This window comes from Enterococcus sp. MMGLQ5-1 (assembly GCF_013155265.1).
Lineage (GTDB): Bacteria > Bacillota > Bacilli > Lactobacillales > Streptococcaceae > MMGLQ5-1.
In genome coordinates this window covers 57672-115342 of the sequence record NZ_JABJXU010000010.1, presented here as the reverse complement: position 1 = coordinate 115342, position 57671 = coordinate 57672, and the positions used below count along the sequence as shown (strand labels likewise).

The 57671-nt window shown below is 36.3% G+C and carries 55 protein-coding genes and 1 pseudogene (2 of these 56 cut by a window edge); 14 read left to right on the top strand and 42 right to left on the bottom strand.

Translation table 11 applies throughout. The features are described 5' to 3' along the window. The 4 genes from HOY35_RS10735 to pgsA all read left to right on the top strand — a co-directional run. A protein-coding gene (locus tag HOY35_RS10735; protein ID WP_172213358.1) for a pitrilysin family protein crosses the window boundary here: on the top strand, nt 1–275 show its final stretch. The gene continues 976 nt to the left of window position 1, outside the view; the window shows 275 of its 1251 coding nt (coding positions 977–1251); its start codon lies beyond the left edge, outside the window; it ends in the stop codon at nt 273–275. Then, nucleotides 272–1585, top strand: a complete 1314-nt coding sequence (locus HOY35_RS10730) for a pitrilysin family protein (protein WP_172213360.1) — start codon at nt 272–274, stop codon at nt 1583–1585. The genes HOY35_RS10735 and HOY35_RS10730 overlap by 4 nt, the downstream gene beginning before the upstream one ends. Nucleotides 1586–1840: 255 nt before the next feature. Then, nucleotides 1841–2821 (top strand): helix-turn-helix domain-containing protein, encoded by a 981-nt coding sequence (locus HOY35_RS10725; RefSeq protein WP_172213362.1) that lies wholly within the window; start codon nt 1841–1843, stop codon nt 2819–2821. Between the two features lie 28 nt (nt 2822–2849). Continuing rightward, nucleotides 2850–3434, top strand: a complete 585-nt coding sequence (gene pgsA, locus HOY35_RS10720; RefSeq protein ID WP_283770057.1) for a CDP-diacylglycerol--glycerol-3-phosphate 3-phosphatidyltransferase — start codon at nt 2850–2852, stop codon at nt 3432–3434. A gap of 92 nt (nt 3435–3526) precedes the next feature. On the opposite strand, the gene HOY35_RS10715 is transcribed toward pgsA, so the two are convergent. The 6 genes from HOY35_RS10715 to HOY35_RS10690 form a co-directional block, all read right to left on the bottom strand. Then, complete coding sequence (locus tag HOY35_RS10715) at nt 3527–4264, bottom strand: GntR family transcriptional regulator (protein WP_172213364.1); 738 nt, start codon at nt 4262–4264, stop codon at nt 3527–3529. A gap of 424 nt (nt 4265–4688) precedes the next feature. Next, complete coding sequence (locus tag HOY35_RS10710) at nt 4689–5663, bottom strand: glycyl-radical enzyme activating protein (RefSeq protein ID WP_172213366.1); 975 nt, start codon at nt 5661–5663, stop codon at nt 4689–4691. A 20-nt stretch (nt 5664–5683) separates the two neighbouring features. Then, entirely contained in the window at nt 5684–8032 is a 2349-nt protein-coding gene (locus HOY35_RS10705; protein ID WP_172213368.1) for a pyruvate formate lyase family protein, read from the bottom strand. A gap of 18 nt (nt 8033–8050) precedes the next feature. Further along, on the bottom strand, nt 8051–9247 hold the full coding sequence (locus tag HOY35_RS10700; RefSeq protein WP_172213370.1) for a sugar MFS transporter: 1197 nt from the start codon (nt 9245–9247) through the stop codon (nt 8051–8053). Between the two features lie 23 nt (nt 9248–9270). After that, a complete protein-coding gene (locus tag HOY35_RS10695) occupies nt 9271–10710 on the bottom strand; it encodes an aldehyde dehydrogenase (protein ID WP_172213372.1) in 1440 nt (479 codons plus the stop codon). A gap of 362 nt (nt 10711–11072) precedes the next feature. Beyond that, on the bottom strand, nt 11073–12089 hold the full coding sequence (locus HOY35_RS10690; RefSeq protein ID WP_172213374.1) for a LacI family DNA-binding transcriptional regulator: 1017 nt from the start codon (nt 12087–12089) through the stop codon (nt 11073–11075). Between the two features lie 175 nt (nt 12090–12264). Here HOY35_RS10690 and HOY35_RS10685 point away from each other — a divergent pair, with 175 nt between their 5' ends. After that, nucleotides 12265–13293 (top strand): zinc-binding dehydrogenase, encoded by a 1029-nt coding sequence (locus HOY35_RS10685; protein ID WP_172213376.1) that lies wholly within the window; start codon nt 12265–12267, stop codon nt 13291–13293. Nucleotides 13294–13652: 359 nt separating this feature from the next. Here the strand turns inward: HOY35_RS10685 and HOY35_RS10680 are convergent, their stop codons facing one another. From HOY35_RS10680 to HOY35_RS10665, 4 genes are read right to left on the bottom strand one after another with little or no spacing between them, the layout of a single operon-like run. Then, nucleotides 13653–14768, bottom strand: coding sequence for a 4-hydroxybutyrate dehydrogenase (locus HOY35_RS10680; RefSeq protein WP_172213379.1), 1116 nt, complete (start codon nt 14766–14768; stop codon nt 13653–13655). 28 nt (nt 14769–14796) lie between these two features. Next, on the bottom strand, nt 14797–15762 hold the full coding sequence (locus HOY35_RS10675) for a transketolase family protein (RefSeq protein WP_172213381.1): 966 nt from the start codon (nt 15760–15762) through the stop codon (nt 14797–14799). Nucleotides 15763–15789: 27 nt separating this feature from the next. Continuing rightward, nucleotides 15790–16437: a fructose-6-phosphate aldolase gene (gene fsa / locus HOY35_RS10670; RefSeq protein ID WP_172213383.1), complete on the bottom strand. Its 648-nt coding sequence runs from the start codon at nt 16435–16437 to the stop codon at nt 15790–15792. A 31-nt stretch (nt 16438–16468) separates the two neighbouring features. Then, entirely contained in the window at nt 16469–17281 is an 813-nt protein-coding gene (locus HOY35_RS10665) for a transketolase (protein ID WP_349627509.1), read from the bottom strand. A gap of 397 nt (nt 17282–17678) precedes the next feature. On the opposite strand from HOY35_RS10665, the gene HOY35_RS10660 reads away from it, so the two are divergent. Together HOY35_RS10660 and HOY35_RS10655 are read left to right on the top strand one after the other, a co-directional pair. Further along, nucleotides 17679–18851, top strand: coding sequence for an iron-containing alcohol dehydrogenase (locus HOY35_RS10660; protein ID WP_172213387.1), 1173 nt, complete (start codon nt 17679–17681; stop codon nt 18849–18851). An 11-nt stretch (nt 18852–18862) separates the two neighbouring features. Further along, nucleotides 18863–19702 (top strand): hypothetical protein, encoded by an 840-nt coding sequence (locus tag HOY35_RS10655; RefSeq protein ID WP_172213389.1) that lies wholly within the window; start codon nt 18863–18865, stop codon nt 19700–19702. Nucleotides 19703–19990: 288 nt separating this feature from the next. On the opposite strand, the gene argH is transcribed toward HOY35_RS10655, so the two are convergent. From argH to glmS, 5 genes are all read right to left on the bottom strand, one after another. Further along, nucleotides 19991–21376 carry an argininosuccinate lyase gene (gene argH / locus HOY35_RS10650; protein WP_172213391.1) on the bottom strand — a complete coding sequence of 462 codons (1386 nt, stop codon included), beginning with the start codon at nt 21374–21376 and terminating at the stop codon, nt 19991–19993. Between the two features lie 343 nt (nt 21377–21719). After that, on the bottom strand, nt 21720–23051 hold the full coding sequence (locus tag HOY35_RS10645) for an ATP-binding protein (protein WP_172213393.1): 1332 nt from the start codon (nt 23049–23051) through the stop codon (nt 21720–21722). Then, on the bottom strand, nt 23048–23725 hold the full coding sequence (locus HOY35_RS10640; protein WP_172213395.1) for a response regulator transcription factor: 678 nt from the start codon (nt 23723–23725) through the stop codon (nt 23048–23050). Before HOY35_RS10640 ends, HOY35_RS10645 begins: the two co-directional genes overlap by 4 nt. Nucleotides 23726–23880: 155 nt before the next feature. Beyond that, on the bottom strand, nt 23881–24147 hold the full coding sequence (locus tag HOY35_RS10635; protein ID WP_172213397.1) for a hypothetical protein: 267 nt from the start codon (nt 24145–24147) through the stop codon (nt 23881–23883). A 295-nt stretch (nt 24148–24442) separates the two neighbouring features. Then, nucleotides 24443–26257 carry a glutamine--fructose-6-phosphate transaminase (isomerizing) gene (gene glmS, locus HOY35_RS10630; protein ID WP_172213551.1) on the bottom strand — a complete coding sequence of 605 codons (1815 nt, stop codon included), beginning with the start codon at nt 26255–26257 and terminating at the stop codon, nt 24443–24445. Nucleotides 26258–26734: 477 nt separating this feature from the next. Between glmS and HOY35_RS10625 the strand changes: the two genes are divergently transcribed. Both HOY35_RS10625 and yidA read left to right on the top strand, forming a co-directional pair. Next, nucleotides 26735–28051: an HD domain-containing protein gene (locus HOY35_RS10625; protein ID WP_172213399.1), complete on the top strand. Its 1317-nt coding sequence runs from the start codon at nt 26735–26737 to the stop codon at nt 28049–28051. A 23-nt stretch (nt 28052–28074) separates the two neighbouring features. Continuing rightward, entirely contained in the window at nt 28075–28881 is an 807-nt protein-coding gene (gene yidA / locus HOY35_RS10620; protein ID WP_172213401.1) for a sugar-phosphatase, read from the top strand. A 288-nt stretch (nt 28882–29169) separates the two neighbouring features. Here the strand turns inward: yidA and HOY35_RS10615 are convergent, their stop codons facing one another. Further along, nucleotides 29170–29808 carry a DJ-1/PfpI family protein gene (locus HOY35_RS10615; RefSeq protein WP_172213403.1) on the bottom strand — a complete coding sequence of 213 codons (639 nt, stop codon included), beginning with the start codon at nt 29806–29808 and terminating at the stop codon, nt 29170–29172. Nucleotides 29809–29907: 99 nt separating this feature from the next. Between HOY35_RS10615 and HOY35_RS10610 the strand changes: the two genes are divergently transcribed. Further along, nucleotides 29908–30840, top strand: a complete 933-nt coding sequence (locus tag HOY35_RS10610) for a YafY family protein (protein WP_172213405.1) — start codon at nt 29908–29910, stop codon at nt 30838–30840. An 83-nt stretch (nt 30841–30923) separates the two neighbouring features. On the opposite strand, the gene trxA is transcribed toward HOY35_RS10610, so the two are convergent. The 10 genes from trxA to HOY35_RS10560 all read right to left on the bottom strand — a co-directional run bounded on the left by trxA (nt 30924) and on the right by HOY35_RS10560 (nt 39784). Continuing rightward, nucleotides 30924–31241: a thioredoxin gene (gene trxA / locus HOY35_RS10605; RefSeq protein ID WP_172213407.1), complete on the bottom strand. Its 318-nt coding sequence runs from the start codon at nt 31239–31241 to the stop codon at nt 30924–30926. 83 nt (nt 31242–31324) lie between these two features. Beyond that, nucleotides 31325–33661 (bottom strand): ATP-dependent DNA helicase, encoded by a 2337-nt coding sequence (locus HOY35_RS10600; RefSeq protein ID WP_172213409.1) that lies wholly within the window; start codon nt 33659–33661, stop codon nt 31325–31327. Between the two features lie 75 nt (nt 33662–33736). Beyond that, nucleotides 33737–34843: a flavodoxin-dependent (E)-4-hydroxy-3-methylbut-2-enyl-diphosphate synthase gene (ispG, locus tag HOY35_RS10595; RefSeq protein ID WP_172213411.1), complete on the bottom strand. Its 1107-nt coding sequence runs from the start codon at nt 34841–34843 to the stop codon at nt 33737–33739. Between the two features lie 216 nt (nt 34844–35059). Next, nucleotides 35060–35293 (bottom strand): DUF1450 domain-containing protein, encoded by a 234-nt coding sequence (locus tag HOY35_RS10590; RefSeq protein WP_172213413.1) that lies wholly within the window; start codon nt 35291–35293, stop codon nt 35060–35062. Beyond that, nucleotides 35290–35901: a TIGR01906 family membrane protein gene (locus HOY35_RS10585; protein ID WP_249641541.1), complete on the bottom strand. Its 612-nt coding sequence runs from the start codon at nt 35899–35901 to the stop codon at nt 35290–35292. Before HOY35_RS10585 ends, HOY35_RS10590 begins: the two co-directional genes overlap by 4 nt. Further along, nucleotides 35898–36665: a TIGR01457 family HAD-type hydrolase gene (locus HOY35_RS10580; RefSeq protein WP_172213417.1), complete on the bottom strand. Its 768-nt coding sequence runs from the start codon at nt 36663–36665 to the stop codon at nt 35898–35900. The genes HOY35_RS10585 and HOY35_RS10580 overlap by 4 nt, the downstream gene beginning before the upstream one ends. Continuing rightward, nucleotides 36655–37383 (bottom strand): acyl-[acyl-carrier-protein] thioesterase, encoded by a 729-nt coding sequence (locus HOY35_RS10575; protein WP_172213419.1) that lies wholly within the window; start codon nt 37381–37383, stop codon nt 36655–36657. Before HOY35_RS10575 ends, HOY35_RS10580 begins: the two co-directional genes overlap by 11 nt. A gap of 363 nt (nt 37384–37746) precedes the next feature. After that, complete coding sequence (gene frr, locus HOY35_RS10570) at nt 37747–38304, bottom strand: ribosome recycling factor (protein ID WP_172213421.1); 558 nt, start codon at nt 38302–38304, stop codon at nt 37747–37749. 62 nt (nt 38305–38366) lie between these two features. Continuing rightward, the gene (gene pyrH, locus HOY35_RS10565; protein ID WP_172213423.1) at nt 38367–39083 is read right to left on the bottom strand and encodes a UMP kinase; all 717 of its coding nucleotides are present in this window, start codon (nt 39081–39083) and stop codon (nt 38367–38369) included. Nucleotides 39084–39283: 200 nt separating this feature from the next. After that, complete coding sequence (locus HOY35_RS10560; RefSeq protein ID WP_172213425.1) at nt 39284–39784, bottom strand: DNA starvation/stationary phase protection protein; 501 nt, start codon at nt 39782–39784, stop codon at nt 39284–39286. Between the two features lie 67 nt (nt 39785–39851). Between HOY35_RS10560 and HOY35_RS13680 the strand changes: the two genes are divergently transcribed. Then, nucleotides 39852–40568, top strand: coding sequence for an A24 family peptidase (locus HOY35_RS13680; protein ID WP_367650302.1), 717 nt, complete (start codon nt 39852–39854; stop codon nt 40566–40568). Here the strand turns inward: HOY35_RS13680 and HOY35_RS10550 are convergent. From HOY35_RS10550 to cdaA, 4 genes are all read right to left on the bottom strand, one after another. Further along, entirely contained in the window at nt 40560–41351 is a 792-nt protein-coding gene (locus HOY35_RS10550) for a CppA N-terminal domain-containing protein (RefSeq protein ID WP_172213429.1), read from the bottom strand. The two genes, HOY35_RS13680 and HOY35_RS10550, sit on opposite strands and share 9 nt — an antisense overlap. 172 nt (nt 41352–41523) lie before the next feature. Next, the gene (glmM, locus tag HOY35_RS10545) at nt 41524–42876 is read right to left on the bottom strand and encodes a phosphoglucosamine mutase (RefSeq protein ID WP_172213431.1); all 1353 of its coding nucleotides are present in this window, start codon (nt 42874–42876) and stop codon (nt 41524–41526) included. Nucleotides 42877–42931: 55 nt separating this feature from the next. After that, complete coding sequence (locus HOY35_RS10540; RefSeq protein ID WP_172213433.1) at nt 42932–43906, bottom strand: YbbR-like domain-containing protein; 975 nt, start codon at nt 43904–43906, stop codon at nt 42932–42934. After that, the gene (gene cdaA, locus HOY35_RS10535) at nt 43899–44777 is read right to left on the bottom strand and encodes a diadenylate cyclase CdaA (RefSeq protein ID WP_172213435.1); all 879 of its coding nucleotides are present in this window, start codon (nt 44775–44777) and stop codon (nt 43899–43901) included. Before cdaA ends, HOY35_RS10540 begins: the two co-directional genes overlap by 8 nt. Nucleotides 44778–45026: 249 nt before the next feature. Here cdaA and HOY35_RS10530 point away from each other — a divergent pair, with 249 nt between their 5' ends. Continuing rightward, nucleotides 45027–45449 (top strand): CopY/TcrY family copper transport repressor, encoded by a 423-nt coding sequence (locus tag HOY35_RS10530; protein WP_172213437.1) that lies wholly within the window; start codon nt 45027–45029, stop codon nt 45447–45449. 548 nt (nt 45450–45997) lie between these two features. On the opposite strand, the pseudogene HOY35_RS10525 reads toward HOY35_RS10530, so the two are convergent. After that, a pseudogene (locus HOY35_RS10525) lies at nt 45998–47188 on the bottom strand (argininosuccinate synthase); the annotation flags it as partial. A gap of 285 nt (nt 47189–47473) precedes the next feature. Here HOY35_RS10525 and HOY35_RS10520 point away from each other — a divergent pair. Further along, nucleotides 47474–48391, top strand: a complete 918-nt coding sequence (locus HOY35_RS10520; RefSeq protein ID WP_172213441.1) for an alpha/beta hydrolase — start codon at nt 47474–47476, stop codon at nt 48389–48391. 8 nt (nt 48392–48399) lie between these two features. Further along, on the top strand, nt 48400–49257 hold the full coding sequence (locus HOY35_RS10515) for an RluA family pseudouridine synthase (protein ID WP_172213443.1): 858 nt from the start codon (nt 48400–48402) through the stop codon (nt 49255–49257). 196 nt (nt 49258–49453) lie between these two features. Here the strand turns inward: HOY35_RS10515 and HOY35_RS10510 are convergent, their stop codons facing one another. From HOY35_RS10510 to HOY35_RS10460, 11 genes are all read right to left on the bottom strand, one after another. After that, nucleotides 49454–49972 (bottom strand): HdeD family acid-resistance protein, encoded by a 519-nt coding sequence (locus tag HOY35_RS10510; RefSeq protein WP_172213445.1) that lies wholly within the window; start codon nt 49970–49972, stop codon nt 49454–49456. A gap of 108 nt (nt 49973–50080) precedes the next feature. Continuing rightward, nucleotides 50081–50911 carry a Cof-type HAD-IIB family hydrolase gene (locus HOY35_RS10505; protein WP_172213447.1) on the bottom strand — a complete coding sequence of 277 codons (831 nt, stop codon included), beginning with the start codon at nt 50909–50911 and terminating at the stop codon, nt 50081–50083. 27 nt (nt 50912–50938) lie between these two features. Further along, a complete protein-coding gene (locus tag HOY35_RS10500) occupies nt 50939–51697 on the bottom strand; it encodes a DeoR/GlpR family DNA-binding transcription regulator (RefSeq protein WP_172213449.1) in 759 nt (252 codons plus the stop codon). 198 nt (nt 51698–51895) lie between these two features. Next, complete coding sequence (locus HOY35_RS10495) at nt 51896–52735, bottom strand: aldo/keto reductase (protein WP_213173274.1); 840 nt, start codon at nt 52733–52735, stop codon at nt 51896–51898. A gap of 209 nt (nt 52736–52944) precedes the next feature. Continuing rightward, nucleotides 52945–53805, bottom strand: coding sequence for a cysteine ABC transporter substrate-binding protein (locus tag HOY35_RS10490; protein ID WP_172213451.1), 861 nt, complete (start codon nt 53803–53805; stop codon nt 52945–52947). Between the two features lie 30 nt (nt 53806–53835). After that, nucleotides 53836–54567, bottom strand: coding sequence for an amino acid ABC transporter ATP-binding protein (locus HOY35_RS10485; RefSeq protein WP_172213453.1), 732 nt, complete (start codon nt 54565–54567; stop codon nt 53836–53838). Then, complete coding sequence (locus tag HOY35_RS10480; RefSeq protein WP_172213455.1) at nt 54568–55251, bottom strand: amino acid ABC transporter permease; 684 nt, start codon at nt 55249–55251, stop codon at nt 54568–54570. It lies immediately after the preceding gene. Continuing rightward, the gene (locus tag HOY35_RS10475) at nt 55232–55891 is read right to left on the bottom strand and encodes an amino acid ABC transporter permease (protein ID WP_172213457.1); all 660 of its coding nucleotides are present in this window, start codon (nt 55889–55891) and stop codon (nt 55232–55234) included. Before HOY35_RS10475 ends, HOY35_RS10480 begins: the two co-directional genes overlap by 20 nt. Before the next feature lie 184 nt (nt 55892–56075). Then, on the bottom strand, nt 56076–56414 hold the full coding sequence (locus tag HOY35_RS10470) for a nucleotide pyrophosphohydrolase (protein WP_172213459.1): 339 nt from the start codon (nt 56412–56414) through the stop codon (nt 56076–56078). A gap of 134 nt (nt 56415–56548) precedes the next feature. After that, nucleotides 56549–57169: a YesL family protein gene (locus HOY35_RS10465; protein ID WP_172213461.1), complete on the bottom strand. Its 621-nt coding sequence runs from the start codon at nt 57167–57169 to the stop codon at nt 56549–56551. Between the two features lie 6 nt (nt 57170–57175). Continuing rightward, on the bottom strand, nt 57176–57671 hold the 3' portion of the coding sequence (locus tag HOY35_RS10460; protein WP_172213463.1) for a carbohydrate ABC transporter permease. The gene runs 392 nt beyond the window's last position; only the last 496 of its 888 coding nucleotides appear in the window; its start codon lies beyond the right edge, outside the window; the stop codon is at nt 57176–57178.

The window sequence follows — 57671 nt, the reverse complement described above, 5'->3', positions numbered from 1 at the left end:
TCATCAATCAGCAGCTCAGGGAAATCCAATTAGGTCACTTTTCTGATCAAGAGCTGTTACAGACTAGCCTATTATTAAAAAATATTTATCAACAGGGCCTCGACTCGCAAAGAGCTCTAATCGAACGCTTATATCTTTCATTGAAAATGCCCAATTTATTACCAAATGATCAATGGCTTGAGGCCTTTGCTAAGGTTAGCAAAGAAGATGTCATTCGGATTGCCCGCCAAGTCGAGCTACAGGCAGTTTATTTTTTAGAAGGGACAGCGGATTGAAAAAAAAGACCTACTCAAATTTAAACGAATCAATTTATAGTAAAACCCTGTTCAATGGCCTTCAAGTGTTCTTACTACCAAAATCCGATTTCCATAAAACCTATGCACTTTTCACAACGGATTATGGTTCAATTGACACCTCGTTTATTCCAATCAATCAAACAAAACCATTCAGAGCTCCTGATGGCGTGGCTCACTTTTTGGAGCACAAGCTTTTTGAAAAAGAAAATTATGACGCTTTTGATTTATTTTCCAATCTCGGCGCCTCTAGCAACGCCTTTACAAGCTTCACCAAAACAAGCTATCTTTTTTCTACAATTGAAAACAGCTACCAAAGCATTGAATTATTACTGGATTTTGTACAAACACCCTATTTTTCAAAGGCTTCAATTGAAAAGGAAAAGGGAATCATCAAACAAGAAATCCAGATGTATCTTGATGACCCAAATTGGTGTTTATTTTTCGGTCTATTGAAAAATTTATATCCTAACCAGCCATTAAGCGTTGATATTGCTGGATCTGTAGAGAGCATCACAAATATTTCAGTAAATGATCTTTATACCTGCTATGAAACATTTTATCAGCCTAGCAATATGACTTTGTTTATCACAGGGCCTTTTATTCCCGAGGAAATGATGAAATATATTGAAATTAATCAATTCTCAAAAAAACTCCCAAAACCAGCAGAAATAAAACGAATCGCTCCAGTCTCTAAGCAAAAAGTAATTCAGTCTAGCAGCTACCAAATGTCAGTTGCACAACCAAAAATGATTATCGGTTTTAAGGGTAATGACGCTTTATCGCATCTTTCCCCCGAAAACTTACTAGACTATAAGCTATCCTTGACCTTCGCTTTGCAATTACTTTTTTCTGAAAGTTCAGCAAATTATCAAAGATTATATCAAAAAGCACTAATTGATGATTCGTTTGATGCCGGCTTCAATTTGGATCGAACCTTTCATTTTATTGAAATTTACTCTGATACAAATTCACCAGCAAAGCTAGCTGAAATACTTGAAAAAATGATTTTTAAATTTCAAAATTCAGCGGATTGGACTGACTATCATTTAAATATCATTAAGAAGAAAACAATTGGCAAAACAATCGCTTCGCTTAATTCTCTTGAATACATTGCCAATCAATTTTCACAGAATCTATTCGGTGAAAAAACTATTTTCGATTTACCCGAAGTCATTAATTCGATTGATTTAGAAATGGTAACAGGATATTTTGAGCAATTTTTGATTACGGCAGAAAAATCTGTTTTCACCATTATGCCTGAAAATATTTCAGAAGCTACTAATGATTGACCATTGTAATATTCTCTACTCTTTTATGACAAAAAGATTTCTAAAGTATTTATTTTTTGTTACAAATAATATTTCATTTCAATTACATTTTCCTTAAAAATCTTAATTTTTCGTTAAAATGTCTGATATTATCCAATTATATTATGATTTATACTAAATCTATGCTATATTTAGAATGCACGGCTCGAATCGTGACCCTGTCATAATATTGACATATTTTGAAATAATTTTGTAAAGATAAAGAGGAGAATTACGATGCAACATACAATAGGCGAAGTATTAAAATCAGAAAGAAAAAGACAAAATCTAACACTAGATGATATTCAACAAAAATCGAAGGTCCAAAAAAGATATTTACAATTAATCGAAAATGATCAGTTTGATTTGCTGCCTAGCGCTTTTTATACACGTGCATTTATTCGCCAATACGCTAGAGCTTTAAGCATTCCAGATGCACCCCTAGTTGACGCATTCACTAATGAAGATTTAGTTGATCTTGAGGCTGAAGCCAATCAATCTGATAAAGCAATTCAAATACCAAGCGAAAAAAAAATTAACGACGCAGGAATGGTAGAAAAGCAGATTGATCACGATAATATAGAAATAGCAGCTGAAAAGCAGAGTAAAAAACAGCCTTCTCGTGTAACTAGGCATCCAAGGTCATGGCTTGATCATTTACCAGCCATTATCTTAAGCTTATTTGCAATTGTCATTATCGCAGTTGTGATTTTAGTTGTCGTTCAGCAAAATAGCGGCAATGATACTTCAAATAGTAGCTATTCAGTTGTTTCATCTTCAGAGTCATCAACGCAAAGCCAAGCTAGCTCATCTGCTTCAACTGCAGCTTCGTCTTCAGAAGAAGCTGTTAAGGAGAACCAAATTAAAATCGCAAGTACTGAAAGTAATACAATTACTGTTACAGCGACTGATGTAACAGAGCCTGCAAAGCTAACCATTACCGCATCAGATACAGGCAGAAGCTGGGTAAGTATTCTAGATAATACAACACAAGCTAATTTATTAGGATATACTGGAACAAATGGTAATGTCATCGGCAACGGCGAAGCAGGCGGAATGACTCAAGAGGCAACATTAAGTAATACAAACCAATCCGTTAAGGTGACAATCGGAAACAAACCAAATATCGCTGTTACCTTAAATGGTCAAGCCATCGATTTAACTAGCACGACTAATACTGTTGTCTATCTAGTAATCAATATTTCTTATAAATCATAATAAATTACGAAATTCAAAGGAGTTTGTCTTGAAAAAAAATAATTTGCCTAACCAGCTAACCATGCTAAGAATCTTTTTAATCCCTGTTTTCATCATTTTTCTTAGTATTCCGTTTAATTTAGGCACATTGACATTTGGAAACATCGATTTACCAATTGCACAATTAATCGCAACAATAATTTTTGCAATTGCGAGCTTTACCGACTGGCTTGATGGTTTTCTGGCGCGACGCTGGCATATCGTATCAAATTTTGGTAAATTTGCTGATCCACTAGCTGATAAAATGCTAGTGATGACTGCATTTATTTTTCTAGTTCCCTTAGAAAAGGCGCCTGCTTGGGTTATCGCAATCATTATCTGTCGAGAATTAGCAGTGACTGGCTTGAGGCTATTGATTGTTGAACAAAATGGTGCTGTTTTAGCAGCAGCCTGGCCAGGAAAAATCAAAACTGCAACACAAATGTTTGCCATTATTTTCTTGTTATTGAATAACATACCATTCGGCACAATCAGAATTGATTTAATTCTTTTATATCTTTGTTTGATTTTTACAATTTACTCTGGCTATGATTACTTCGCTAAAAATATCGATGTTTTTAAAAATGCCGATTAACTCCATCAACCATCCAGACTGATAAGCATAAACATCTAAATTCCATACAATAAAACACTAAGAAACCATCAATATCGTTTCTTAGTGTTTTATTATTTATCCAGCTTCAGTATTTTTTCACCAGTTTCAGATTCTTCCCAAGCAATCGCTTGTTCAATCGGATTAATAGATTGATTTAAAAAGAAACCCGGAGGAAAGTCGCTACCAAGCGCATAGAAGGAAGCTAGGTGATCTGTAATAATAGCAATCGCTTCACTCTCTTTATGATCTGAGAGTGCTTGAACTAATTCATAATGCTGCTTTAATTGTCTTTTTTCATCACTATTTGGATTTGGATGATGAATCATGATAAATTGAATGCTTAAGTACAAGCTTTTTTGAATTTTTACCAAGCTAGAATTTTTACTTATATTCGATAAGGCCAAATGAAAATCACAGTCCGCTTGACTTCTTAGCAATAAATCACCATCAATTGAAGCACGCTCACATGCCTTCGCCAGATCCAGCATCTTAATAAAATCAAGCTGACTGCCATGTAACGAGGCCAAACGCACCGCCAAGGTATCCAAGGCTAAACGTACTGCTCCAATATTTTGTATCTCTTTGATTGAATAATCCTTGACCTGCGCAAAGCGCTTTGGAAATATTTCAATTAAGCCTTCATTTTCCAATCGCTTCATCGCATCCCTCACTGGTGTTCTACTCACATTTAACTGCTCAGCAATTTTTAATTCAGGAATGCGCTCTCCAGGCATAATTTTCTTAGTCAAAATCATATTTAATAGGTGTTCATAGCTTTCCTCGCTTGAAGCCTTCTTACCTTTTACCATAACTCCTCCTTACTTTTTTTAATATTTTTCATAGATAAGTAATTATTATAATATTATACTTAATAAAATATTATTTTGCAATTTAAATACAAACCAATATTTATGGATACAATTTTAAATATTGTCTTTGTATTCAGTTATCATAAAAGGGGCTTGACATCAGTCCACCCCTCTTTATTTAATATTTTCGAATCACAGGCTTTACACGCCAGAAAAGCACAATATAAAAATAGCACTATAAAGATTTTAAATCGTTTTCCGTCTAGCCTGTTATATAAAATAATAAAGCGAGAAACAAGTACAGCTCGCACTTTGAAAAAAATTACCAAAGTCAATAAATGCAAACTTAGCTTGTTTCTCACCTTCCTATCGAATCAATTTAATACCCATTTTTACATCTCTAAACGCCTTTTTTACAAAAATATCAATAGCAAATTTTATTAACCGTCGTGTTAGAAACACCGACCTTTGCTGCAATATTTGAACCACCTACATCAACGCTAAAGCCATAGGATTCGGCAATGCTTTTATAATAATCTGCCGTCTCTTTGCTACATTCTTCCATCGTTTCTAGCTCATAGTCCTCATCAACCAATTCATATTTTGTCATCCCAAACTGATGAAATGGTAAAATGTTAATTTCACCACCAAAGTCTAATGTTGATAAATAATTCATCATTTTGGTGAATTCTTCTCCGTCATTGACACTTGGAATTAAAGGAATCCGGATAACGATTCGTGTTCCAGAATCAATTACAGTTTGCAGGTTACGCTTAATTAATCGATTAGATACACCAGTTGCTTCACGATGAACCAATTCTGTATCAGCCTTAAAATCAAATAGAAAGACATCAACAAACGGTATTAATTCAACCAATGATTTTGTATTACAATAACCACTTGTTTCGAGTGCTGTAGAAATACCAATTGCTTGAAACTTTTGAAAAACGGCTTTTAGATAGGCAATATGAACGGTCGGTTCACCACCACTAATCGTAATGCCACCATTGGTATTTCTGAAAAAGACCTCATCTTTCATAACCTCTTCAAATAACGCTTCCGCAGTCATCCGCCGGCCACACATCTTACGTGCACCCACCAAACAAACCTTGGCACAGGCACCACAATCATCGCAGTTCGTTCGATCAAAAATGATTTTCCCAGTCACTTTGTCTGCTGTAATACAACCTTTAGGACAAACATCAACACAAGCACCACAATGCCTGCATTCATCAGCGGCATAAAGTAACACTGATTTATCTCTCAAATTCTCTGGATTTTGGCACCATTTACAGCGCAGAGGACACCCCATTAAAAAAACTGTCGTTCTTAGACCCGGTCCATCATGAATACAACCCTTTTGGATATTTGCTACAAATGCACTTAATTCACTTTTCACAAAACATCCTCCTATTCCGATTATCTACTAAAACGTTGAATCACATTTTCTTGCTGTTTTGGCGCCATAGCAATAAAGTAAGCAGATAAGCCACCCATGCGAACCTTAAGATCTTTATGATTTTCTGGATGAATTCTTGCATCCTCTAATTCTTCAATGCTAGTTGTTGTAAATGTACCAATCTGACCACCAAGATCACAGAATGAACGAAGTACGCCTTTCATTCTCATCGTACCAATTTCACCGCTAAAATCATTTGAATTCAACGAAAGGTCCATTGGACAGCCACAGAAATAACGTAATAAATCAGGTTTAGTTGCACTCTTGATCACCGCAGTCGTACCTTCAACATCAACACCAGCAGTTGGTGAATAGTTAGGCGCTAATGGTTCACCAGAATATCTGCCGTCAGCAGTTGCAGAGAGATTACGCCCTAATGCTGAATAATTTTCAAAGGTACCAATGCCACATGGCAATAATAGTTTATCTTGTTTAGTGCGCCACGAAACAACATATTCTTCAAAATCCTTCATCACATCAGTTAAAATTTCATCCACATAATCATCATCATTACCAAATTTAGGTACACGGTTGCTTGCCTTTAATTGTAAATCCTCATAACCGACCCAGTTATTTTCAATCGCGTTTTTAAAGTCTTCTAAAGTTGCGTCCTGATCCTCAAAGACTAATTTCTTAATTGCTGCAAGTGAATCAACAACATTAGAAAGTCCTGTAATCAATGGTAAATGGAAGGTATAAGGCACTGTGTTGACATCCGTTAAATCGCGTCCCTTTTCAATACAACCCTCAAAAATAGTTGAAATTAAAGGATCTGGTGCAATCATTTTAGACAAACCAAGATTTTCTAAACGTTTTTCAATCTGCTCATCTATTTGTGAATTGACTTGCTTGCAATACGCTTGATAAAAAGCTTCATAGGTTTCATATTGTGATACTGGTCCTAGATCCAAGCCTTCTTGGTCACCAGTTAATAAGGTAGTACCTTGCGTAAATACCCATTCTAAAGCACGCGTATTCATAACATGTGCATAGGTAAAGTGACTCTTACCTGGAATCAAGCATTCCCAGCAGCCATCATTACTATAATCGCGGGCATCCTCCAAAGGAATACCTAGCTCTACAAAGCCCGGAATAATGGCATCATCATTGTAGATAGCCGGTTCACCGTCACTTTTTTTCAAGCATTCAGCAAGCTGCTCCCAGAACCAATCAGGTGTTTTAGAAGAAACACGCGCTGATAAGGTTGGCATTAATAAGTCCATTTCAAAGCGCAAGCGAACCATTTCACTGGTAACCTTTGTCGTGCCGTCCTCGCCGTCTGGGCGTAAGCCACCAACAATCATATTCATCAACCAGTCATTACCGGACTGTCCAAAATTAAAGTTTGCTTCACTATCATCATCCTCATGGTCCTGCCAGCCTAATCCACGAATATCGTAACCACCGGCCTCATGACCACCGCTTTCTTCCATACTTGAGCCAAATTGTGGTGGTACGCCTTGTGAGAATAAACCGTAATCATAATGATTTTCCCATTTTTTAGTATCTGTACAGATACGCTCATTACATTTCGCTAAGAATGAGCCAATTAAATCGGTTGCTTCCTCATCAGTGATTCTACCTGCATTAATATCCGCTTCATAGTATGGATACACAATTTGATCGGTACGGCCTAGCGGTACAAATTCACCACCACTATTAACTAAGCAATAGGTAAACCAGTAGGCTTGCAGGGCCTCATGGAAGGTTTCTGCTGGTAAATAAGGCACTTTACTGGTCACCTTATAAATTTCAAATAGTTCTTTACGACGCGTTTCATCAGCTTCCTCAAGACTCATTTTAAGCGCAGCATCTGAATGACGCTTGGCAAACGAAAGTACCCCCTCAATTGCAATTAGCATCGCCCGATACTCATTAATTGCTTCCTGATCTGGCGTTTCCCTTTCAAGCTCAACAAAAAGTTTTTCATTGATTTCTTCGATAATGCCTTTAAAACCAACTTTTAATACCTTATCCCATTTAGGTGGATGATGTCCCCAAACAGACTTCTCATTTAACTTGTAGTTTTCTGCCTTTCTTTCTTCTTCTTCAGTCGCATAGATTGGCAAGACCGATCCAAAGCCCACACTATTCATATTTGGATTACCAACAATGAGCTCATCTAGCTTAATATAGGCTGGTAAATGTTCCCCAATATAACGAGATGCCATCCCCTTTCTAACAACTAACGGCTCATCACGATTCTCATCGGTTACAATATTTGTATCCTTAAAATACCACGTTCCCGGCTCAACAAACTCCTCTTCAAACATTCTGCGTTTAATTCTTTTTAAGCGAATTGATAACATTAATTTTCCTCCAATTTTTTAATTATTCTTACTTCTCAAACCGATTAGATAAGAGAAAATGGTACAACATAATATTGAAATTGCGACAACATAAAACGAATTTTGCGTACCCAGTGCATCATTTAAAATACCAATGATTTGACTAACGACCATCGCAATCAGGGTACCAAACATTAAAATCAAGCCTGTTGCCATTGAAGTACGGTCCTTGAAAAAGCCACCAATTGTTGTGATGATTGTTGGAAAGATAGCTGAAAATGCAAAGCCACCAATCGCAAAAATAACAAGTCCACCTTGACCTAACGCAACACCAATAAATGAGGTTAAAGTTGCTACAAGACCGTAAATTAGAATACAGCGGAAATAACCAATTTTATCGGCGATAAAACCACTAAAAACTAAGCCAAGCGTTTTACAACCAAAAAAGAGAGCAATATATAACGAGCTTTGATCTGATGTCATTGCAAAAGAATCACTCATATAATTAACAAACCAGTTACCAATACCATACTCAGAAGCCAGATAAAATCCCGCTGCAGCAATATATAAATATAAAACGGGCGATTTCAAAACACTATTAGCTTTATCACCCGACTTAACAACCGGTTGAAATGGTATTTTCAAAAATATTAAATAGATAAACATCGCCAGAACGACAATCAGCATAAAGATAAAAAATGAACGCCAATTTATTCCTGTCGCCAAAAGCTTGCCTGAAATTAATTGTAATACTGTATTCCCTGCACCATACGAGCCATTAATTGCACTCATTAAAATCGCCGTTGAAGCAAGAGGTAAAGCCGGTCCAAGTGTATTAACACTAATATTAAACATCGCCATCCCCGTATTAAGTAAAAACATACTGACGATTAGCATTGCGAAATTGAGACAATTTACTAAAAATAAAATTGCTAAAATACTAAGTATAAAGCCAAGCATTAAAACCTTTTTATAACCAAATTTTTCAATTAGCATACCGCCTATATATTGAAAAACTGCGTATGCCAATAAGCTAGCGGTCATTACAAACCCGATCTGCGTGTTATTTACCAAAAATTCTGATTTAAAAGAGGGAACAAAAATCCCCTTGAAATTGTCGCTCATTGCAACAATTAAATATAACAGAATCAAAAAGGTAGAAATTGGCCAAACCTTAACCTTACTCTTAGCGACCCCTTTTACCGCACCTGTATTAACGATTGATTCATTTTCCATTTAATTCCTCCATTTTATATGACCTAATGGCCAAACCCTTTTAAGACAACATTTTTAATTTGACTATATTCATTTAAGGTTTCAGTCACACCTTCACGACCAATGCCTGTCATTTTAGGACCGCCAAATGGCATATGTGCTGACCGGTAATTACCAGTCCCCCCTATTACACAAGTCCCTGCTTCAATTTCATTGGCAACCTTCATAGCCACTGCCATTGAGGCAGTCATTACACCACTGGATAAGCCATAGCATGACGCATTTGCAATTTCAATTGCTTGCTCAACCGTATCAAAACCAATAATTGGAAAAACAGGACCAAAGATTTCCAAGTCCTTGGCAATCGCCATATCCGGTGTCACGTCTGTAATAACCGTCGGTTCAATAAAGGCATGATTAAAGCGTTTACCACCAAAAATCAAGCGTCCACCTGCTTCAAGCGTTTCATTAATTTGCTGTTCAACATTTTTTGCGGCCCGTTCACTAACCAAGGGACCATAAAAAGTTTTTGAATCTAATGGATCACCGACAACAAACTCTTTTAATTCATCAATTAATTGTTTTTCAAATTCGGCTTTTATTTTATTATGAACAATAAATCGCTTTGTCCCACAGCAAGTTTGTCCAGCATTACTTGCACGTCCAACAATTGATTGACCAACCGCTGCTGGAATATCCGCATCGTCAAAAATAATTAATGGATCATTACCGCCAAGCTCAAGCAAAACATGCGTCAAATTATTAGCTGCTTGCTTAGCTACCTGAATACCAACTGCCGTGCTACCTGTTACACTAATCAGGTCAATTTTTGAGCTTTCACTAAACCAATTACCAATTTCGCTGCCTCGCCCAGTGATTATTTGAATCGCCCCTGGATGAACACCTGCCTCGACTAAAAGCTTTGTCATCATAATATTGCCAAGCGGCGTTTCAGTTGCCGGCTTAACAACAACCGTATTCCCCATCACTAAAGCAGGTGCTACTTTATGCGCAAATAATTCAATCGGGTAGTTATAAGGCACAATTGAGACAACAACACCTAGTGGTTCAGGGTAATTAAAAATTACATCTCCAACAACTCGCTTTTCAGAGTCTCTTGGCATTACTTTACCAGAAAAATTACGAGCCTTTTCAGCATAGGCTCTAAAAACATTGATACAGGAATCTAGCTCATCTAAACATGACTGAAGCGTCTTTCCAGATTCATAACACACCATAGTAGAAATTTCTGTTTTATGCGCTCGCAATAGCTCAGCATAATTCATCAAGATATTTGAACGTTCAAAGATTGGAACGTCTCGCCAAGCTTTTTTAGCATCAACTGCATGATCTAATGCCTCTTGGATATCTTCAAATGTTGATTTTGGAACAGAATCAATTACTTGCTGCGTCGCAGGATTAGTAACATAAATTACCTCTCCATTGGAAGAATCACGTTCTTCTCCAGCGATTAACATTTTCATAGTCAATAACTCCTCTCGATAATTCAAACGTTTGAAAATAATAGAATAAACAAACATATTTAAAAATACTTTTGATAACTATTGTATACAATTAATACTAAAAAAATATTGCAACCGCTTACTTATCTTGTATTATAGGTAAATTTAGAGTAATAGTCAACTAAAATCAGTGAAATATTTTTGCTATATTAATTCAAACGTTTGAATTATAATAACAAACTAAAACCGCATTTGGTATCTATTCCTAATAAAAAACTACCATCAAATTAATGTTATCCAAAAATTTTAGCCCATATTATAAAAATAATTCAACAAAAAAACATCTTCTATGAGAGAAGATGTCAAAAAATTAACAAATAATGCTATTCAAGCTGCGCTACCGAGTCATTTTCAATCATTCGATGTTGAACATAGATATGTTTGTTATCACTTGATTGATCTTGATTGTCAATTCGTGCCACGAGCATATCAACTGCAATTTGCGCCAATAAATCAATCGGATCCTGAATCGTTGTTAAACGAGGTAATAGCATTTTGGAAATAGAAATACCGTCAAAGCCTGTAATAGAAATATCCTCAGGAATTCTTAGACCTGCATCACGTATCGCCAAATAAGCACTTGAGGCGCTGAATTCATTAATGCAGTGAATTGCAGTTGGTCGATTTGGCAATTCTATTAGCTTTTTAGCAGACAGATACAATGCTTGATTATCATGCTCACTTTCAACCACATAAGCCTCCCGAATAGGAATACTGGCACGCTTTAATGCACGATAATAGCCGTTTAAGCGGTGTTTTAAAACCGATATATCAAAACGATAGCCTAAAAAAGCAATATTTCGATGTCCCTTACCGATTAAATAATTAACAATCTCCTCGGTACCTTTTTCATCCGTCACATCAACACGATCAATACCAGCAATATCCGCCTGGATCGAAACCATATTTAAAAAACGCTTTGCCTGCTGAAACTCTGCCTCACAAGCATCCTCTCTTGTTCCAGCAATAATACAGCCTTCAGCCCGTGTCTCGATTAGCATTTTCAAAAAGTCAGACATTTTTTTAGCATCATCGTCAAAAATACACAATGTCAATATAAAGCCATGCCTAGAAAGCCTTTTTTCAACTTCATTAACCAATTCCGCAAAAAAAGGATTTAAAATATTTGGTACAAAAAATCCTATCGTGCGATAACCGCTCCTATTTTTAACACCTCGAGCCAATGCATTCGGAGAATAGCCAAGCTCCTCGGCAATTTTAATGACCCTATCCCTTGTCGCAGCTTTAAAATTATCTTTACCACTTAATATTTTAGAAACACTACTAATAGATAATCCGGCTTTTTGTGCAACATCTTTTAATGTGACGTATTCCTTCATGAGCTTCTCCTAACCAAACTTGATAAAAGTATAGCATAGGCAAATAATCAGAGCAATTTTTTAAATTATTAATGATTTTGCTATTGACATCTAAGTGTATTTTATTTATATTAATTGTATACAATTAATATAAAATGTGTACCTTACTTAATTAGAAAATTGGAAGTGACCAAAAATGAAAAGTGCTCTATTTATTGAACCAAATAATGTACAATTTACGCAACAAGAAATGCCAGTTTTAGAATCAAACGAAGCCCTAATCAAGGTTAAATATGCAGGTATTTGTGGCTCAGATATTCATGTCTACCAAGGACACCACGCCACCGCTACTTATCCTAGAATTCCAGGACATGAATTTGTCGGAGAATTGATTGATTTTCAAGGTAAAATGAAAAATGGAATTGAAATCGGAGATGCTGTGGTCGCACAACCATTCTTTTCCTGCGGCAATTGTCCATCATGTATCACAGGATATGATAATGTTTGTGAAGAACTCAAAATTTTGGGTATCCATGTAGAGGGTACTTTTGCTGAATATGTTAAAGTCCCAATTAAAAAGCTCTATAAAGTTAGAAAAGATATGGATATGAGATTAGCTGCAATGGCTGAGCCTTTAGCAGTAGCCGTCCATGATGTAATGACTGCAAAGCTAGAAATTGGTGATAAAGTGCTCGTATCTGGTGGCGGCCCAATCGGTATGTTAATTGCAGTTGTTGCCAAACATGCTGGTGCAGAGGTTACGATTAGCGAAGTTAGCGATTATCGTTTAAATTACGCTAAGAATATGGGCTTCAATATTGTTAATCCAATTAAGGATTCGCTTAAAGAATATGCTAAAACAATAAATGATGGCACTGGATTCGATACCGTTTTTGAAACTTCTGGTGTGGCAAGCTCTATTTTAGCTTCAACAGCGGCTGTTAAAATTCGTGGTAAGGTTATCATTATTGGCATCGCCAAAGAAAACTGTCCTTTCAGTACAAACGATGTTTACTCTAAAGAATTACAAATTTTAGGTGTTCGTGTTCATTCGCAATATGCCTTCGCAAGAGCAGTATCGCTATTGGATGCTGGTGTTTTAGACGAAGATTTATATCAAATTTTAGATGATAAAATCTACCCACTTGAAGAGGTAGAGGCTGCATTGAAATATTGTATTGAAGATATTAATCACTTTAAAACTTTAATTTCTATTAATAGTTAATAAGTGAAATTGATTTAAAGATAATTCGTTTATTTGAGGTGATACCCCTTATCACCCAATTAATATTAATCACTCCTAGCCAAATTCTCTTGCCATTGAGTTTAGCTAGGAGTGATTTTTTTTATTATTTGCTTAAATTTAAGCCCAATTTATTATTTTCATCTATCATTTAATCCTATTACGGTAACTCATATCTTCAATTTTCTCCGAACTAATCTTATAGTAAGTAGCATTTCACAAAAAAATAAGCTTATTAAAATGTTTCTTGATTAATAAGCTTATATTCTTATTTATAATTATCATTGCTTTATTTTTACTGATTTTCAAAGGAGGTGATTAGCGTAAATTAGTAATAATAATTAATAAATGGATTGATAAATTTTTAATACTTGTGCTTCATCTAAAGGATAAAAACTATTACCTAACAAACGCTGCTGCTCTTGAATGACATTTTTAGCAAATTCTGACAGCTCAACTTCTTGAACACCATATTCTTTCATTGATTGCTTAGGTAAGATTTGATCTAAAAGACTGTCCAAGGCAATATAAACGTCTTCAATTGGGCAGTTTAGCAATTCTGAAAGCAAATGATTTAAGTCAACGACAGCGCCTGAATTATCTTTTTCAACATAATGCTTGAGCACACCCGTAAAAATAACAAAGTTACTTTCACCATGTGCAACATGATAGGTGCCACCAAAGGGATAGCTCATGGCATGAACCGGACCACAGCCAGCCGTTCCAAAGGCCAAGCCGGCAAAGGTACTCGCTATCAGAAAATCCTTCATTAAGCTTGGCATCACCTGTTCCCCTTCAGCAACAATTCGTTGAAAACCATTAATAATTTTACGAATCGCTGCGTAGGAAAACAATCTAGTAAACTCAGTCGCCTTTGGTGAAACAGCTGATTCAGTAGCGTGCACTAAGGCATCAATCGAGCTCGTTGCAAAGACATATTTTGGCAAACCATTTAACAGCTCTGGCACTAAAATTGCTTGTGCTGGAAACATTTCGGGTGAGACTAAGCCCATTTTGGTACCTAAGCGCAGTCGATTAACAACTGCAATATTAGTAACCTCACTACCTGTACCACAGGTTGTCGGCACTGCAAGCAGCGTCCTTTGACACTTAACCGTATCAATTTGCTCATAAAGCTCATCTAAGCTGCGATCATCAGTAACAGATAGAATCTTAGCAATATCTAAAACCGTCCCACCACCAATCGCAATGATGCGCTTATAATCGCCTTTTCTGACCTCTGCCATGATTTTACTAACCATTTCATCATTTGGTTCACCTGAGCCATATTGTCTTTGAAAGATAATTTTTGATTCAAATTCATAATTTTTTAAGAAATTTTCATAGACAGACTGGCTTGTGAAAATTAAGTCATCCACCTTGAACTGAGTTGCCGCGATAAATTCACTACAGCTATCATATTCAATAATCTGCGGTTTAAAAATAATTTCTTCCATAGCTAATTTGCTCCTTACATTTAAAATCCTATTTTCTAGCAATCGCTCTTTTGGCAGCCGCAACAATATCTGCAGCAGTCAAGCCCATTGTTTCTTTTAAATAATCAACCGAACCAACCTCACCAAAACGGTCTTTAACACCAACACGCTCTAAAGGTACTGGTTTATTTTCGGCTAATACCTCACTGACCGCACTACCCAAACCATTAATGATATTATGATTTTCTGCCGTCACAGCAGCACCTGTCTTGCTAACTGATTCAACAATACCAGCTATATCAATTGGTTTAATTGTAAAGACATTAATAACTTCAGCTGAAATACCTTCTTCAGCCAATTTTTTTGCTGCCAATATCGATTCAGAAACACAAATACCAGAAGCAAACAAGGTGACATCGTTACCCGCTTGAACTTTTGCAACCTTGCCAATTTCAAAGCTTGAGCCTTGCTGATAAACCTGCACCGCATTTTTACGTGACATTCTGATATAAAAAATACCTTTTAATGCTTTGGTCTGTCTTACCATATCTTCAAGCATCACAGCATCGGTTGGCTCAATTACTGTCACCTCAGGAATACCTCTTAGAATACCAATATCCTCAAAGGGCATATGTGTTGCACCATTAAACGCTGCGGTCACACCCGGATCACTACCGATAATTCTCACATTTGCCTTAGCAAAGGCACCGGATACAAAAATTTGATCGGCAATCCGTCGACTAGCAAAGCAAGCAAAAGTATGAACAAAGGGTACCATACCGACCGCCGACATACCAGCCGCAGTACCAAACATATTCGCTTCTTGAATCCCACAATCAATCACGCGGTTAGGAAATTCCTTAGCAAGAGGGACTAGACCAACAGAATTCATCAAATCAGCATCTAATGAAACTACCTTTTGATCTTCTCTTGCTAGCTCCGCTAAAGTCGACGCATAAACATCACGCATTGCCTTTTCTTCTGTTTTTAATTCCTCTATAATTTTATAAGTCATTATTTTGCCTCACTCTCTATCTACTAATCATGATTTTGTAAAGTTTTTCCAATCCTTCATAAATTGTGCTATCCCATTATCAGTCAATGGATGCGACCATAACTTAGGGAAAAGTGTGCCCGGAATAGTTGCAATATGACTACCCGCCAAAGCTGTTGTTTCTACGTGCTCAATATTGCGAATCGATGCCGAAATAATTTCTGCTGGATATTGATAAATATCTAAAACTTCACGTAATTCGGTTATTAATTGAATTCCTGAAACGCCGATATCATCTAAACGACCAACAAAGGGTGAAATAAAGGTCGCACCCGCTTTCGCTGCCATTAAGCCTTGCGCAACTGAGAAAATCAAAGTGACATTGGTTTTAATCCCTTCTTTGGACAGCGTATGAACTGCTTTTAAGCCGGCTTCAGTCATTGGAATTTTTACGACAATATTATCTGCCCATTGAGCAATCTCACGCGCTTCTTTCAGCATATTTTCTGTATCTAAGGCAATCACCTCTGCTGATACTGGACCATCAACTATCGTACAAATCTCTCTAATTACTGTTTCAAAATCCTTACCCTCACGACTAATAATAGTTGGATTAGTCGTCACACCGTCTACTAAACCTAACGCGTTAATACGCTTAATTTCCTCAATATTGGCTGTATCTAAAAAAAATTTCATCTTAAAGCTTGCTCCTTATTTCCATCATTTTTTATTTTGATAATTTTGAAATTGCTTCATCGCACTGTTCCTCTGTAAAGGTCATATGGTGATTGTAAAGCACACCTTCCGCAAAGGTACAATCCTTACCTTTTACAGTGTGTAGAACAATCATTGTTGGTTTGCCCTTATTTTCTTTAGCCAAATGAATTGCTGCGGTAATCGCTTTAGTGTCATGACCGTCTACCTCTAACGTGTACCAGCCAAATTCTCTAAATTTTTGTGCTAAATCACCTAAATCTAAAATATCTTTTGTATAGCCATCTAATTGCTGCTTATTATAGTCCACAAAAGCAATCAAATGATCTAACTCGTGCTGTGGTGCATAAAGTGCACCCTCCCAAATTTGTCCCTCATCACATTCACCATCACCAATTAGTAAATAAGTATAATTTGGCTTGCCTTGTATTTTAAGACCATGTGCAATGCCAATACCAGTAGACATACCTTGACCTAATGAACCAGTACTCATGTCAATCCCCGGTGTATTATTCCGATCACAATGACTTGGTAAACGCGTGCCATTTGTATTAATTGTCTTTAATTCTTCAACAGGAAAATAGCCTTTTAATGCCAATGTTGTATATAATCCAGGGCCTGCATGTCCTTTAGACATGACAAAATAATCACGTTCATCCCAGCTTGGATTTTGAGGATCAATTTTCATTTCACCTCCGTATAATACGGCAAATAAATCTGATGCTGACATTGCCCCACCAACGTGGCCAAAGCCCAGTCCCTTAAGCGCCTTCAAAGTTTCAATCCGAATGGTTTGCGCAAATGCTTTATATGACTCTTGTTTCACATTAATCATCCTTTCAATTTATCAATAATTAATCATAATGAATACATCCATAAATACTGCTACAACTTAAATACAATCATCAGTAAATCACGATATAATAGCTCCTTTCCATTACTTAGCTTTTAAGTTGTATCCTTTTATTAATAATTGTATACAATATTTGATTTTATTGTACTATCTATTTATGAAAGCGTCAACAATAATTTGTGAAATTTAAATATAATTTGGAAAAAAGCCTTTAATATCAATATTTATATGATAATAAAAAATATTTTGTCATTGATTGACATAAAAACGCATCCATGTTAAATTGTATACATTAAATATATTTTGTATATTTTTATTTTTTAAAAAAGCGAAAGGAGAAAGTAGTATACCGATACTACTAACAAATGAAATGAAATCTTTTGAATTTAGTTTTCCAACAAAGGTCATCATGGGAGAAGGTAGATTAAGTGAATTAGGGGCATTAGCTAAAGCGAGTGGCGAAAAGGCATTCTTAGTTTATGATCCATTTCTAAAGGGAAGTGAAACGCTAGAGAAAATCATCGCCAACCTGAAAAATAATGGAGTGGCGGTCATTGAATTTAATGATATTTCACCTAATCCACGCAATACTTCTATCGATGCAGGAACCGAATTATGCTTAAAGGAAAAATGTGATGTCGTTGTTGCTATCGGTGGTGGCAGTGCAATTGACTCGGCCAAGGCGAATGCATTGGTAGCAACGAATGGTGGCGAATGCTGGGAATATACTGAAAGAGCAGGCGAAGAGGTTACTCGCCCCACTAAACGTGGTTTGCCATTAATCGTTGTGCCAACTACAGCGGGAACTGGAACAGAAGCGACCAGCTTTGCAGTTGTCAATAATCCTGCCGAAAAACGTAAATGCACAATTATCACACCATACATCTATCCAGATATTGCCTTAGTTGATCCATTGATTATGACAACCATTCCTTCAATGATTACTGCCTTAACCGGCTTGGATACCTTTGCACATGCGCTTGAATCTTATATTAGTGTAAATGCAACACCAATCAGTGAAATGCTTTCGCTTTATTCAATCGAATTGTTCGCAAAAAGTATTCGTAAGGCGGTCAATGAAGGCGAAAACGTTGAGGCGCGCGATCAAATGGCCTTGGCCTGCGGCTTAGGTGGTGCTGCAATCGGCACAGCTGGCGTCACTTTACCACACGCCTTAGGACAGCCTCTTGGTGCATTGACCGATGCCCCACACGGTGGTACTCTAGCAGCCTGTTTCCCACAAATCATTGAATGGACTTTGCCTTATGCAGAAGACAAGCTATCTAAAGTTGCTGGTATTCTCGATCCAAGTCTAGACCGTGATTTATCTGATACAGAAAAATCTTCGCAGCTACCGCGTATTTTACGTGAACTTTATCAAGATTTGCATGTTGATGTTTCTTTTGGTAAATATGGCCTTAAGGAAAGTGAAATTGAAGCGCTAGCTGATTTGTGTTTTGTCGGTTTTCTACAAGATATCAAGGCTCATCCGAAACCAGTAACAAGAGAAGATGTTATTTATCTAATCAATAAGTGTATGTAAGAGGAAAATAAATGTCGTTAGCAACATTATTTATCGCATTTTGTGGTGGCGTTTTTGGTGCAATTTTTGGTGGTACTATTGCCTTTATTATGGCTGGGTTTTTATCCTTATTAGGCGCAGCAATTGTACTTTCTAATGGTGACACGTATTTTATCAATGAAGTCGTGTTCGGGCCATTTTTTGGCCCACAAGTCGCATTTATCGGGGGCGTTGCCGCTGCTGCATGGCAGGGTAAGCTTACAAACAGCAATGATACTGGTAGAAATGTAATGGCTTCTGCATATCAAGGCAAACGCTCAAGCTATTTAATTGGTGGCGTTTTTGGATTATTTGGCTATATTATTGCCTTCATTTTCCTATTATTCTCACCACCCATTGATGCTGTCGCCTTAACAATTGTCATACTCAGCCTTTTTATAAGAAAGTTTATTGCCAAAGAAAGTATAATCACAATTAATAATAATCCAGCCAATTGGCAGAATGCGCTAATGGAAGATATTAAATATCATATCCCTTTGGCATTCTTTATCAGCTTAGGTATTGCCTATGTAACAATAGATTTAAATATCGCAACGTTTGGTTGGGGAATTAGTGCCATGACCCTAATCTTTCAATATAGCACTAAACAACCAATCCCAGTCACACATCATGTGACGCTTGTATCCGCCTATGCAGCTCTGGCCACTGGTAATATTTGGTTTTCAGCAATCATCGGTATGGCGTCAATGATCGTTGGGCTTGTGCTAGATCGAATTATTAATTATCGCTCTGGCAGCCATTTAGACATGCCGGCAGCAGTTATCGCCTTATTTTCATTACCGATTTTCATTTTTCAGCTATTGGTCAGCTAATCATTAAAAACAGCTCTATAATAAATTGGACTGATAAATATTTCAGTCCAATTTTTATTTACCTTGAAATGATTAAAAAGACATATCATCCTAAGCTATGTGAATTTAGAATTGTTTCCAAGAAACAATACCATTTTCGCAAGAAAATAATATCAAAGAGCAGTCCACTGAAAACGGCTACTAATACCTTATTGATTATTTTAGTAAAATCAGACCGATTTGACATTGCGCCCAAAAAGCATACTCGCTTATTAATAGCGAATATGCTTTTTAAAATAATTTTTTTACTTAATTAGCTTCAACCTTCAATGCTTTTTGCGCGTTTTCAATCTGAAGGCGTACTTGCTCAAAGCCCGTACTGCCATATGATTTACGGCGCTCAATTGCTGTTTTTGATTGTAGCGTATCATAAATATCCGCTTCAATCAGAGGCGTAATTTCTTGATAACGTGCTAAAGGAACATCCTGCAAATAATAGCCTGCTTTTGTACACTCTAAAACTAACTTGCCAACAATTTCGTGTGCCTGTCTAAATGGAATACCTTTAGTCGCCAAGTAGTCAGCTAATTCTGTCGCATTTGAGAAGTCTTTTTCAGTCGATTCGGCCATGATTTCCTTATTAATCTTCATCGTGTCAACCATTCCACTCATGATATCCAAGCTGGTCAAAATGGTATCTGCTGTATCAAACATGCCTTCTTTATCTTCCTGCAAATCTTTATTATACGCCAATGGTAAGCCCTTCATCACCGTTAACAAGCCAAAAAGATTGCCATAAACACGACCCGTTTTGCCACGAATTAACTCTGCCATATCAGGATTTTTCTTTTGTGGCATAATACTTGAGCCAGTTGAAAAGGTATCGGTTAATTCAACAAATTTAAACTCATGTGAACACCATAAAATAATTTCCTCACAAAAGCGTGACAGATGCATCATCAAAATACTAGCATTGCTTAAGAATTCTAAAATAAAATCTCGGTCTGAAACCCCATCAAGCGAATTGGAATAAACAGCTTTAAAACCAAGCAATTCAGCCGAATAGAAGCGATCAATTGGGAAGGTCGTTCCTGCCAAAGCAGCACTGCCCAAGGGTGAAATATCTGCACGCTTAACAGATTCCTCAAAGCGTTCTTGATCTCTCGTCAGCATATTATAATAAGCGAGCATATGATGACCAAAGCTAATTGGCTGTGCATGTTGCAAATGTGTATAGCCGGGCATAATGGTTTCAACATTTTCATCAGCCTTAGCGACTAAAACAGAACGTAAGTCATGAATTTTTGCAATCACTTGACTGAGCACATCCTTGAGATACAAATGCATATCCGTAGCAACTTGATCATTACGACTGCGTGCAGTATGTAATTTGCCAGCGACTGAACCAATCGCTTCGTGCAAATAGCTTTCCATATTCATATGCACATCTTCATTTTCAATCTTAAACTCTATCTCTCCAGCTTCATATTGCGCTTCTACTTGCTTAATACCGTCAGAAATTGTTTTCGCCTCGGCTTCAGAAATGATACCTGTTTTCGCAAGCATTGCAACGTGTGCTAGACTCCCCTTTAAATCCTGTCTCGCCATCTTCTGATCAAAAGGAATTGAAGCACCAAATCGATCAATCCATGCTGCCGCCTGTTCCTCAAAGCGACCACCCCATAATTTTGCCATGATTACCTCCAACTATCTATTCTCTTAATTATTTTACCATAAATAAGCTTCTAGTAATGTCAAAAATTGCACTAATATCGGCGGATAAGCCAATCTTTCCATGAAAGATCGGGAAATCCAGCAAAAAGCCCTCTGATATTCGCAAATCATCCAATCTTTCCAAGAAAGATTGGATGATTTGTATGAAAAGTAATTTTTTAAGCTACAACATACAAGCTTAGAAAAAGACGTAAGTGAGAGCCGTTCGTGCGGAATTTTTGTCTAGTTTGCTAGATTTTCGTCGTTGAAGTTGGATTATTGACGGGCTAAATCGTTAACTGGATTTTTATCTCACTATCTAATTTTAATGTAATTTACTTCTTTCCATATTTGGCACGGTTAATTTAAACACGGTGCCCTTCGGAAAATTATCATAGACATTAACTTGCCCCTTTAAAATGCCAACCAGCTGTTCTAACAAGGATAATCCGAGGCCAAGACCACCATTATTTCTAGTCCTTGCTTGATCAACCCGGTAAAAGCGCTCAAAAATTTTAACTTTATCAGGATCACTGATACCAATACCGTCATCCTTGATACTAATTGTGACATCACGCTTCGATTGAGTCACTACAAACTCAATCAGACCATTATCAGACGTATATTTCATAGCATTATCAAAAAGAATCGTTATCATTTGTTTAAGCACTTGCTTATCCTGTTTAAAGTTTTTAATTTCAGAAATGTCTGACTGAAATTGACGCTTCTCAAGCTCTGCTAGCTCCGAATAGTTAATTGCCATTTTATTAAAGAAGGCTTGGTCTATTTCTTCCGGCTTAACTTCAAGCTGTTCTTTTTCATTCTTTGCTAAATTTAAAAGATTACTTGTTAAAAAGCGCATATTTCTGACTTCATTCAAAGAATCCGCAATATTTTCAGAATTGTCTAAAATCGTAGAATCTGGCTTTTGAAATAATCGCTCTAAACGATTTTGTAAAATTGCTAACGGTGTCCTCAGCTCATGAGAAGCATTTGAAATAAAGGCACGTTGCTTTTCCCAGTTTTTCAATATTGGTTTCATTGACATCTTCGTTAAAAACCAGCTGATGACAATTGAAATCAACCAAAAAACGACCATCGTATACAAAATAATTCCTTTAAAACGCTCAACAGATTCTTTAACCTGATTCGTATTAATCAAAATTTGATAATAGCTAATATTCGTTTTAATATCACTTGATACAACAAATTTTTCGGTCAAGCTTCTAAAGGACGAAGCATTGCCATAATCATTTTTAACTTGCATGTTAACAATTGAGTCCAAATTATTTTTAGAAAATTTAAGATTCGTGAACATTTGATTAGCTTGTGACTGTGTGCTCTGCAAGGGTGAAACCAGCTGCTCGCCTGCGTTATTCCAAAAGATAATCTGCACATTCATGTCTAAACGGCCTGCTGAATTACCGCTACCACCATTTTCAATATTATCCATATAAACTTGATATAATAAATTAGGGTCATTGGCCAGCTGTTCAATTTTTTTATCCGTTGAGCTATAAGCTGTTTGCATCAAAATTTGAATGACAATAAAGCCCAATGCTGAAAAAATTAAAGCAAAGGCAACAACGTATCGTATAAAAAACATGGCATCAATTGAGGAAGTGAATTGATGTAGCTTTATGCGCCAGGCTTTCATGCTTCAGCCTTTTTCAAAATATAGCCAACATTACGAATCGTGGTTAAATTCTCAGCGAGCTGGCTGCCCTTCAAGCTTTTACGCAATTTTGACATATAAACCTCAACAACCGTAATTGTCGTATCACTATCGAAGCCCCACAAACGATCGAATATCTGCTCTTTTGTTAAAATCACGCCCTGATTTTGAATAAAGTAGACTAATAGCTCATATTCCTTCCCCAAAATACTAAGTGACTCTTGCTTTACTTTGACAGATTGGCTCTGCAAATTCACCTCGATATCACCATATTTCAAGCTATTCTCATCCAGCTTTCCCGAACGCTTTAATAAGGATTTAATTCTCATTTTTAATTCTTCCAAGTAAAATGGCTTAGTTAAATAATCATCTGCACCGATTTCAAAGCCATGCGTTTTATCATCAATACCTTCTTTGGCAGTCATGATTAAAACAGGCGTTTCTATACCTTGATTTCTAAGTTCCTTTAAGACCTCAAACCCATTACGCTCAGGTAGCATTAAATCTAATAATATTAAATCATAAATATTGCTCTCCGCTTCAAACAGTCCTTCCTCTCCGTCAAAGACCTGGGTCACTTCAAATTTTTCATCTAGATAATCAAAAACTGAATTTGAGAGGCTCAAATCATCTTCAACCAATAAAATTTTAATCATTTATACACTCCTTATTTCATTCAGTCATTGCAACTTATAACCATTATACATTAATTTCTTAAATTAATATTAAATGAAATGACAGTAAAATAATTATTACTCGGTTATCGCTAAAGATTTAATATATGCTGGCATAACCTCCTAAACTGCAATATTTAAATCGCTGAATATATTTGACCTTTCAAATAGTTGATATCTGTCAAGTTATTTGGAATAAACTCAGCATACCCGTCAATCGCAAGATTTAGTGTTTTGATATTCACCGCATTGCTGTCAGTCAGCGTAGCAAATGCTGGCAATAACGTACGAATATTGACAATTCCATCTGTTACATTGTCTGCTAACGATGCAAATTTCGCATTAAGGGCATAATTTGGGTCTGTTAAATTAATCGTCAAGCTAGACAATGAATTGGTAAGCACTCCGCCACCTGCGGTATAAACGATATCGCCAGCTTTGGTTACTTGACCTTCGGTTACACTGCTATTTTCACCAAAGAACTCTGTTCCTCTGCATTATAGTGTAATTGTTCACCAAATTAAAACGATAGGCAAGAGGTTTAAGACAAATGAGGCTTAACGCTTTAGCGTTCTAGTTAAGTTGTTAAAAAAATTTTATTTTTTCAGGAGAGCTTCGGTAAATCACACGTGCTAGATAAATTTCGCACATTACAAAAAGGGTAAGGACATTTGTCCCAACCCCCAATATTATTTAAATCTACTCTACCGTAACAGATTTTGCTAAATTTCTTGGCTTATCAACATCTAAACCACGATGTAATGATGCATAATAGGCGAGTAAATGTGTTGGTACAACTGTCACTAGCGGTGTTAGTAATGGATGTACATTTGGCACAACAATCTGATCCTCTGGCTTAGCACAATCTTCTGTAGCGATGACTAGAGTGTTGGCACCCCGAGAATAAACCTCCATTAAATTACCCCGAGTATGTGGCGCTAAGCGTGGCTCACTAATCAAAGCAATCACAGGCGTCCCCTCTTCAATCAAAGCAATCGTGCCATGCTTTAGCTCACCTGCCGCAAAGCCTTCACATTGAATATATGAGATTTCCTTCATCTTCAAAGAAGCTTCCTTTGAAACATGATAATCACTACCGCGACCGATATAGAAGCAATTTGGTGTTTCTTCCGTGTATTGATAGGTTAATGCTTCAATTGCCTCTTTTGTATCAATAATCGCTGAAATCGCTGTTGCAACAATCCCTAGCTCGTGTACTAGGTCTAATTCAATCGCCTCTTTTTTACCAAGCTTATCACCAATTGCCTTTGCTAAGATTGCCATCATTGCAATCTGTGCAGTATAGGCCTTAGTTGATGCAACTGCAATCTCTGGTCCTGCATGTAGTAATAAAGTATGATCAGCTTCACGTGAGAGCGTTGAGCCCGGCACATTAGTAATCGTTAAAGATTTATAGCCTAATTTATTCGTTTCAACCAAAACTTGCCGTGAATCAGCTGTTTCACCAGATTGCGTTAAATAGATAAAAAATGGATTTTTTGAAAGTAAAGGTATATTATAGGCGAACTCACTCGCAGTATAAACACCGACAGGAATGCCCGTTAATTTTTCAAAAAGCGCTTTACTTCCCCAGCCCGCATTCTCAGAAGTACCGGCAGCAACAACATAAATCTGATCACTTGCCAAAATATCCTTTAAAATTGCTTCGTCAATCACCATCTCACCGGTCGGCTTCGTATACTTTTGTACTAAAGTCCGCATCACGGTTGGTTGATCATCTATTTCTTTTAACATATAAAATGGATATGTCCCTTTACCAATATCTGATAAATCTAACGCCGCAGTAAATGGCATTCTTTCCTGCACGTCACCATCAGCTGAGAAAATAATCACGTCATCTTTTTTCACGACCACCATTTCGTCATCATGAATTTCCAAGAACTGATTTGTTTCCCGAATCATCGCCATCGCATCGCTACAAACCATATTGCAGCCTTCACCTAAGCCAATTAATAATGGCGATTTTCTTTTAGCAACATAAATCGTTTCTGGATCTTCTTTATCCATTAAAGCAAAGCCAAAGCTACCCTTGATAATTTTCAAGGCATTGAAAAAGGCCTCTTGCACATTTAAACCTTCAACCTCGACAAATTTAGCAATTAAATTAATAGCAATCTCTGTATCTGTTTCACCATAAAAATGAGTATCGGCTAAATATTCAGTTTTAATTTCAATGAAATTTTCAATCACACCGTTATGCACGAGCACAAAACGACCGCTTTCAGATAAATGAGGATGCGCATTATTTTCAGTTGGTTTACCATGCGTTGCCCAGCGTGTATGACCAACCCCTGAAACGCCTGCAATATCAATGCCAATTTTAGCACGCAAATCAGCAATTCGACCGACAGCTTTAATCAAGCTATACTTTTCAGGACCAGTCGTCACATAAATGCCTGACGAATCATAACCACGATACTCTAGCTTTTCTAATCCTTGTAATAAAATATCCGTTGTATTTCGATTACCAACTACACCTACGATGCCACACATAAAAAATGCCTTCTTTCTGATTTCTTGAGAAATCTTCATATTTTTATGTTCTTCTGGCGTATGAATCAGCCTTTGTCATAATGATTACTCATTACTTTTAAGCATCATCTCTAGAGCACACACCCTGAAACTATCCGCCGAAATTTCGATTGTTTCTCCCTCGTCACCTTAAAATTTCAATTAAGGTCTGGCGCTATATAAAATGGTATAGATAAAAAATCTATTTTTTATATTTACTATTTTCAAAAGAACAATTTAAAATATAAGCTTTTATCAACATTTTGTCAAGTAATCACCTGATATTTTAATATTTAACTTAAATTAATAATTATTTTAATTAATTATCCAAAAATTAAATTTAACTTAAAATAAAAAAGTTTGTGAATTGGTATAGATAAAAAACATATTTACCCAAGATACTTTTACAATGGTTAAATTTTAGATACAATATAGTTAAATTGATTATAAGGAGGTATTATGTCATTTAGTGAAAAAGTTTTCCGCGATCCAGTTCATAACTACGTACATGTCAATCACGAAATCATTTACCAACTGATTAACACAAAGGAATTCCAACGCTTACGTCGAATTAAACAGCTTGGCACTTCAAGCTTCACCTTTCACGGCGCTGAACATTCCAGATTTTCACATAGTCTTGGTGTTTATGAAATTGCAAGGCGCATTACCGAGCGCTTTGAGCAAAAATATAATTCAAAGCAATTAACCGATGGCTGGCAGGCCGAGGAAACCATGGTCACCCTAATTGCTGCCTTACTCCACGACATTGGACATGGCGCCTATTCACATACTTTTGAGCATCTTTTTTTTACAGACCATGAGCAATTTACCCAAGAAATCATTACAAGTGACGAAACAGAGGTTGGAAGACTGTTGAGGCAATTCGACCCTCTATTACCAGAAAAAGTTGCTGCGGTGATTAGTCATGACTATCCCAACCCACAGGTTGTCGGCTTGATTTCTTCACAGATTGATGCTGATCGAATGGATTATTTACTTCGTGACGCTTATTTTACCGGTGCAACCTATGGCAATTTTGACCTAACTCGTATTTTACGCGTGATCAGACCACATAAAACAGGGATTGTCTTTAAGCACTCCGGAATGCACGCCATTGAGGATTACATTGTTAGTCGTTATCAAATGTATATGCAAGTCTATTTTCATCAAGCGAGTCGTTCCATGGAAGTCATTTTAAGCCATCTTTTAAAGCGTGCTAAGGCAATTTTTACAGATAATATCCAGTATTTTGAGCTAACCAGCCCAAAGCTTATTCCTTTCTTTCAGAATAATTTTACACTGCTGGATTATCTCGCTTTAGATGACAGCGTTTTGAACTGCTACTTTGAGACTTGGACCACACACTCAGACATTATTTTAAGCGATTTAGCAGATCGCTTTATCAATCGAAAGGTTTTTAAATCCGTCACCTTTAAATCAGAGGATAATTTAAAACCATTAATTGCTAATATTGAAGCGGTTGGCTTTGACACTAATTACTATACCGCCGTGCATTCAAGCTTTGACTTACCTTACGATTTTTATCGTCCAAAAAGCATTAATCCACGAACTGAAATTGAGATGATCGAATCCGACGGCACCTTGGCAGAGCTATCAACGCTTAGTCCCATCGTAAAGGCGCTTACTGGCGTCAAATCAGGTGATACACGTTTCTTTTTTCCAAAGGAAATGATTATCGGTCAGAATTCATTATTTGAAACCGAAATTCAAGCCTTTCAGGCACAAATTATCAACGGCAGATTAAAGGAAATATAAAAAATAGATAAGGACGAATATAATTGATTAAATTAATTGCAATTGATATTGATGGTACTTTAGTCAATGATCAACGAGAGATTACAGCAGAAGTTAAAACAGCAATTCAAAGGGCAAAGGCACAGGGTGTAAAAATTGTGATTACCACAGGACGACCATTTCCCGGTGTAAAAGCAATATTAGAGGAATTAAATTTATTAGAGGTCGGCGATTATGTCATTACCTTTAACGGTGCGTTAGTGGTACATACGAATGATCACTCAGATTTTATCCGCACACCTCTTGCCTACACTGACTTTTTAGACATTGAGCGCTTTGCCCGTGAGCTAAACGTCCATCAGCATACCATCACACCAGAGGGCATTTATACCTCCAACCGTGATATTTCTAAATATTCAGTTCATGAAGCATTTATTGTCCAAATGCCACTACATTATAGAACGCCAGAGGAAATTACCTCGGACATGGAAATTATCAAATGTATGTATATTGATGAGCCTGAGCTACTAGATAAAATCATTCCATTGGTTGAGCAAAAGTGGCGTGACCGCTTTACCTTAGTTCGAAGCACACCATTTTATTTTGAATTATTAAATAAAAAAGCAAGTAAAGGTAATGCGGTATTAGCATTGGCAGAAAAGCTTGGCATTAAACAGGAAGAAACGATGGCCATCGGTGACGCTGATAATGACCTTTCAATGCTTGAAGTCGTTCATCTACCCGTGGCAATGGCAAATTCAACTGACAATGTGTTAGCTGTGGCTAAGGCAGTCACAAAATCCAATAACGAGCACGGTGTTGCCTATGCTATTGAACAATGGGTTTTATAAGATTATCCTTTTAGTTTAAAGCAAAAATGTTTTCGCAAAAAGCAAGCTTGATTCCATAAAAATAGGGTTAGGACATTTGTCCTAACCCCTTTTATATTGTTCGTAATTTACGGGCTTCGCACGCTAGGAAAGTGAGCATAATAAATTATCCCACTAGCTCATGCAAAACTCTTCAACAAAGCTTCCTAGTTATTATTGCAATCTGAATTTCAGACAATTTCATAAAAAAAAGCATACCTCTTAAAATACCAACCCAATTTATTTTTCATTCCTATCGATTTTAAAAGACTAGATTTCCTTAGCAGATGGCAATGTTTGCATAAGTTCCAAAAAGTAATTGGCTTTTCCTGTACTAAAATAATTATACCAAGCTTCTAATGTATCCTGTTCAAATACATTTAAACTTTCAATAATTTGTTTAGCCCACATCAATCCGCCTGCAGATCCTGCAGTGATAAGATTATTATTAGCTACAGATGATTGGTCTAAATAATAATTTTGTCCTCGATAATTCGGACAGAACATTTCAAGAAATTCTAGTCCATTGCTAGTATGTAGATTTTCATTTAATAAACCAATATTAGCAATCGCCACCGTTGCGCCACAAATTGCACCTACAGTACCACCAATTGAAAGCAACTCGCCTGCGACGCCAAGAATAGCCTTATGACTTGGAGAACGCCATGTATCTGCTCCCGGTAACAATAATACACTCCTCTCACTCAATTCAATCTCTTCAACTAAGCAATCAGGAGTTATTTTAACGCCACCCATAGTATTAATTGATTGTCTAGAATGGCTAACGGTTTTAATCGTTAGGAAAGGTGCATCATTTTTAAAAAAGCGTCTAGAGTTTAACTCTGCAGTGACATAGCCCAATTCCCAGTCTGCCAGTGTATCTAATAGATAAATATAAATTGTTTTCATAATTGCCCTCCATTAATTAGTTCTGTTATTATTATACTTACCAATTGTTGACATCATTATGGCAACAATCGCAAAATAAATAAAAAAGGTGGCAAATAAATGAAGGTTAATAGACTGGTTAGTATCATCATGATTCTTATTGATAAAAAGAGAATCAGCGCAAAAAAATTAGCTGATATGTTCGAAGTCTCTACGCGTACCATTTATCGTGATATAGAAGCGATTAGTATGGCTGGTATCCCAGTTCATTCTACTACTGGTGTGGGTGGTGGGTTTGAAATTATGGAAAATTACAAGATTGATAAAAATACGTTTTCACAAGCAGAATTAATCACGCTCTTAATCGGCATTTCCAGTATTCCAAATGACATAAAAAGTAAAGATTTTACAAATACGCTGGCAAAAATTAAAAGTCTGATCCCTATTGATAAAGTAGAAACAACTAACTTACAAACAGAGCAAATACATATCGATTTTAGTCATTGGACGGGCAATCGCAATTTAGAAAACGATTTAAGCACAATCAAAATTGCCTTACAAGAAAATAGCGTCCTGTCATTTGAATATCTTAACCACCGCGGAAATAAAACTAAAAGACAAGTTGAACCCTACCAGCTTGTTCTAAAGAGTAGTCAATGGTATTTTCAAGGCTACTGCTATAAGCGAAATGATTTTCGTTTATTTAAATTAACTCGCCTGTTCAATTTAAAAAGAGAGAAGATTACATTTATTCCTAAAAAATATCAACAACCACTTTTAGATACAACCAAAATTATGTCTAAGCTACAAGTCACTATTAAGCTTCGCATACATCAATCAATTATGGAGCAATTACTTGATTATTGCGATTATGACAGCTTTTTAAAAGATGACGAAAACCATTATATTGTTAATTTTCCCTTTATAGAAAATGACTATCACTATGGCATTCTTTTAAGCTTCGCTGACAGATGTGAATGTCTAGCACCTTTACATATTCGCACAGAATTAAAAAGAAAAATAGCTAATTTATACCAAATTTATGAAATTTGATTTAAAGCGTTGTTTATTAACAGCTTTTAAAAACCAGCTATTGAATTTAATTAAAAAAGCCATCCCACCGGATGGCCTTAAAATTATGCGCTATGTGCCGCAACTAATTGTTTTATTTGTTCCTTGTTATGAACGCCAACTACTTTTTCTACTACTTCGCCGTCCTTTTTCAAAATCAATGTCGGAATGCTCATAATACCAAATTGCTGTGGTGTTGCAGGATTTTCATCAACATCCATTTTCACAATTTTCAATTCATCCTCATCTAGCTCTTCACTAAGCTGATCTAAAATTGGACCTTGAATGCGACAAGGACCACACCATGTTGCCCAAAAGTCGATTAAGACTAAGCCATTATCCGTTTCCGTATTAAAATCCGTGTCTGTGATTGCTTTTACCATTAAAATTCCTCCTATGTCAGAATATAAATAATTATACTCTACCTAATTTGATTGTATAGCCATTATACTAGATGACTTGTTTCTTATCTAATATTTTGATTTAACCAAAAATGCTCTAGTAATTCACGCAATTGATTATCGTTCGTCTCAAGCTGAAAATGCTGCCAATGGGCAGGGAAAAAACGTTGATACTGCTTAGTACCAAATCGTTCATCAATTAAGAGCGTGACACCAAAATCCATCTCTGTTCTAATCAAACGTCCAACCGCTTGAAGCACCTTGTTCATTGCTGGGATTTGATAGGCATATTGAAAACCATTAAGCCCGTTATTTTGATAATAGGCCTGAATTTCATTTGTTTCCTCAGTAATCATTGGTAAGCCAACCGTAATAATTGCCACACCGATTAATTTTTTGCCTTTTAAATCAATGCCCTCAGCAAAGCTACCACCTAATACTGCCAAACCAACCGTTGTCTGCTCATTTTCCTGATTAAAATTGCTCAAAAAGAGCTGCTTTTCTTCTGCCGACATGGTAGGCGTTTGAATTACGAGATTTGCGGTTGTCTCAAACCACTCTAAAAATTGTGTTAAAAAGGCAAAGGATGGAAAGAAAACCAAATAATTACCTTGATTCGCCCCAATCATCGTTTGAATTTGACTGACAATTTTTGGGATATTCTGCTGACGATTACGATAGGTCACTGAAATAGCTGGATTGACTAACAAGAGATGTTTTTTTTCATCAAAGGGGGAGGCCATTGTTAGATAATAATCCTCTTGCTTGCCACCTAACATTTTTTGATAATAGCTTAATGGGGTAAAACTAGCCGAAAAAAGTGCTGCACCACGAGCCAAGGAAAGCCTTTGACTGATAATTTCTGCTGGATTAATACAAGTAATTGTTAATTCTAAGTCCCAATCGTTCTTTTTTATAAAAGTTTTAAATGATGAATCATAAAAATCATTTATTTTTAAGTAAGCCATTAATTCAAAATAAAAGTCCAATAAGGTCTGTTGATTTTCTACCGGCGCTTCAGCAATTACCTTTTTAAAAGATTCAGTTAATACCAATAATTGTTTTTGAATGGTTGAACTATCTGCTGATTGCGCATGAAAGGTTAAATGGTTTTCAACCATAAAGTCATCCAAGTTTTCCAATTCATTTATCAGTTTTTTAAGTTGATTTTTGATTTTACGTTGCTTAATCAATCGTGTCATCGCCTTAACTTTCTTCAAAGAGAGCGAAGCCGTATACATATTTCTAGCTCGATCAACTAAATTATGGGCTTCATCAATTAATAAAAAATTAGATGAATCAGGCTGCTCAAAGAAACGTCGCAAATAGGCACGAGGATCAAATAAATAATTATAATCTAAAATAATAATATCTGCGTAGCTTGCTAAATCTAAGCCTAATTCAAAGGGGCACATTTGATAGCTTTTAGCAAGCTGCTCGATCACTGGACGGGTAAACTGTTCAGCTTGTTCAAGTATTTCACGGCGATGCGTACGTAGCTTATCATAATAATTTTTAGCAAAGGGACAGACCTCCGGATTACAGGTTCTTTCATCCAAAAAGCAAATACTATCCTTGCTTGATAAAGTCACTGAAGTCGCCCTCAAGCCTTGATTCGACATTAAAGCGACCGTTTCTTCTGCTACCTTGCGAGTCGCAATTTTAGCAGTTAAGTAAAACAAGCGTTGAAGATTTTCCACAGGCATCGCTTTTAAGGTTGGAAAGATAGTAGACAATGTCTTACCAGTACCAGTTGGTGCCAAGGTGTAAAGTCTCTTTTGCTCTAAGATTGTACCATAGACTGCCTTCATCAGCTCTCTTTGGCCTTTTCGATAGCTATCAAAGGGAAATGCCATTGCTTCAATCGACTGATTTCTATTTTCTCGATGATTTTTTTCATATTTTAGCCAATCAACCAGCTCTGCCATTGTCTGATTAAAAAAAATGCCTAGCTGCTCTAAAGTATAAAGCTCACTTTTTTGTGTTAGCTTTTGATTAATCGTTTCAAAATAGCTCAATCGTAAATTTAACTGCGTCTTTTTATTTAACAATAAATATAAATAACCATAAATTTTAAGCTGATACCAATAATGATTTAGCTGACTTGCTGGTAATTCCTCAAAGCTATATTCCGAGGTTTTAATCTCGTCTATGCTCACCACGTCGCCTAAAATCACGCCATCAATTCGACCTTCAATTTGAATTTCAAATTCTTCGATTTCAAATTTTGACTTAATTGCTTGTTCGGCATGATATTCCTCATTTTTTGCAAACTGCTTTTGTAATTTTTGATGTAGACGAGTTCCTTCTTGAGCAGTATGCTCAGAAAATTGGAAGCGATTATCAATTGAACCCTCTATCAAAACACGGTCAATCAATTCGTGAACCGATAACTTAATCAATGTAAGCCTCCTTCCAAAAATAAAGATGACCAAGATTTAACCTCAGCCATCCTCATGATAATTAATAATTGATAATTAAGCTTCAATTTCGTGAAGTCGACCCGTTTGATAATAACGCTCTGCCATTTGATCAACCTCTTTTTTCAGCTCATCGACCATGACTGCCTCATCAACTGTACGGATAATCTTACCTTTTTTGAACAGCATACCCTTACCCTTACCACCTGCCAAGCCAATATCTGCCTCACGTGCTTCACCGGGACCATTTACACCACAACCTAAAATAGCTACTGTAATTGGTGCCTTAATTTTCTGAATATATTCTTCAATTTCTTCAGCAATTGGAATTAAATTAATTTCAATTCTGCCACAGGTTGGACAGCTGATTAAGCTCGCTGCATTACTAGCAAGTCCATAGGCTTTTAAGACCTCACGGGCTACCTTGATTTCTTCAACTGGATTGGTTGAAAGCGAAACACGAACTGTATTCCCAATACCCATTGAGAGCAAGGCGCCCAAGCCCGCCGCTGATTTAATAGAGCCCGAAAAAAGTGTTCCTGCTTCCGTAATACCTAAATGCAAGGGATAATCAAAAGTCCGACTGGCTAAGTCGTATGCGGCAAGCGCAAGCTCAACATTACTTGCCTTTAATGAGACAATAATATCGTGAAAATCTAAATCTTCTAAAATTTTGATATGCTCAACCGCTGACTCAACCATACCTTCAGCAGTCGGGTAGCCATATTTGACTAAGAATTTTTTCTCAAGACTGCCAGCATTGACACCAATCCGAATTGGAATCCCTTTGGCTTTACAGGCATTGACAACCTTGGCAACACGATCCGCACGACCAATATTACCAGGGTTAATCCGAATTTTATCAACACCGGACTCAATTGCTTTTAAGGCAAGTCGATAATCAAAATGGATATCGGCTACGAGTGGAATATGAATTTGACGCTTAATATCAGCTAAAGCTTCTGCCGCTGCGACATCCGGTACTGCCACACGAACAATTTGGCAGCCCGCTTCTTCTAATTCATGAATCTGCTTAACCGTTGCCTTAACATTGTCTGTTTTAGTGGTACACATAGATTGAATTACTAATTCATTAGCGCCACCGATCGTTAAATCACCAACCTTAACTTTTCGTGTATTTTTACGATGCGTTCGCTCATTCATTTCTTATTCTCCTATCTCAAACTGCTATAAAATATAACAGGAATCATTAGCATATTATAATTATATTTCTGTCTAGGGTGTTGATTGGTACTTAAATTTACCTTCTTAGCATCAATCCTAACCAACAAATAGTCTAGCACAAAATTGACAATGTAACATTTAAAAATGCTTAAGAGATGAAAAAGGACATCTTCTAAGCATTTATTCTAACTATAATTATTGGTACCATGCAGCAACCGCCTGTTTTGTCAGATTTAAAAGCTCATCAGCCTGCCGACTGCTAATCAGCTCGCCTTCAACTAGAACGAAAAACGAGTCCGCACAAAGCTCACAAAATTGTAGACAGCCTTCAGTAATCACATCGGCATGCTGATTAAGCCATTCGTCTTGCAGTAAAATATCTGAGCCCTTTGAAATATTACGTAAACAAATTTCGACAACTGGTTTCATAGTGATCGCTTCCCTCTCCAATAAAAGCAAAATGCAAGCAGTTCTAGCACTGCAAAGCCTAAAATAAAGCAATGCATAAAATATTCCTCAGGCAGAACAAGGATAATTGGATCGACCTCTGGGTAAAAAATCCATGTTGAATCACTAAAAAAAAGTTCATGAAATTTAGTAAAAAATGTATCAAAACCTAAGAACATTAAAAATCCTAAGCCAATGGGTAAAAGCATCATGAATCGCATCGGATTAATCAAGCGCCAAAGCTGCTCTTGACGTTTCAAACGTCGCAGAAAAAGAAACGACGGTACAATTGTCACTAAAAAAACAACCTGCACTAATTGAAATAACAATTTAACATCATGAAAATGCTTTAAACCATCTTTCGAGCTTGGAAAATCTGGCATACTTAATTTTTCCTTGAAGGGATTCAGCAAATACTGCATTAGAATATCATAATTATGACTAATCACTTGCTTTGACAGACCGGCTGCTTGATCCAAATCATAAAAATTTAAATCAATCAAATAAAGCCATTTACTATAAATTGGTATGATAACCGCAAAACTAATCATTGTTAAAATTAAACAGATTAAACCAAGTTTATGCTTCATGCAAAATCCCATTCATCTAATGAGCTGACCACGTAAGTTGGTGGTACGTGTAGATTTTTCACTTCCTCTGGCTTCGTAAAGCCAGTAGTTACCAGTAGGGTATCAATATCATTCTTGATACCTGCCGTAATATCAGTCAGATAGTTATCACCCACCATAATTGTTTCATCCCGTGAGGTACCTAGTACAGCCATTGCTTTGTTCATTATAATTGCCTTAGGCTTACCGATATAAATTGGTTCGACTTGGGTGGTCGCTTCAACAAAACGAACAACACTACCAGCTCCAGGTAATAAACCGCGTTCCGTTGGAATATTTAAATCTGGATTGGTGCCAATAAAGGTAGCACCCCTTTGAATTGCCAAAGTGGCTTTGACAACTTTTTCATAGGTCAAATCTGAATCCAAACCAACCACAACATAATCAGGCGCGGCCTCATCATACACAAAGCCAGCGTCAAAAATTGCCTGCTTTAAACCATACTCACCAATGATATAGACAGACTTACCATGATTAAGCTCGTTCATATAATCAATCGTAGCAAGCGTTGCAGTGTAAACCGTTTCTGGTGTCACATAAATTCCAAATTCATTTTGTAAGCGTTTGGCAACGGTCTGTGGCGACTTAGTCGTATTATTTGTTACAAAAAGAAAAGGGGTCCCTGTCTGCTGTAATTTTTCGATAAAACGTTTTCCAGCTGGAATCAGCTCTGTACCCTTATAAATTGTCCCGTCTAAATCAATTAAATAGCCTTTATACTTCATTTCTACTCCATTCAAATACTGCCTGCGCATTTAAACCATCACTTACAATTTCGTGATAACTAATCAAGTCATCCTGATAAATTCGGCTTTTGACTTTTTTGCCATAATACACTTCCTTGACATATTTTAAATGAATTGATTTTGGCGTGTGACCAACTAAAAACTCATAGCCTAGACCATCAATCATCCAATCAATGTACTTTGAATTATTAACATGCTGATTTGCATCTAAATCTAAAAAACGAACTTGATAAAGCATGTCATGGGAATCCTCTAACGGCTTTATTTTCTCAGTTCTTTGAATTGTCCTAACCTTTTCAGCCTGATAGGGCGCAACAATTTCATCAGGAATATGAGCGGGCTTTCGCGTCTCTAGGTTAATTAGGCACCATGTTGAATGGATGGTTAAAATCACTTGATTATTTTCATCCTTAAAGGTAAAAAGGCGATAACAGAAAAACTTATTATAACTAATTGCTTCAGTTTCAACAGTAATAGCTTCGTTAAAAGCGGGTAAGCGATTAAAATCAACCAAATATTCTGTCACAATCCAAGATAGACCAAAGGATTTAATGTAGACGTCACTTCTATTTAATGATGTCGACTGTTCACCTGAAATCTGGAGCGCAACGTTAAATAAGCTTGGTAATTTCATTTTTCCAGTTAAATCACTCTCATAATAAGGTACTCGGTATTTTTGCTGATATTTAACGCCCATCGTTCACTCCAAATCTCCACTATCATCCTAATTCTTTCAAGCATCATTATATTTACTAATTATACGCTTCATCCAACAAAAAATCAGTAAACTGCCCTCAATCACCCACACACTACAGCTAAGCGCAATTTTTAGAGGCTTTAGCTAAAAGCATTTTCTATCAGCGTGATCGGCAGCTTATCTAACGAACCTCACATACTAGAAAAACTCGACATAATTCAAAACAATTCATAACACAAAACGTCACTATAATTGTTTCGAGCTTATGCACGCTTTTCTATTCAGTGTGCTCGGCAGCTTATTTTAATTACAGACTATTAATAACAAAAAGGATTGGCACGAAAGACGCACCAATCAATCATTTTAAACCTCTAATAATTCTTTGCCTTTTTCATCTGTTAGCTCATCAATTGATTTAATTGTCTGATCTGTTGCTTCCTGCACTTCTTTTTCTAACACACGTAAATCGTCTTCAGTAATTTCAGAGGCCTTCTGCTGTTTTTTAGCTACATCTAACACATCACGGCGATTATTTCGAACAGAAACCTTAGCTTCCTCAGCTTCTTTACGAACATCCTTTGTCAATTCTTTACGGCGTTCCTCTGTTAATTGGGGAATTACTAAACGAATCACATTACCATCACTTGCCGGTGTAATCCCTAAATCACTTGCAGAAATTGCATGCTCGATATCCTTAATGGCTGTTTTATCAAAAGGTGTTACTAATAAAACACGAGCTTCAGGGATTGTAATTGAAGCAATTTGATTTAATGGTGTTGGCACACCATAATAAGTTACTTGAATTCGATCAAGTAACGAGGCATTAGCACGACCAGCACGAATTTGACCAAAGGCACGAGAAAGTGCCTCTAAACGCTTCTGATTCTTTTCATTTAATTGTGTAATTACTTCATTTGCCATAATATTCTCCTTTTTTAATAAATCAATAAGCCTTAGCTATTTTTACTGAAATTGCCTTGCTTTTATTTAACTGTCGTACCGATTGGTTCACCCATCACAGCACGTTTGATATTACCTTTTTCATTTAAATTGAAGACCACTAACGGAATATGATTATCCATTGATAATGAACTCGCGGTTGAATCCATAACCTGTAATCCTTTAGAAATGACATCTAAATGCGTTAGGTTTTCAAATTTAACAGCATGATTATCTACTTTTGGATCAGCCGAATAAACACCATCTACATTATTTTTTGCCATTAAAATCACATCAGCGTTAATTTCCGCTGCACGTAATGCCGAGGTTGTATCTGTAGAAAAATACGGATTTCCTGTGCCACCGGCAAAAATAATGACACGTCCCTTTTCTAAATGGCGTTCTGCCCGACGACGAATGTATGGTTCAGCAATTTGACGCATTTCGATTGAAGATTGAACTCGGGTTGGAACGTCAATATTTTCCAGTGTATCTTGCAATGCCAAGGCATTCATTACGGTTGCGAGCATCCCCATGTAATCAGCCTGTGCTCTTTCCATCCCCATCTGTTCACCAGTGATACCACGCCAAATATTACCACCACCAACAACAATTGCAATTTCGACGCCTAAATCATGCACCTCTTTAATTTCTTCAACCATTTGCTTAACAACGAGTGGATTAATACCAAAACCCGCATCGCCAGCCAAAGCTTCACCACTTAATTTCAATACGACACGTTTATATTTCGGCTCAGTCATTTTTGTCCTCCATTAATTCATCCAGACTAATCAGTCCTTAATTACTAAGATCACAATTTTATAGCACAATACGCTATCATGCGCTTAGCTTAATAAAATCATCTTTTATATTTTAGCATATTTTCTTAAAGCAAACCATGAAGATTCTCTTTTGCATAAAAAAAACGGAAAATTAATTCCGTTTTTCATCTATTAAGTTTTTAGCTTAAAGTTGATAAATTGGCGCCATTTTTTTCATCAATACCCGGTGCAACACCAAGCTCTCCTTGTAGCATCCAAATTGTTTTTTGAATTTGCTCTTGCGCATCCGCAAATAAACCATTAGAAACATCATCATCTTCTTCGTCAGTTGCATCAACACCCTCTTGAAATAGGTCAGCAAGATAAGCATATGCCAAAACAATTTCATTCAAGCGTTCGTCTAATGATTTATTCCAGTCGGCAACCTCTAGCTTAATTTTTGAATGCTCATCCCATTCCTTAAGTGTTGAATATGGCGAGCCACCTAATGTAATTAAGCGTTCAGATAAGGTATCCAAAAAGCCATCTAAGTCAGCCATTAATTCATCCATTTTTGGATGTAAGTATAAAAAGCCTGGACCACGCATATACCAATGTACTTGGTGTACTAAAGCAGCAGCTTTTGATAAATCAGCAACTGATTGATTTAAAATTTCTTTTGTTTTTGTGTATTTAACCATTAAAATAGCCTCCCTTTATCTTTCTATACAATTACCATTACTAATTAATATTATAACGGTATTAAAGATGATAGTAAAAAGATACGACTTTAAAATTTATTGCGTAGTATATTATAAGGAGGGCATAATGTTTATTTTTTATTTTATCTTTGGCTGCCTTGGTGGCTCATTTTTCGATTGCCAAGTTGAACGCTTAACTAAAAATATCCCACTATTGACCAAACGCTCATTTTGCTTTCATTGTCGACACCCACTCAGCTTTTGGGATTTGATACCATTGTTCTCACAATTAATTTTAAAAGGAAAGTGTCGCTATTGTGACCAAGTGATTCCTAAAAGTCATCTACTCAGCGAAATATTATGTGGCTGCTTGGGGGTTCTATATTTTTTTCAGATAATTTCATTTCAACAATTAATCCTATGCTGTGCGCTCTACTTTATTAGCTTTTGTGATATCCGTTCCAAAAGCTTCCCATTAGTTTTATGGCTGATCCCTTTTATGCTCCTTTTGCCCAGCACCACTTTTTCTTTGTTCACATTATTATTTTTACTTTTCTCCGTTTTGTCGCAAAAAATTAATATTGGGATTGGTAGTGGAGATTTTTTAGCAATATCATTAATCAGCTTCGATTTACAATTAGAGCAATTGCTTTGGCTAATCCAGCTTGCTTCATTTCTAGCTATTATCTATTTTAGCTTTAAAAAAAAGAACGAAAGCATCCCTTTCGTTCCATTTCTAAGCGTTTCATATTTAATCATTTTAAGCAGTAATTTTTTATTTTAAGACAAACCACCATTCAAGCTCCGAAGCGTCTTTAACAGTTAATAAGCTCTTTTTAGCATCAATAAAATAATCTAAATTCTGAGTTTCAAAGTATTCAGCAAAAGTTGCTAAATCAGCCTGTTCTGACACTAATATCTCAATAAATTCAATATCCCAAATTTCATCAACAAAGCCTTCCAGCTCTTTACCTTCAGATTCAATCAATTCTAAAGCAAAAGGCTGCTCAAAGGGAAAGTTTAGCTGATTGGCTTGAAAACTCAAATCAAAAATTTGCTCGTACTTCTGAATTGCTTCCTCAAGATCACTAACATTCAATTTAATCTTACTCGGTGTGATGGATTCAAGCTCAACCTTATCACATGAAACTCGCTCAGCAGGCTGAATTGGTAGCGAATGATCTTTGCTGGGCATTTCACCTAACGTTAAAACAATTTTATCACCTTCAGGTGAGAGAAAATAAGCTGATTTCCCAACTGTCGTTTCTACGACTTGATCGGCATTTTTAGCTAATGAATCAAAATCAAGCTCAGTACCAACCTGAAAATATAAAGCATTGATTTTTTTGATACCATCTATTGTCCTTCTACCTCGATAAGACGGTGTCTCCTCTAAAATTAATTTGCTTAAAGATGATCCTTTGTCACCAAAAAAGGTCAATGCACCCTCTTCTAATAATTTTTTAAAGCCTAGTTTGTTTTGATAAAAATCAATATTTGACGCTCGATGATTAATTCTTAAAGCGAGACTCTTTAGTGATGCTTTTTTTAAAATAGATTCTATCATTACTTCTACCCTTTCCTAAAATTTGCTGTCTAAAAAAACCTTAGCTGTTATTGATATCAAGAGGAACTAAATACTTATTCATGTGAAGCATTCAATAAGTATTCTGTCCTTTAATAAAAAGCAACTCTAAAACTAGTTGAAATCAATCAATATTGACCCTAAAAAATAATAATTAAACACCAATTTCAGAACGAACGACTTCAACAATCTTATCAACATAATAATTAACCTTATCCTCTGTTGGTGCTTCAGCCATCACTCTCAATAAGGGCTCAGTACCTGACGGCCTCACTAAAATACGACCGTCACCATTCATCTCCGACTCAGCAGCTTCAATCACAGCTCTAATTTTAGGAACAGCCATAGCACCATGCTTATCGCGAACCTTAACATTAACCAGCTTTTGTGGATAGGATGGTACCTCTGCTGCCAGCTCTGATAATTTTTTGCCAGTCTGCTGCATCACATTTAAAAGCTGAATACCGCTTAACATACCATCACCTGTCGTATTATAATCTAAGAAAATAATATGACCAGACTGCTCGCCACCGAAGTTATAGCCAGATTTTCGCATTGCCTCAACAACATAACGATCCCCAACCTGAGTAATAACCTCTTTCATTTCATTGGCCTCAACCGTTTTTAAGAAACCTAAATTACTCATGACTGTTGTCACAATCGTATTGTCAACCAAGCGATTTTGTGATTTTAAATATTTAGCACAGATAAACATAATTTTATCACCATCGACAATATTTCCTAGCTCGTCGACTGCAATAATACGATCTCCATCACCATCAAAGGCTAAACCTAAATCACAATTTTGTTTTAATACTAGACTTGCCAGCTGCTCAGGATGAGTTGAACCCACACCATCATTAATATTTAAGCCATTGCCTTTATTTCCCATCGCTACAAAATCAGTATCTAAATCCGCAAATACATAATTAATTGAGGTCTCTGTTGCCCCATTCGCTGCATCAATCGCTAATTTAATTCCTGTAAATTTTTCACTCACTGTACTTACTAAAAAGCCGTTATATTTCTGTAAGCCCTCTGGAAACTCCACGACCGTCCCTAATCCTTCTGCCGACGGCCTTGGTAATTTATCCTGAACCTGCTCTAAAAGTGCTTCGATTTCAGCCTCCTGCTCATCAACGAGCTTAAAGCCATCACTACCAAAAAATTTAATACCATTATCCTGTGCTGGATTGTGACTGGCAGAAATCATAACACCTGCCGAAGCACCTTCTGTTCTTGTCAAATAAGCTACTCCCGGCGTAGAGATAACACCTAAACGAAAAACCTCTATCCCGACAGAAAGTAAACCAGATATTAAAGCTTGTTCTAGCAGTTGACCTGAAATTCTGGTATCGCGTGCAACAAGTACCCTAGGCTTTTTCCCTGTTGTCTCATGCTGAGAAAGAACATAGCCACCAAATCGCCCCAGCTTAAATGCTAACTCTGGCGTTAACTCACTATTGGCAATCCCTCGTACGCCATCCGTTCCAAAATATTTACCCATTATTAATGCTCCTTTTATGCAATTAAAATCATTGATATTCAAAAGTATTTATTAATTAACTTGAACTATCCGATTTCAGAATTGGTATAATTGTTACTTTTACTTTTTCTGGCTCGACTGTAACATTATCTGCTACTAATGCCTGTGTAATCGTTCGTTTGGTTGTAATATCTGTTAAATCAACTGCTACTTTAATTTGTGAAATCTTATCTAAATCTGCTTGCTCGCCATAAATTTTAGCAGTATTCTGAGAAAGCTGTAGGCTCACCTGTTCAACTTTATTATTTAAATCCCCAGCTTGAACAGCTACTAAAGGCACCTCCTTCGATGGCGGTGTCACATTGACTTCCATTGTCACCTTGCTTGGCGAAATTTCAGCAGGAATTTCACTCCCATCCTTATCGTAAGCCTTAAGTGTAACCTCTCCATTATAATCTTGATTTAAAGTAACATCACTCGGCAAAGTTGCCTTAATCGAATCAATATTTTTAATCATATCAGCACCACTAACCACTGAAACCTTTTCATCGCTTAAGGAAATATTATCCAGAGTATAGTTATCAGCCAGCTGATTTTGATTCACTACTGGAGTTACTTCAAATTCCTTGGTTGCCTTTTTTTGAACTGTAACTGAAATTTGTGACGGATCGATTTGTCCATTGACGCCACTTGCTAAGCCTTGTATGCGTAACGGAACCGTCACAGTGCCGTCTTGAATTTTCGATAAATCAGCAATAACAGAAAAGCTACGCGTAGAATCAGATCTTTCCGCATCTAGACGGATACGATTATAGCTAGTTAAATAGACACTAACATTACTATCAAAACCGCTAATAAAATATTTTGAATCATCATAATCAACCTGAACAGGAATATCATGTAAAGTTAAATCATATGTTGTTAAATTGCTCAATTGATTGACATTATTTTTGATATTAGTCGCATTTGCATTAACAAATAATAATAATGCAAATAAAAACGAAATAAATAGATAAACGATATTAGAATTTAAAATTTTTTTTCTATTCATCTGAATGCTTCCTCCTTAAATCAAAGAATTGTTCAAACAGTGAATTTTTCTTATGATCCTGTTCCGGTTCCAATAGCTCACTTTTTAATTGATTAACAAATCCCTCCATATTTAAATGTGGAATGAAGATGCCATTTTTCGTTAAGCTGATTTCTCCTGTTTCCTCAGAAACAATAATCGTCAAAGCGTCAGTGGCCTCACTAATGCCAATTGCTGCTCGGTGTCGTGTACCAAATTCTTTTGAAATGTTTGGATTTTCCGATAATGGCAGGTAAGCGCTCGCAACACTAATTTTATCCTTTTGAACAATTACTGCCCCATCGTGAAGAGGTGTATTCGGAATGAAAATATTTATTAATAATTCAGCCGTAATATCCGCATCTAAGCGAATCCCTGTAGAGACATATTCTGACAAATTTTGGCTTTGCTCAATTGTAATTAGCGCACCTATTTTACGCTTTGCCATATATGAAACCGCACGCTCATAAGCTTCAATATGCTTGACATCTGGACTAGTAACACGTCTTTTATTAAAAACCTTGGTTGTTCGACCAAGCTGCTCTAATAGTAAACGTGCTTCTGGTTGAAAGATAATGATACAAGCAATCACGCCATATGTGATGACTTGATTCATTAACCACGTAACAGTTGTTAAGCCAATAATTTCACTAAGAATTCTCGCAATAAAAAATAAGGCAATTCCTTTAATAATTTGAACAATCCTAGTATCCTTAACAATTTTAATCAGCTTATATATCACATACCAAACAAGCGCAATATCAATCAGACTCACTAAAAAATGAAAGCTGAACCCATCTGGAAAAAATACTTGACGCCAAAAATCTAAACTAAATAGTTGATTGTAGTCCATAATTTCATTCCTTTTTAATTTTTCATTTACCTAAAATGGCGATTAGCTTAAAAACGAAAACAGCTAATCTCACATTCATCACAGTATACTCTATACAGTATAAACTAAAATTGCTTTTTTTTAAAAAATTAAATACAATATTTCTATTTCTTTCTAAAATATTTTACAAAATAGAAGAAAATTGCTAGACTACAAATGTAAACAAAAAATATTATTTTAATTTAAAAATTAACTAAAAAAGGAGCTCTCATGCAAGAAATTACCCCAAGTGAATGGCGATTGATGCGTGTTATTTGGACATTAAAATTCGTTACTTCTGCAAAATTAATTAAGGTAATGCAAGAAATGACTGAATGGTCCCCATCAACAATTAAAACCTTACTCAAAAGGTTAGAGGCAAAGGGGTTTGTAGCTAATAACGGTGAAGCACGTAATCGGACATATTACGCCACAGTAAAGGAAATAGATACAATGAACGAACAGCTAAACACCCTTTTTTCAGCAATGTGTGCACATAAAACCGGGCAAGCTTTGGCTGAGGTGCTTGAAACTCTGAGCCTAAGTCAAAACGACTGTCAGCACCTAATTGAGGTTCTACAGGAAAAAATAAAGATAGCACCAGAACATATCCATTGTAACTGCCTACCGAGTGACGAAAAATGCTGTCACTAATCCTTGTTATAAATTTACAACTACAAAAGAGGTGGGACAAAAGACGTTTAACGACGTAAAAAAAGGTGCTTTCTATCTCTGATTAAAACTGTGAAAAATAGGCGAGTCATTCGTTTATTCAGTCAGACGCTTTCTGTCTGACCGGATGACGTATCTATTTGAACAGTTTTGAGATAGAAAGCCCGTTAGACAAGGTGCTTTCTATCTCTGATTAAAACTGTGAAAAATAGACGAGTCATATGAGCAAATCAAAAAGGGTTAGGACTTTTGTCCCACCCCTTTTTAAATACCATCAATACCTTGCTCACCGACAAACTTATTGATGTGATAGAGTTTCTCTGAACTCTTTAATCTATTAAAGAGAAACACAAATCAACTTTTAAAAATCAAAGGCTGCTCTCTGACAGCATTATTTGATTTTAACAGAGAAATTAAATTTACTTATTATTTTCCTGTGTTTCAATTTGTAAAACCTTGGCATTTTTAACATTTTCTGAAATTTGCTTCCCAGCAATTGTCGTTTCTCCCAAACCAGCTTCAATCGCTAATTTAGTTTGAACTTGACAATTAACCTTGGTTGGCAAACCATAAATATCAATAAAGCCTAGAGCTGCTGCTTGATCAAATTCATCAGCCGATGTATAGGTCGCTAATTTTTCATCATAAAGTGAATTTTCAGAAACGCGACCCTCACAGATTGCATTTCCCTTGTATAATTTAATTCTAACAGTCCCATTAACCGCACTTTGCGTTTCATCAATATAAGCTTTAAGTGCATCAACCGCTGGATTAAACCAAAGCGCCTCATAAATTGAATTCGCTAATTGATTTTCGATAATTGGCTTAAAGTGACTGACTTCTCTAACAAAAGTAATGTCTTCAATATCCTTATGTGCTTTCATAATAACTGTCGCGGCCGGACATTCATAAACTTCACGGGATTTTATTCCAACTAAACGATTTTCAACATGGTCAATTCGACCAATACCATGAGCACCAGCAATGTCATTTAATTTTAAAATTAGCTTATCTAAGGCTAATTCTTCATCATTAAGTGCCACTGGTAATCCATTTTTGAAGGTTAACGTAATTGTTTCAGGCTCATCTGGTGCATCAAAGATTGACTTAGTCATAAAGAAAGCATCCTCTGGACAAACATCCCATGGATTTTCTAAGACACCTGCTTCAATTGCTCTACCCCAAAGATTCATGTCAATTGAATAAGGGTTATCTAAGTCAGCTGGAATCGGAATATCATTTTTTGCTGCATACTCAATCTCTTCCTCACGAGACCATTTCCATTCACGAACTGGAGCGATTACCTTGATTTCTGGCATTAAGGCATGAATCCCGACATCAAAACGAACCTGATCATTACCCTTACCAGTACAGCCATGTGCAATCGCATCGGCACCAACAATCTTAGCAATTTCAACTAATTTTTTTACAATCAATGGACGGCTTAGCGCAGATACTAAAGGATATTTTTGTTCATACATTAAATTTCCTTTGATGGCATAAGAAACATATTCATATGAAAATTCTTCGCGCGCATCAATAATGTAACTAGCAACAGCACCAACATTTAAAGCTTTTTGCTGAATAAAGTTTAAATCCTTACCTTCACCGACATCAATACATACTGCATAGACATCGTAGTTTTGATCACTCAACCATTTAATTGCAACAGAGGTATCTAACCCTCCTGAATACGCTAATACAACTTTTTCTTTTGCCATCTATTAATTCTCCTTAATTTTACCTTACTTTATAAAGCAAGGCTGCAAAAATTGTTGCTCCCAGTCAACCTTTAATTTTTGCCATTCCTTAACTTAAAAATAGTTTATCACATAAAAATTCACAAAACAAGCATTTTATTCATAAAAAACGTAAAAAAAATAATAATATTCATAAAATAGCAAAATTTATGCATATATTATAGATTTATTTATTAGCAAACATTCGCTTAGGATATGTTAAAATAGTAATCATTATAAATACCTATCTTTTATAAGGAGCTATCAATGAAAAAATTAACCAAGTGGTCAATTACACTCGCCTCTGCTGTTACTTTAATGACCATTCCAGCAAGCTTGTACTTTTTCCAAGTCGCTCAGGTCAGGGCTGAAAAAAAATTTATTAACCATACGCCATTAAGTAAGGACAATCCGGTTTATCCATTGAGCCAAAGCTTTTTAAAGCGTAACTTAGAAAAACGTTCGATAAAAAACGATGGCCTAGAGCTAAATGCTTGGTGGTTACCCAACACATCGAAAACCAATAAAACAGTGATCATTGCCCACGGTTTTAATGGGTCTAAAGAAGACATGGCTTGCTATGGTGAGATATTTTATCAGCTTGGCTATAATGTCTTAATGCCCGACAATAGGGGACATGGCAGCTCTGAGGGCAAGCTAATCGGATACGGTGCCACTGATAAAAGAGATTATATCAAATGGATCAAGCAAACCATTAACAAAAACCCTGATGCTGAGATTACACTTTTTGGGTTATCAATGGGTGCCGCTACGGTAATGATGACAAGTGGCGAGAGCCTACCACCACAGGTCAAAAATATTATCGAGGACTGTGGTTATGACTCTGTTTGGAATGAGCTAACTTATCAGGCCAAGGAAATGTATAATTTACCTAAATTTCCGCTACTATACGAGGTCTCTGCGATTTCTAAAATGCGCGCAGGCTTTTGGTATCAAGAGGCAAGCTCTACTGCTGCATTAGCCAAAAATAAATTGCCTGTCTTATTTATCCACGGGGATAATGATAAGTTTGTACCAACCGAAATGGTCTATAATAACTATGCAGCAACCAAGGGACCTAAGGAACTATGGCTTGTCAAGGGCGCAAAGCATGCAAATAGCGTCGAGGTTGCTACTGAGGCCTATATCAATCGAGTTAGTCAGTTTTTAGAAAAATATCACTAGGAGTCACAATGGAGTTAACTATTAAATTACCAGAATCATTTCAGACAAAAACAATTAAGACATTACTCGAAATCGATTGGCTCGTACCTAGAAAGGTTCGACATTTATTAAGAACTAGAAAAGCGGTTACGGTTAATTCAATGCCAATCAAATGGCATGAAATGGTCAAGGCGAACGACCTCATTGGATTATCCTTTGAAAAAGATGATTATCCCGAGCGCATGATTCCCTTTGGCAACCCAAAGTATGTTGAAGTGCTTTACGAGGATCAATATTTAATCATTGTTAACAAGCCTGAGCATTTAAAAACGCATGGTAATCAGCCAAATGAAATTGCTTTACAAAATCATGTTGCCGCTTATCTAAACCAAATGGCTTTCGTTGTTCATCGGCTCGATATGGAAACATCGGGAGCTGTTTTATTTGCTAAAAATCAATTTATTCTACCAATTCTTGGGCGTTTATTAGAGCAAAGAAGCATCAAACGCACCTATCTCGCATTGGTTGAAGGGCAAATTTCAGAACCCTTTACAATCGATGACAAAATTGGACGTGATCGGCACGATAGAAGAAAGCGAGTCATTAGTCCGAATAGTGGTCAAGCTGCCATCACGCATATCCAGCCAATCCAAGCTTTTAACAAGCAGTCTCTCGTTCAATGTCAGCTTGAAACAGGACGAACACATCAAATCAGGGTGCATTTAAGCTCAAAGGGCTACCCAATTGTTGGCGATCCGCTTTATCATCCTATGCCTAAAGGACGCTTGATGTTACATGCTAAGTCCCTCAGCTTACCGCATCCATTTTTGCAAACTAATATTACAGCTATGGCGCAGTCACAAACCTTTAACGAGCATCTTCAATAGGTTCGGAGGTATGACAAAAGACGTTTAACGACGTAAAACAAGCTGCTTTGTCTACCTGATTAAAGCTGTAAAAAATAGACGAGTCAGACGCTCTCTGTCTGACCGGATGACGTATCTATTTGAACAATTTTGAATTTACAAATAATACGAAAGGGGTTAGGACTTTTGTCCCAACCCCTTTTTTTGAAATTATAGCTTAAAATGCAGAAATTAAATATTCGATACCAAACCACATAAAATAGAAGCCAACCATAAATGATAAGGTTAAAGCTGAGCCTAATGGATTGAAAAGTAGCATTAAACCAACAATAATTCCAATAATACTAATGACAATAATTAACCAATAAACAGCATTGCTGACTAATTTCCAAGCCTTAGCTGTGAATAACTCGACAATGGAGTCTACAAGGAACCAGAAGGCAAAGATATAGGAAATTGCAATAATACCCAAATTCATGTTGAAAAGGAAGAAAATACCGATAACAATATCTAATACCCCTAAAATAATTAGTGAAGTTGAGCTTTTACCGGAATATTCATCAATACGACTGCGAACAAATAATTCAAAAATGCCTTTAAATATCGCTGCAATACTAAACAACACGACAATTGCAACTAAATTGCCTCTTGGATTAGAGAACGAAATCAATGCAGTAATGATAAATAAAATACCGATAATTAAATAACTCCAATTAACACCTTTTTTATAATTCAATTGAATAACCTCCAAATAATATAGAATACTTATTATTAATTAACAACTTAATAATATATTAAGCTTCTTCACTCAACATTGTCAAAGATAAACTATTCGAATTATTAGTTATTCAAAATTTTCTATTTCTATCAAAGGCGCAAGCGCATGGGCAAATCCCTCTTCGTTATTATTCAAGGTTACTCGATCCGCTTGATTTTGCACTTCAACAGAAGCATTTCCCATCGCAATACCGAGGCCCGCATGGATAATCATTGGCAAATCATTGTCGTTATCACCAATCGCTACAATGTCTCTTAGTGGAATTTTTAATAAGCGACTTAACTCAATCATTGCACCTAATTTTGAAACCTGTGCATTAATAATTTCTAAATAGTTAGCCTTTGAGCGTACAAACGAGATACCGAAAATATTCAAGCGTTCCAATGCTAGCTCAAGCTTGGTTAATTCTTCTGGCTCACCAATACAAAGAATCTTATGAAGAGATACTTCTGATTGGATGAGCACATTAAAATCGATTACTTCTGGCTCAATGCCTGTGATTTGACTCTCAATTTGATTCCAAGGATCTACACTCTCGACAAACCAATGATCCGATGCGTAAACATTAGTACTAATATTCGCTTCAAAAGCCTTTAAGGTTTGTAATACCAAGATTGCATCCAGCTTTTCAAGCGGCAAGCTATAAATTTCCTTAAACCGACCTTCAGCTAAAGGTACCGTAATTAGTGCACCATTGAAAGCAACTAGCGGCATTTTTATTGCTAATTCTTCGGCAATCCCAATCATTGCTTTAGGCGGTCTAGCAGAGGCTAAAATAAAATAAATGCCCTGCGAAATTAAATTATTCACGCAGGATTTTGCCGCCGAGGTTAGCTGATGATGACTATTTAAGATAGTCCCATCGATATCACTCATTACTAATCTTACTTTTTGCATAATTTCCCTCCTTAAAAATAATCTAAATTAATCTGACAATACTTCAATAATCTGTGTCTCCTCAGAAAATAATTTTCTCTGTTGCTTAGTTAATGGCTGATCTGTAATTAAAATATCAATATCCGAATAGCTAGCACCTTTATAATTAGATTGCTTAAAAAATTTTCTATTTTCAGCTACTAAGACAACCCGATGAGCATTTTTAACAACATGCCGCTTTAGCTTAGCATTTTCTGGTTCTTTAAAATAAATACCATCTGCCTCCAAGCTCGCACCACCAATTAAGGCTAGATCAAATTTGATGTTATCAATTATTTCTATACTTTCTTGACTATAAAAGAAACGATTTTTATGATCGAAATCACCACCTAATAAGGTCAAGGCTACCTCTGGCTGACTTGATAAAACTGTGGCATTGTCCAATGCGTGTGTATATACTCGACACTTACTGGCAATTTGCTTAGTCAGTTCCAATAAAATTGTAGAAACATCAATAAAGTAGACAGCATTGGGCTTTATCAGCTCCGCTGTTCTTTGAGCAAGTAAGGTACGATTTGGATTTAAATCCTTTTGACGCTCAAAAAAATCTAAGACAGGGAAGCTTTGCTTAGCTGAGATAATACCTCCATGGGTCCTAACGGCACGTCCTGTCTCGACAGTTTCGATAATATCCCGTCTAGCAGTATCACGAGAAATGTTTAATTTTTGCATAATTTCCTTAATCGACAATTGACCTTGCTGATTTAAAAGCTTAAGTATCGCTGCAATTCTTTGTTCTTGATACATAATAGCCTCCTATTCACTTATATTATATATGTATTTGTAAGTGTTTTCAAGCATTTATAAGTGATAATTTTGTTGTTAAGCTTTTTTAAAGCCAACAAAAAACCACAATGCCTCTATACGAAACAATTGCGGTTATAAATAATAATTAATAACAATTTTTATCTTAGTTAAATCTTTTGTTATTAAATACACCATCTATTAAAATTCTTGATAAACACTTGGATCTTGATTCTGTAATCTGCCGTCCACTTGATTGAGTTGATTAATCAATGCCATTTCCTCAGCCGTTAAATTAAAGTCAAAAATCGTGATATTTTGTTCTTGACGTGCAACATGACTAGCTTTAGGAATTGGCAAAGCACCTAACTGGATTTGCCAGCGCAAAATAATCTGTGGAATCGATTTGCGATATTTCTGAGCAATGCCTCCAATAAGCTCATTTTTCAAAATATCACTCGCTCGCCCCAATGGACTCCATGCCTCAGTAATCACTTTTTTAGACTGATCAAACGCTCTTTGTGTTGCCTGATTAAATTTCGGATGCAATTCAATTTGATTAACAACAGGTAAAACACCAGTTTCCTTCTCAATGCGATTAATATGCTCGGGTAGAAAATTACATACACCAATTGAACGAATCCAGCCCCAGCGCCTTGCGTCAATCAGCGCTTGCCAAGCCTCTACATACAAATCTTCCTTTGGATTGGGCCAATGAATCAAATATAAATCTAAATAATCCAATCCTGTTCGCAAAACAGATTCTTGGATTGTGTCTAGTGCTTGCGCATATTGATGATGACGTCCCGGTAATTTTGAAGTGACTGTAATTTCTGAACGAGGTACGCTACTATTGCGGATTGCTTGCCCAACTGTTCCTTCGTTTTCATAATTAAATGCGCTATCGATCAGACGATAGCCAGTATTTAAAGCTGCTTCAATTACTCGGACACCTGCTGTACCATTTAGACCATAAGTTCCAAAGCCAACCTGAGGTAGCTTATAGCCGTCTAATAAATAATAATTTGGAATTGACATCATAAACCTCCTTTATCTAGTCCTAGACTAGCATATTTTTCTTAAACTCGCTCGCATCTTAGCTTGTTAATCAATAATTTATAATGATTCGGTTTTATAAATAAAGAGCTCGCTGAGGTGAAAAAACTAAAGTTCAATTTTTAAAAAATCTAGCTTTAGAGATTCACAACACTGCCTAGCTCTTTATCCTTATTTAATTTCAATCAATTAGATTATTCTTTACCCTCAAGCACGATGTCCTGTGCTTGAATATCACTGCCAAAGAAATCCTTGAGTGTGGCATTATAGTCTGCTTCAAAGAATTTTTCTTCACCAAGTTTTTCCAATTCCTTATTAGTCCAATCTAATAAAGATTTATTACCTTTTTTAACGCCCGGATTAATTGTTGCCACCTCACCAAGTTCTTTAATGCCAACCTCATAATCAGGATTTTCTTTAACCCAAGCATATAAATAGCTGTTATCATCAGCTAAAGCATCCGCACGTCCGTCAGTCAACGCTTGAAATTGTTGAGTCTTTGATTCATATTTTTCAAGTGTGACATCAGGCTGCTCTTTTGTAAAATATTGCTCTGCGGTCGTACCCTTATTTACGATAACCGACTTCCCTTTTAATTGATCCACTTTCGTTATTGGGTTTGATTTCAAAGAAACAACACCCACAGCAACCTTCATATATGGATTGGCAAAGTCAATCACTTTTTCTCGTTCTGCAGTTTTAGTAAAATTTGCTAATACTAAATCAACCTTATTTGATTTCAATGCGTCTACTCTTTCCTCGGCATTGACAACGACAAACTCAACCTTGTCCTCGCTACCAAGCAAATCTTTAGCAATTCGCTTAGCAAGATAGACATCATACCCTTGGTTTTTACCCTCGGCATCCAAGTAGCCATAAGGGGACAGGTCCCCAAATACTGCAATTCTAATTTTGCCACGCTTTTTGATTGCTTCAACGCTAGATGGATTATCTGAATCATCACTACTTTTTTTACTTGAAGTGCCACAAGCCGCTAAAGTAAAAGTCAATCCAATAATTGTCATTAACCCCAAAATCTTTTGCCATTTTTTCATTTTCTTTCTCCTTATTTGATACCAATTAAATTAAAATGCTAAGCTCGATAAAAATTGTTCCACTCGCGGACTTTCAACCCGATTAAAGAATGTCTCACTATCTGCGGTCACTAAGATTTTACCCGCATCCATAAAGATAATTTGATCTGCAACCTGTCGAGCAAAATTCATCTCATGCGTCACAATAAACATCGTCATGCCCTCAGCTGCTAAATCTTGAATCACTAGCAAGACCTCGCGCACCATTTCTGGGTCCAAAGAAGCGGTCACTTCATCAAAAAGCAAGAGCTGTGGTTTCATAATTAAGGCGCGCACAATCGCCACCCGCTGTTTTTGTCCACCGGACAATTCTCTTGGATAGGCCTCTGCCTTTGATTGCAAACCAACACGCTCTAACAGATTAAGGGCTTCACTCTCAATTAACGCTCGCTTTTTCTTTTGTACCTTAAGCGGTCCGAGTAAAATATTTTCTAATACGGTTAAATTTGGAAATAAATCATAGCTCTGAAACACCATACCAATCTCTGGTCGGACCTTTTGCCATGCCTTCTCGCTTTGTATCAGTGATTGACCATTAAAGATAATATTTCCTTGGTCAATGGTCTCAAGTCCGTTTAGAGTTCTTAATAAGGTACTTTTTCCGCTACCAGAGGGTCCCAAAAGCACTAAAACCTGACCTTTTTCAATTGATAAGGAAACTCCCTTTAGAATTTCATTTTCACCATAGCTTTTATGAATATCCTGTACTTCTAAAACTGTCATTTAGCGCACACCTCCCATTCTTTTCTCTAATCGCTTCGATAATTTTGTTAATGGATAGCAAAGGGCAAAATATAGTATAAAAATAAAGCCATAAACCCATAAGGAAGCGGTCGGTATTTGAATTGTATAATTTTCAATAATCTGCTGACCAACCTTAATCACTTCTGGCACACCAATAATTAACAATAAAGAAGTGGTCTTAATCACCCTCGTGGTCAAATTAATTAATGCCGGAATAGCCAATGGTAAGCCTTGTGGAAGGTAAATGAAAATAAACTGCTGCATTCGATTTAAACCAAGCGCTCGTCCTGCGTCTATTTGAGTTTTAGGTACACTGATTAAGGCACTTCGGACAATATCACTCGTTTCGGCAGAAATCCATAATACAAAGACAATGATTGAAACCTTAATGTTATCAAGATGAATATTCAAGCTCTCTGGTAAAATATAATAAAAGACAAATAGCAAAACAAGTAAGGGAATTATTCTAAAAATTTCCAAATAAAGCTTGAAAAAAAACTGCAAGACTTTAAACTTAGTCGTTCTAGCAACGCCAAAAATCATACCAAGGAACAAACCGATAATCAAAGAAATTAACGAAATTTTGGCCGCTAGCCACAGACCAGCCAACAGCCGAATTAAATTGTTACCATCTAGTAGAATATCAATTCCCGTATGCACCATGTCGCACCTTCCTCTCCACAAAACTAATCAACAGACTTAATGGAATTAAAATAACAGCATAGCTTAAAACAAGCATCAATAAATATTCTTTAGTTAAGTAGTACATACCTATCAAGTCACGCGTCACATTCGTTAAATCCATAATCGCAATTGCTGAAAAAATGGAGGTTTCCTTTAATAAAAACAGACAGTTGGCCCCTACAGCTGGTACACTATTGATAAAGCCCTGTGGGAACACAATGTAGCGTGCTAATTGAACCGTTGATAAGCCGATTGCCTTTCCACTTTCAATTTGAATTTTAGGTACTGAATCTAATCCACCACGAAATGCCTCACTCATATAACCACCGCCAAGAAACGCCAATCCAATAACACCGACTGTTTCCTTATGCAATGAAATACCGATTCTTGGCAATCCATAATACAAAAAAAACAGTTGAATTAATAAAGGGGTATTTCTTGAAAGCTCAGTATAGGCTGCCGCAATACGTTTTAATATTGGTACTCTGAAATATATTACAAAGCTAGCTAAAACACCGATGATTAAAGCCAATGCCATCCCAAGCAAAGCTAGCCTAAGTGTCAATCCCATTGCCTGAATATACTCTGGCAAAGCCTCTTCCATCATCTGTATATCCAAACGCTCACCCCTTTTCAATGCAAAAAAATAACAACCATTAGACTAGTATAATGATTGTTACTTTTTTTTGACAATATATTATCTATATAACGTGATAGTTAAAATCTATCACGTTATATCAAAATTTGTGTACTGCTTTATTTTGGTTAATCAGTCTTAATCCTCTGATAATTAATTAATATTTTTATAAATCAGAGTATTTTTGGCGCGAATCTTTACTTGTATTAATTGGGTACTTTATCGCATTTTTAACAATTTTTTCTGAAATAATTTGATCAATATCCAATTGTAAATTATCTGCAAGCATATAGGCATAAATTAAAACATCAGCAAGCTCTTCTTTGATGTGTTCCAATTCTTGATTACCTTCCTCCGCTGTTTTCCATTGATAAATTTCCAGCAGCTCCGCTGCCTCTAAACTGATTGAAAGTGCCAAATCCTTTTCATTATGAAATTGACGCCAGTTACGCTCGTCTCTAAATTGATTAATTTTTTGAATTGACTGATTTGCCTGATTGACCATAAATTCCACTCACCGTTCCATCACAATATTTACTATGCCTACATATTAATGAATCAAGTATAGCTTAATTGCAAAGTCTATTGCAATTGATAAAAGCACTCTAGTCATTAAAAAAGAGTGCTCTCAAATCATTTCTAATTTTCATATTTTGTAAAAATAGCTAACATTAAGTAGGTTCTTAAAAAGAGATTAAAGCTAAGTCCAATAAAAATGCTAATAAATAAACTAAAAACAAATAAATAGGAAGATAAAAACATTAATAAAACTGGCCCTAGCATAATAATAAGGGAGAGAAGACTGATTAAGGGACGTGAAAAACTAATTTTGACTATATTAATCAAGGCTATTTTTAAAGTATCATCAAAGCGAGATAGATAATAGAATAAAAATTGCCAGATATTAGCAATTAAAATCGTTACAATCAAAGCGCCAGCCGCAAACCAGTTTCCGAGCTGGTTAAATTGAATGAAATAAACCCAGTCTATTGCAAGAATATAAATAATCAAGGCGAGAATGAGCCAAGCAAACGTACTTTGTTTAAAATTTTTCTTGAAGGATTGCCAATAGGTAGAAATAATTTTCGTTTCCCCCTCACGAATCATTTTAGAAAGCACTGTGAAGCTTGCTGTCTGCACTGCACCAATGGTGATTAGGGGCAGACTTGTAATTAAAATTAGTAAGTTTAAAACCATTAAACCCCAAATCTTATTTAAGACACGATAAAATAAACCATCTACTCGGAAAAAGTCTTGCATTTAAATCTACTCCTTTACTGCGCCAACAACGATTCCTTGAACAAAATACTTTTGCAAGAATGGATAAATGACTAATAACGGAACAATCGCAATCACAATTTTAGCAGCATTTAGATTACGATCAGATACCGCAAGCAGGCTAGTTAATTGGTCAGACGACATATTAGCAGAATTTCGAATTGTTTCAGCAATATTAATGGACAATGATTGAATATAGGTCATCAATGGATAGTTTTCTTTGCTTGTCATATAAATTAAGCCACCCATAAAATCATTCCAGCTACCAACAATACTAAACAGCGATACTGTTGCTAAAGATGGCATTGACATTGGGATGTATATTTTCCATAAAACATCCCAAGGATTCGCACCATCTAGTAATGCCGACTCTTCTAATGATTTTGGAATACCACGGAAAAAATTCATTACTAGGATAACGCTACCGATTGGTACTGCACCTGGCAAGATTAATGACCAGATTGAGTTTAAAAGGCCTAAATTC

What these genes read in the sequence shown, in the direction of transcription:
- cdaA (WP_172213435.1), bottom strand. Translation starts at nt 44,777, where the DNA reads ATGGACTACAATCAACTATTTAGTTTAGATTTTTGGCGTCAAGTATTT.
- HOY35_RS10580 (WP_172213417.1), bottom strand. Translation starts at nt 36,665, where the DNA reads ATGAAGTATAAAGGCTATTTAATTGATTTAGACGGGACAATTTATAAG.
- HOY35_RS10725 (WP_172213362.1), top strand. Translation starts at nt 1,841, where the DNA reads ATGCAACATACAATAGGCGAAGTATTAAAATCAGAAAGAAAAAGACAA.
- HOY35_RS10515 (WP_172213443.1), top strand. Translation starts at nt 48,400, where the DNA reads ATGGAGTTAACTATTAAATTACCAGAATCATTTCAGACAAAAACAATT.
- ispG (WP_172213411.1), bottom strand. Translation starts at nt 34,843, where the DNA reads ATGAATGAGCGAACGCATCGTAAAAATACACGAAAAGTTAAGGTTGGT.
- HOY35_RS10520 (WP_172213441.1), top strand. Translation starts at nt 47,474, where the DNA reads ATGAAAAAATTAACCAAGTGGTCAATTACACTCGCCTCTGCTGTTACT.
- pyrH (WP_172213423.1), bottom strand. Translation starts at nt 39,083, where the DNA reads ATGACTGAGCCGAAATATAAACGTGTCGTATTGAAATTAAGTGGTGAA.
- HOY35_RS10590 (WP_172213413.1), bottom strand. Translation starts at nt 35,293, where the DNA reads ATGAAACCAGTTGTCGAAATTTGTTTACGTAATATTTCAAAGGGCTCA.
- HOY35_RS10490 (WP_172213451.1), bottom strand. Translation starts at nt 53,805, where the DNA reads ATGAAAAAATGGCAAAAGATTTTGGGGTTAATGACAATTATTGGATTG.
- glmM (WP_172213431.1), bottom strand. Translation starts at nt 42,876, where the DNA reads ATGGGTAAATATTTTGGAACGGATGGCGTACGAGGGATTGCCAATAGT.
- HOY35_RS10585 (WP_249641541.1), bottom strand. Translation starts at nt 35,901, where the DNA reads ATGAAGCATAAACTTGGTTTAATCTGTTTAATTTTAACAATGATTAGT.
- HOY35_RS10645 (WP_172213393.1), bottom strand. Translation starts at nt 23,051, where the DNA reads ATGAAAGCCTGGCGCATAAAGCTACATCAATTCACTTCCTCAATTGAT.
- HOY35_RS10540 (WP_172213433.1), bottom strand. Translation starts at nt 43,906, where the DNA reads ATGAATAGAAAAAAAATTTTAAATTCTAATATCGTTTATCTATTTATT.
- argH (WP_172213391.1), bottom strand. Translation starts at nt 21,376, where the DNA reads ATGGCAAAATTATGGGGTGGTCGCTTTGAGGAACAGGCGGCAGCATGG.
- HOY35_RS10660 (WP_172213387.1), top strand. Translation starts at nt 17,679, where the DNA reads ATGAAATCTTTTGAATTTAGTTTTCCAACAAAGGTCATCATGGGAGAA.
- frr (WP_172213421.1), bottom strand. Translation starts at nt 38,304, where the DNA reads ATGGCAAATGAAGTAATTACACAATTAAATGAAAAGAATCAGAAGCGT.
- HOY35_RS10655 (WP_172213389.1), top strand. Translation starts at nt 18,863, where the DNA reads ATGTCGTTAGCAACATTATTTATCGCATTTTGTGGTGGCGTTTTTGGT.
- HOY35_RS10480 (WP_172213455.1), bottom strand. Translation starts at nt 55,251, where the DNA reads ATGGTGCATACGGGAATTGATATTCTACTAGATGGTAACAATTTAATT.
- HOY35_RS10485 (WP_172213453.1), bottom strand. Translation starts at nt 54,567, where the DNA reads ATGACAGTTTTAGAAGTACAGGATATTCATAAAAGCTATGGTGAAAAT.
- HOY35_RS10675 (WP_172213381.1), bottom strand. Translation starts at nt 15,762, where the DNA reads ATGACTTATAAAATTATAGAGGAATTAAAAACAGAAGAAAAGGCAATG.
- HOY35_RS10640 (WP_172213395.1), bottom strand. Translation starts at nt 23,725, where the DNA reads ATGATTAAAATTTTATTGGTTGAAGATGATTTGAGCCTCTCAAATTCA.
- HOY35_RS10715 (WP_172213364.1), bottom strand. Translation starts at nt 4,264, where the DNA reads ATGGTAAAAGGTAAGAAGGCTTCAAGCGAGGAAAGCTATGAACACCTA.
- HOY35_RS10705 (WP_172213368.1), bottom strand. Translation starts at nt 8,032, where the DNA reads ATGTTATCAATTCGCTTAAAAAGAATTAAACGCAGAATGTTTGAAGAG.
- HOY35_RS10690 (WP_172213374.1), bottom strand. Translation starts at nt 12,089, where the DNA reads ATGAAGGAATACGTCACATTAAAAGATGTTGCACAAAAAGCCGGATTA.
- HOY35_RS10700 (WP_172213370.1), bottom strand. Translation starts at nt 9,247, where the DNA reads ATGGAAAATGAATCAATCGTTAATACAGGTGCGGTAAAAGGGGTCGCT.
- HOY35_RS10575 (WP_172213419.1), bottom strand. Translation starts at nt 37,383, where the DNA reads ATGGGCGTTAAATATCAGCAAAAATACCGAGTACCTTATTATGAGAGT.
- HOY35_RS10465 (WP_172213461.1), bottom strand. Translation starts at nt 57,169, where the DNA reads ATGCAAGACTTTTTCCGAGTAGATGGTTTATTTTATCGTGTCTTAAAT.
- glmS (WP_172213551.1), bottom strand. Translation starts at nt 26,257, where the DNA reads ATGTGTGGCATCGTAGGTGTAGTTGGTAATCGAAATACAACGGATATT.
- HOY35_RS10550 (WP_172213429.1), bottom strand. Translation starts at nt 41,351, where the DNA reads ATGATAGAATCTATTTTAAAAAAAGCATCACTAAAGAGTCTCGCTTTA.
- HOY35_RS10560 (WP_172213425.1), bottom strand. Translation starts at nt 39,784, where the DNA reads ATGGTTAAATACACAAAAACAAAAGAAATTTTAAATCAATCAGTTGCT.
- HOY35_RS10495 (WP_213173274.1), bottom strand. Translation starts at nt 52,735, where the DNA reads ATGATGTCAATTCCAAATTATTATTTATTAGACGGCTATAAGCTACCT.
- HOY35_RS10500 (WP_172213449.1), bottom strand. Translation starts at nt 51,697, where the DNA reads ATGTATCAAGAACAAAGAATTGCAGCGATACTTAAGCTTTTAAATCAG.
- HOY35_RS10530 (WP_172213437.1), top strand. Translation starts at nt 45,027, where the DNA reads ATGCAAGAAATTACCCCAAGTGAATGGCGATTGATGCGTGTTATTTGG.
- HOY35_RS13680 (WP_367650302.1), top strand. Translation starts at nt 39,852, where the DNA reads ATGATAGTAAAAAGATACGACTTTAAAATTTATTGCGTAGTATATTAT.
- fsa (WP_172213383.1), bottom strand. Translation starts at nt 16,437, where the DNA reads ATGAAATTTTTTTTAGATACAGCCAATATTGAGGAAATTAAGCGTATT.
- HOY35_RS10695 (WP_172213372.1), bottom strand. Translation starts at nt 10,710, where the DNA reads ATGAAAATGTTAATCGCTGGAGAAGAACGTGATTCTTCCAATGGAGAG.
- HOY35_RS10610 (WP_172213405.1), top strand. Translation starts at nt 29,908, where the DNA reads ATGAAGGTTAATAGACTGGTTAGTATCATCATGATTCTTATTGATAAA.
- trxA (WP_172213407.1), bottom strand. Translation starts at nt 31,241, where the DNA reads ATGGTAAAAGCAATCACAGACACGGATTTTAATACGGAAACGGATAAT.
- HOY35_RS10470 (WP_172213459.1), bottom strand. Translation starts at nt 56,414, where the DNA reads ATGGTCAATCAGGCAAATCAGTCAATTCAAAAAATTAATCAATTTAGA.
- HOY35_RS10505 (WP_172213447.1), bottom strand. Translation starts at nt 50,911, where the DNA reads ATGCAAAAAGTAAGATTAGTAATGAGTGATATCGATGGGACTATCTTA.
- HOY35_RS10685 (WP_172213376.1), top strand. Translation starts at nt 12,265, where the DNA reads ATGAAAAGTGCTCTATTTATTGAACCAAATAATGTACAATTTACGCAA.
- HOY35_RS10625 (WP_172213399.1), top strand. Translation starts at nt 26,735, where the DNA reads ATGTCATTTAGTGAAAAAGTTTTCCGCGATCCAGTTCATAACTACGTA.
- HOY35_RS10615 (WP_172213403.1), bottom strand. Translation starts at nt 29,808, where the DNA reads ATGAAAACAATTTATATTTATCTATTAGATACACTGGCAGACTGGGAA.
- HOY35_RS10680 (WP_172213379.1), bottom strand. Translation starts at nt 14,768, where the DNA reads ATGGAAGAAATTATTTTTAAACCGCAGATTATTGAATATGATAGCTGT.